General features: G+C 74.4%; 53 protein-coding genes and 1 tRNA gene (2 of these 54 running past the window's edge). 21 read left to right on the top strand and 33 right to left on the bottom strand.

The features are described from left to right. The 5 genes from ABZY31_RS06525 to ABZY31_RS06545 all read right to left on the bottom strand — a co-directional run. Positions 1-811: the 5' portion of an alpha/beta fold hydrolase gene (locus ABZY31_RS06525; protein WP_356405467.1), read on the bottom strand. The gene continues 911 nt to the left of window position 1, outside the view; only the first 811 of its 1,722 coding nucleotides appear in the window; the start codon lies at positions 809-811; its stop codon lies beyond the left edge, outside the window. Positions 812-893: 82 nt separating this feature from the next. Continuing rightward, positions 894-1,676: a TIGR04222 domain-containing membrane protein gene (locus ABZY31_RS06530; protein ID WP_356405469.1), complete on the bottom strand. Its 783-nt coding sequence runs from the start codon at positions 1,674-1,676 to the stop codon at positions 894-896. 9 nt (positions 1,677-1,685) lie between these two features. Next, positions 1,686-2,747 (bottom strand): TIGR04222 domain-containing membrane protein, encoded by a 1,062-nt coding sequence (locus ABZY31_RS06535; RefSeq protein ID WP_356405471.1) that lies wholly within the window; start codon positions 2,745-2,747, stop codon positions 1,686-1,688. Then, on the bottom strand, positions 2,744-4,177 hold the full coding sequence (locus ABZY31_RS06540; RefSeq protein ID WP_356405473.1) for a DUF692 domain-containing protein: 1,434 nt from the start codon (positions 4,175-4,177) through the stop codon (positions 2,744-2,746). Before ABZY31_RS06540 ends, ABZY31_RS06535 begins: the two co-directional genes overlap by 4 nt. A gap of 135 nt (positions 4,178-4,312) precedes the next feature. Further along, positions 4,313-5,017 (bottom strand): peptidyl-tRNA hydrolase, encoded by a 705-nt coding sequence (locus tag ABZY31_RS06545; RefSeq protein WP_356405475.1) that lies wholly within the window; start codon positions 5,015-5,017, stop codon positions 4,313-4,315. Between the two features lie 82 nt (positions 5,018-5,099). Between ABZY31_RS06545 and ABZY31_RS06550 the strand changes: the two genes are divergently transcribed. Beyond that, positions 5,100-5,774 (top strand): AIM24 family protein, encoded by a 675-nt coding sequence (locus ABZY31_RS06550; protein WP_356405477.1) that lies wholly within the window; start codon positions 5,100-5,102, stop codon positions 5,772-5,774. 61 nt (positions 5,775-5,835) lie between these two features. Further along, positions 5,836-6,045: a hypothetical protein gene (locus tag ABZY31_RS06555; protein WP_356405478.1), complete on the top strand. Its 210-nt coding sequence runs from the start codon at positions 5,836-5,838 to the stop codon at positions 6,043-6,045. 16 nt (positions 6,046-6,061) lie between these two features. On the opposite strand, the gene ABZY31_RS06560 is transcribed toward ABZY31_RS06555, so the two are convergent. The 5 genes from ABZY31_RS06560 to zapE form a co-directional block, all read right to left on the bottom strand. After that, positions 6,062-6,934 (bottom strand): polysaccharide deacetylase family protein, encoded by an 873-nt coding sequence (locus ABZY31_RS06560; protein ID WP_356405479.1) that lies wholly within the window; start codon positions 6,932-6,934, stop codon positions 6,062-6,064. Positions 6,935-6,951: 17 nt separating this feature from the next. Further along, positions 6,952-7,866, bottom strand: coding sequence for a PPK2 family polyphosphate kinase (locus tag ABZY31_RS06565; RefSeq protein ID WP_356405481.1), 915 nt, complete (start codon positions 7,864-7,866; stop codon positions 6,952-6,954). Positions 7,867-7,949: 83 nt separating this feature from the next. Then, on the bottom strand, positions 7,950-9,326 hold the full coding sequence (locus tag ABZY31_RS06570) for an alkaline phosphatase PhoX (RefSeq protein WP_356405483.1): 1,377 nt from the start codon (positions 9,324-9,326) through the stop codon (positions 7,950-7,952). Positions 9,327-9,520: 194 nt separating this feature from the next. Continuing rightward, positions 9,521-9,946, bottom strand: coding sequence for an OsmC family peroxiredoxin (locus tag ABZY31_RS06575; protein WP_356405485.1), 426 nt, complete (start codon positions 9,944-9,946; stop codon positions 9,521-9,523). 66 nt (positions 9,947-10,012) lie between these two features. Next, positions 10,013-11,101 carry a cell division protein ZapE gene (zapE, locus tag ABZY31_RS06580; RefSeq protein WP_356405652.1) on the bottom strand — a complete coding sequence of 363 codons (1,089 nt, stop codon included), beginning with the start codon at positions 11,099-11,101 and terminating at the stop codon, positions 10,013-10,015. Between the two features lie 99 nt (positions 11,102-11,200). Between zapE and ABZY31_RS06585 the strand changes: the two genes are divergently transcribed. The 6 genes from ABZY31_RS06585 to ABZY31_RS06610 all read left to right on the top strand — a co-directional run bounded on the left by ABZY31_RS06585 (position 11,201) and on the right by ABZY31_RS06610 (position 17,701). Beyond that, complete coding sequence (locus ABZY31_RS06585) at positions 11,201-11,974, top strand: pyrimidine reductase family protein (RefSeq protein WP_356405487.1); 774 nt, start codon at positions 11,201-11,203, stop codon at positions 11,972-11,974. 127 nt (positions 11,975-12,101) lie between these two features. Next, complete coding sequence (locus tag ABZY31_RS06590) at positions 12,102-12,569, top strand: indole-3-glycerol phosphate synthase (RefSeq protein ID WP_356405489.1); 468 nt, start codon at positions 12,102-12,104, stop codon at positions 12,567-12,569. A gap of 48 nt (positions 12,570-12,617) precedes the next feature. Then, positions 12,618-14,012, top strand: a complete 1,395-nt coding sequence (gene murC / locus ABZY31_RS06595; RefSeq protein WP_356405491.1) for a UDP-N-acetylmuramate--L-alanine ligase — start codon at positions 12,618-12,620, stop codon at positions 14,010-14,012. Between the two features lie 13 nt (positions 14,013-14,025). Then, positions 14,026-14,433, top strand: a complete 408-nt coding sequence (msrB, locus tag ABZY31_RS06600) for a peptide-methionine (R)-S-oxide reductase MsrB (protein WP_356405493.1) — start codon at positions 14,026-14,028, stop codon at positions 14,431-14,433. Between the two features lie 300 nt (positions 14,434-14,733). Continuing rightward, positions 14,734-16,797 (top strand): phosphocholine-specific phospholipase C, encoded by a 2,064-nt coding sequence (locus ABZY31_RS06605; RefSeq protein WP_356405495.1) that lies wholly within the window; start codon positions 14,734-14,736, stop codon positions 16,795-16,797. A gap of 148 nt (positions 16,798-16,945) precedes the next feature. Further along, positions 16,946-17,701 (top strand): alpha/beta hydrolase, encoded by a 756-nt coding sequence (locus ABZY31_RS06610; RefSeq protein WP_356405497.1) that lies wholly within the window; start codon positions 16,946-16,948, stop codon positions 17,699-17,701. 70 nt (positions 17,702-17,771) lie between these two features. Here the strand turns inward: ABZY31_RS06610 and ABZY31_RS06615 are convergent. Continuing rightward, positions 17,772-17,844 (bottom strand) — tRNA-His (locus ABZY31_RS06615). Between the two features lie 164 nt (positions 17,845-18,008). On the opposite strand from ABZY31_RS06615, the gene ABZY31_RS06620 reads away from it, so the two are divergent. Then, positions 18,009-19,160: an aminopeptidase P family protein gene (locus ABZY31_RS06620; protein ID WP_356405499.1), complete on the top strand. Its 1,152-nt coding sequence runs from the start codon at positions 18,009-18,011 to the stop codon at positions 19,158-19,160. A 21-nt stretch (positions 19,161-19,181) separates the two neighbouring features. Here ABZY31_RS06620 and treZ read toward each other — a convergent pair whose 3' ends face one another. Further along, positions 19,182-20,996, bottom strand: a complete 1,815-nt coding sequence (treZ, locus tag ABZY31_RS06625) for a malto-oligosyltrehalose trehalohydrolase (protein ID WP_356405501.1) — start codon at positions 20,994-20,996, stop codon at positions 19,182-19,184. A 127-nt stretch (positions 20,997-21,123) separates the two neighbouring features. On the opposite strand from treZ, the gene ABZY31_RS06630 reads away from it, so the two are divergent. From ABZY31_RS06630 to ABZY31_RS06640, 3 genes are all read left to right on the top strand, one after another. After that, positions 21,124-21,699, top strand: a complete 576-nt coding sequence (locus ABZY31_RS06630; protein WP_356405502.1) for a DUF1707 and FHA domain-containing protein — start codon at positions 21,124-21,126, stop codon at positions 21,697-21,699. Between the two features lie 86 nt (positions 21,700-21,785). Then, on the top strand, positions 21,786-22,304 hold the full coding sequence (locus ABZY31_RS06635) for a DUF1203 domain-containing protein (RefSeq protein ID WP_356405504.1): 519 nt from the start codon (positions 21,786-21,788) through the stop codon (positions 22,302-22,304). 62 nt (positions 22,305-22,366) lie between these two features. Next, entirely contained in the window at positions 22,367-22,867 is a 501-nt protein-coding gene (locus ABZY31_RS06640) for a GNAT family N-acetyltransferase (RefSeq protein WP_356405506.1), read from the top strand. Here the strand turns inward: ABZY31_RS06640 and ABZY31_RS06645 are convergent. Further along, complete coding sequence (locus ABZY31_RS06645; protein ID WP_356405508.1) at positions 22,857-24,170, bottom strand: M14 family zinc carboxypeptidase; 1,314 nt, start codon at positions 24,168-24,170, stop codon at positions 22,857-22,859. The genes ABZY31_RS06640 and ABZY31_RS06645 overlap by 11 nt on opposite strands. A gap of 52 nt (positions 24,171-24,222) precedes the next feature. Then, a complete protein-coding gene (gene treY / locus ABZY31_RS06650) occupies positions 24,223-26,445 on the bottom strand; it encodes a malto-oligosyltrehalose synthase (protein WP_356405510.1) in 2,223 nt (740 codons plus the stop codon). A gap of 82 nt (positions 26,446-26,527) precedes the next feature. On the opposite strand from treY, the gene ABZY31_RS06655 reads away from it, so the two are divergent. Further along, positions 26,528-27,805, top strand: a complete 1,278-nt coding sequence (locus ABZY31_RS06655) for an MFS transporter (protein WP_356405512.1) — start codon at positions 26,528-26,530, stop codon at positions 27,803-27,805. Here ABZY31_RS06655 and glgX read toward each other — a convergent pair. Further along, positions 27,790-29,904: a glycogen debranching protein GlgX gene (gene glgX / locus ABZY31_RS06660; protein ID WP_356405514.1), complete on the bottom strand. Its 2,115-nt coding sequence runs from the start codon at positions 29,902-29,904 to the stop codon at positions 27,790-27,792. The genes ABZY31_RS06655 and glgX overlap by 16 nt on opposite strands. A 266-nt stretch (positions 29,905-30,170) precedes the next feature. Between glgX and ABZY31_RS06665 the strand changes: the two genes are divergently transcribed. Then, positions 30,171-31,439, top strand: coding sequence for an SAV2148 family HEPN domain-containing protein (locus ABZY31_RS06665; protein WP_356405516.1), 1,269 nt, complete (start codon positions 30,171-30,173; stop codon positions 31,437-31,439). 105 nt (positions 31,440-31,544) lie between these two features. After that, positions 31,545-32,270 (top strand): 3'-5' exonuclease, encoded by a 726-nt coding sequence (locus ABZY31_RS06670; protein ID WP_356405518.1) that lies wholly within the window; start codon positions 31,545-31,547, stop codon positions 32,268-32,270. A gap of 91 nt (positions 32,271-32,361) precedes the next feature. On the opposite strand, the gene ABZY31_RS06675 is transcribed toward ABZY31_RS06670, so the two are convergent. Next, the gene (locus tag ABZY31_RS06675; RefSeq protein ID WP_356405520.1) at positions 32,362-33,216 is read right to left on the bottom strand and encodes an aminoglycoside phosphotransferase family protein; all 855 of its coding nucleotides are present in this window, start codon (positions 33,214-33,216) and stop codon (positions 32,362-32,364) included. A 152-nt stretch (positions 33,217-33,368) separates the two neighbouring features. Between ABZY31_RS06675 and ABZY31_RS06680 the strand changes: the two genes are divergently transcribed. Next, positions 33,369-33,932 (top strand): DUF1697 domain-containing protein, encoded by a 564-nt coding sequence (locus ABZY31_RS06680; protein ID WP_356405522.1) that lies wholly within the window; start codon positions 33,369-33,371, stop codon positions 33,930-33,932. Here the strand turns inward: ABZY31_RS06680 and ABZY31_RS06685 are convergent. Further along, a complete protein-coding gene (locus tag ABZY31_RS06685; protein ID WP_356405524.1) occupies positions 33,929-34,777 on the bottom strand; it encodes an aldo/keto reductase in 849 nt (282 codons plus the stop codon). The genes ABZY31_RS06680 and ABZY31_RS06685 overlap by 4 nt on opposite strands. A gap of 44 nt (positions 34,778-34,821) precedes the next feature. Here ABZY31_RS06685 and ABZY31_RS06690 point away from each other — a divergent pair, with 44 nt between their 5' ends. Then, positions 34,822-35,823 carry a 2-dehydropantoate 2-reductase N-terminal domain-containing protein gene (locus ABZY31_RS06690; RefSeq protein ID WP_356405526.1) on the top strand — a complete coding sequence of 334 codons (1,002 nt, stop codon included), beginning with the start codon at positions 34,822-34,824 and terminating at the stop codon, positions 35,821-35,823. A gap of 195 nt (positions 35,824-36,018) precedes the next feature. Beyond that, positions 36,019-36,306, top strand: coding sequence for an HAD family phosphatase (locus tag ABZY31_RS06695; protein ID WP_356405528.1), 288 nt, complete (start codon positions 36,019-36,021; stop codon positions 36,304-36,306). On the opposite strand, the gene ABZY31_RS06700 is transcribed toward ABZY31_RS06695, so the two are convergent. From ABZY31_RS06700 to ABZY31_RS06765, 14 genes are all read right to left on the bottom strand, one after another. Beyond that, positions 36,255-37,010 (bottom strand): sirohydrochlorin chelatase, encoded by a 756-nt coding sequence (locus ABZY31_RS06700; protein WP_356405530.1) that lies wholly within the window; start codon positions 37,008-37,010, stop codon positions 36,255-36,257. The two genes, ABZY31_RS06695 and ABZY31_RS06700, sit on opposite strands and share 52 nt — an antisense overlap. 7 nt (positions 37,011-37,017) lie before the next feature. Continuing rightward, positions 37,018-37,920 (bottom strand): ABC transporter permease, encoded by a 903-nt coding sequence (locus ABZY31_RS06705; RefSeq protein WP_356405532.1) that lies wholly within the window; start codon positions 37,918-37,920, stop codon positions 37,018-37,020. Further along, on the bottom strand, positions 37,907-38,707 hold the full coding sequence (locus tag ABZY31_RS06710; RefSeq protein ID WP_356405534.1) for an ABC transporter ATP-binding protein: 801 nt from the start codon (positions 38,705-38,707) through the stop codon (positions 37,907-37,909). Before ABZY31_RS06710 ends, ABZY31_RS06705 begins: the two co-directional genes overlap by 14 nt. A gap of 36 nt (positions 38,708-38,743) precedes the next feature. Next, positions 38,744-39,892 (bottom strand): aliphatic sulfonate ABC transporter substrate-binding protein, encoded by a 1,149-nt coding sequence (locus tag ABZY31_RS06715; protein ID WP_356405535.1) that lies wholly within the window; start codon positions 39,890-39,892, stop codon positions 38,744-38,746. Between the two features lie 223 nt (positions 39,893-40,115). After that, on the bottom strand, positions 40,116-41,471 hold the full coding sequence (locus ABZY31_RS06720; RefSeq protein WP_356405537.1) for a GTP-binding protein: 1,356 nt from the start codon (positions 41,469-41,471) through the stop codon (positions 40,116-40,118). 2 nt (positions 41,472-41,473) lie between these two features. Further along, positions 41,474-42,412 carry a sulfate adenylyltransferase subunit CysD gene (gene cysD, locus ABZY31_RS06725; RefSeq protein ID WP_356405539.1) on the bottom strand — a complete coding sequence of 313 codons (939 nt, stop codon included), beginning with the start codon at positions 42,410-42,412 and terminating at the stop codon, positions 41,474-41,476. After that, the gene (gene cysC, locus ABZY31_RS06730; RefSeq protein WP_356405654.1) at positions 42,409-42,954 is read right to left on the bottom strand and encodes an adenylyl-sulfate kinase; all 546 of its coding nucleotides are present in this window, start codon (positions 42,952-42,954) and stop codon (positions 42,409-42,411) included. The genes cysD and cysC overlap by 4 nt, the downstream gene beginning before the upstream one ends. Before the next feature lie 44 nt (positions 42,955-42,998). Next, positions 42,999-43,706: a phosphoadenylyl-sulfate reductase gene (locus tag ABZY31_RS06735; RefSeq protein ID WP_356405541.1), complete on the bottom strand. Its 708-nt coding sequence runs from the start codon at positions 43,704-43,706 to the stop codon at positions 42,999-43,001. Continuing rightward, positions 43,703-43,882, bottom strand: a complete 180-nt coding sequence (locus ABZY31_RS06740) for a hypothetical protein (RefSeq protein WP_356405543.1) — start codon at positions 43,880-43,882, stop codon at positions 43,703-43,705. Before ABZY31_RS06740 ends, ABZY31_RS06735 begins: the two co-directional genes overlap by 4 nt. Next, positions 43,879-45,582 (bottom strand): nitrite/sulfite reductase, encoded by a 1,704-nt coding sequence (locus tag ABZY31_RS06745; RefSeq protein ID WP_356405545.1) that lies wholly within the window; start codon positions 45,580-45,582, stop codon positions 43,879-43,881. The genes ABZY31_RS06740 and ABZY31_RS06745 overlap by 4 nt, the downstream gene beginning before the upstream one ends. 217 nt (positions 45,583-45,799) lie before the next feature. Continuing rightward, a complete protein-coding gene (locus ABZY31_RS06750) occupies positions 45,800-45,883 on the bottom strand; it encodes a putative leader peptide (protein ID WP_309550570.1) in 84 nt (27 codons plus the stop codon). Between the two features lie 654 nt (positions 45,884-46,537). After that, positions 46,538-47,101, bottom strand: coding sequence for a GNAT family N-acetyltransferase (locus tag ABZY31_RS06755; protein ID WP_356405547.1), 564 nt, complete (start codon positions 47,099-47,101; stop codon positions 46,538-46,540). Positions 47,102-47,106: 5 nt separating this feature from the next. Beyond that, entirely contained in the window at positions 47,107-48,360 is a 1,254-nt protein-coding gene (locus tag ABZY31_RS06760) for a GAF domain-containing protein (protein WP_356405656.1), read from the bottom strand. Positions 48,361-48,723: 363 nt separating this feature from the next. Beyond that, complete coding sequence (locus ABZY31_RS06765) at positions 48,724-50,358, bottom strand: acyl-CoA dehydrogenase family protein (RefSeq protein ID WP_356405549.1); 1,635 nt, start codon at positions 50,356-50,358, stop codon at positions 48,724-48,726. 17 nt (positions 50,359-50,375) lie between these two features. On the opposite strand from ABZY31_RS06765, the gene ABZY31_RS06770 reads away from it, so the two are divergent. Further along, positions 50,376-51,491, top strand: coding sequence for a YihY/virulence factor BrkB family protein (locus ABZY31_RS06770; protein ID WP_356405550.1), 1,116 nt, complete (start codon positions 50,376-50,378; stop codon positions 51,489-51,491). A 293-nt stretch (positions 51,492-51,784) separates the two neighbouring features. Next, positions 51,785-52,894 (top strand): ribosome small subunit-dependent GTPase A, encoded by a 1,110-nt coding sequence (gene rsgA / locus ABZY31_RS06775; RefSeq protein ID WP_356405552.1) that lies wholly within the window; start codon positions 51,785-51,787, stop codon positions 52,892-52,894. 400 nt (positions 52,895-53,294) lie between these two features. Here rsgA and ABZY31_RS06780 read toward each other — a convergent pair whose 3' ends face one another. Together ABZY31_RS06780 and ABZY31_RS06785 are read right to left on the bottom strand one after the other, a co-directional pair. Then, on the bottom strand, positions 53,295-53,795 hold the full coding sequence (locus ABZY31_RS06780) for a DUF456 domain-containing protein (protein WP_356405554.1): 501 nt from the start codon (positions 53,793-53,795) through the stop codon (positions 53,295-53,297). 24 nt (positions 53,796-53,819) lie between these two features. Continuing rightward, complete coding sequence (locus ABZY31_RS06785) at positions 53,820-54,797, bottom strand: helix-turn-helix domain-containing protein (RefSeq protein ID WP_356405658.1); 978 nt, start codon at positions 54,795-54,797, stop codon at positions 53,820-53,822. Positions 54,798-55,011: 214 nt separating this feature from the next. Between ABZY31_RS06785 and ABZY31_RS06790 the strand changes: the two genes are divergently transcribed. Beyond that, positions 55,012-56,154, top strand: partial view of a S8 family serine peptidase gene (locus ABZY31_RS06790; RefSeq protein WP_356405556.1) — the beginning only. It continues 2,631 nt past the right edge of the window; only the first 1,143 of its 3,774 coding nucleotides appear in the window; its start codon is at positions 55,012-55,014; its stop codon lies off the right edge, out of view.

A 56,154-nucleotide genomic window follows, 5' to 3' on the forward strand; every position in this document is an offset into this window, starting at 1 on the left:
ACAGCGTCGCGTAGACCGCGCCGAGGTAGGTCCCGTACGAGGCCCCGTAGAAGTTCAGCCGTTCGTCGCCGAGGGCGGCGCGCAGCACGTACAGGTCGCGGACGTTGTCGAGGGTCGTGTAGTACGGCAGCGCCGCGCCCGCCCGTCGCGCGCAGCCCCGCCCGTACTCCTCGGCGGCCGCGAGCCGCTCCTTCTTGTACGCCTCGGAGGGCCGCTCCGGGACCTGGGTGGGCCCCTGGGGCCGGGCGGCCGGGTCCTGGCAGGAGAGGGGGGCCGAGCGCCCGACCCCGCGCGGGGCGTAGCCGACCAGGTCGTAGGCGGCGGCGACGCGCCGCCACTCGGGCAGGTCGGCGACGAGCGGGAAGTACATGCCGGAGGCGCCGGGGCCGCCCGGGTTGTGCACGAGGGAGCCCTGCCGGGCGGCCCGGCCGCCGGTCGCGGCGATCCGGCTGACGGTCAGCGCGATCTGCGGGCCGTCGGGGCGGGCGTAGTCGAGCGGCACGCGCAGCAGGGCGCACCGGACGGGATCCGCCAGCCCCTCGCTCGCGGGGCAGGGGCCGAAGGCGGGGCGGTGCGCGGCGACCCGGCGGGCGACGGTCTCGGCCCCCAGGCGCCGGGCGCGCTCGGCCGGGGACTCCGCCGGGGGATCGCCCGCCGGCGTGCCCGGCGTGCCCGGCGCGTCGGCCGTGGAGGCCGAAGTGTCGGCCGCGGCGCCCGGGGTGTCGGCGGCCCGGGCCGGAGCCACGGGGACGCAGAGGGCCAGGGAGAGGACCGCCGCGGCGGCCCCGCGGCGTGCGCGCGTCGTTGCCATGGCGGCCCCTGTCCTTTCATCGGATCAGCTGATGGGACGTCAGGGCGGCCCGGTTGTACAGGATCACGGCCGGGTGTCGCGCTCAGTACCTCCCTTGCCGCGGCAGCGTCGCCCGGTCGCCGCAGGACAGCGCGGCCCGCAGCTCCGGATCCGCGACGGCGCGGATCCCGCGCACGGCGACGGCCACCAGCGGCTCGTCGCGCCCGCGCTCGCGGTCCAGCGCCGTGAGCAGCCGCTGTCCGGCGGGGGACGCCCAGGAGGAGTACGGGTGGGACTCGAAGCGGGCGATGCCCAGGCAGCCCAGGGTGAGGACCAGCGGCAGCGCGAACCCGCACAGGATCAGGGCCGGGGAGGTGGCGCCGGGTACCGCGAGGGAGGCCGCGGCCAGCACGAGGATCAGCGCACCGGCCCCGCGCACCGCCCCCACCCCCGCGGCGACGCCCGCCCGGGCGCCCCCGGGCAGGGCGAGGCCCGCCGTACCGAGCCGCTCCGCGAGCGCCCGTACGGCCCCGCCCCCGGCCACGGCGCTACGGACGGCCTCCACCGGTGCCTGCCCGTCGGGCCCGCACGCGGCGAGCACGCAGCGTTCCAGCGGATCGCGGCCGGCCGGGTCCAGCACGGTCGCCCAGCCGGTACGGCTCAGCAGCAGGCTCCGCCGGGCCTCCAGGGAGAGCATCGCCAGCTCGGCGACCCGCCGGGGACCGCCCGCCAGGTAGGCCGCCTCGTACAGGCCCAGCCCGTCGTAGCGGTGCGCGGGGGCCCCGCCGGGGGCGGGCTCCGCGTCGCCGGACGCGGCTGCGAGGAGACGGGCGCAGGACAGCAGCGCCCCGGCCCAGGCCGTCAGCAGCAGCGGGATCCAGAACACGGCCGGACGTCAGGAGCTGCTGGAACAGCTGCTGCTGGACGAACCGCCACAACTCGAACCGCTGGAACAGCTGCTGGAGGAGCTGGAGCAGCTGCTTCCCGAGGAGCCGCAGCCCGACCCCGACGAGCCGCACGAGGAACCGGACGATCCGCAGCTCGACGACGGGGCGGCGCAGCTCGACCCGGAGCTGCCGCCGCAGCCGCTCGCCCCGCCGCCGTCGCTCCCGGCGCACCACACGACGGGCAGCATGTCGACGGATGACCCGGCGGACCCGCCGGAGTGCGGGGAGCGGCGGCGCGCGGAGGCGGCGCGGGCGGCGCCGAGCCGCGCGGCGGGCAGTAGCTGCGCCCGCAGGTACGGGTCCCGGACCCCCGCCAGCCCGAACAGCGCGGCCTGGACCTGCGCGCTCCGGTCGCGCACGTGCAGCGCGCGGATCTCGTTCAGGGCCCGGCGCCCGGCCGTGGTGACCCGGCCCAGGGCCCGGGAGGCGCCGACCCCGCCCGCCACCGCGCCGCCGAGCAGCACCGGGAACACCATGAAGACGAAGGGCACCTGGAAGCCGTGCGGGGGGCCACCGGTGAACTGCAGGACGGTGAGCGCGATCGCGAGCGGGAAGCCCAGCACGCAGGTGACGGCCTGGATCTTGCCCCAGCGCCGCCACACCCGGCCGGTGCCGGGCAGCGCGATCAGCCCGCGGTCGGCCAGCGCGTCCCCGGTCTCCTGGACGGCCGGGTCCCGCATCGCCGCCGCCCGCAGGACGTGCAGGGCCCCCGAGGGCGCCGCCGCGTGCGCCTGGAGCACCGCCCGTTCGGCGGGGTCGTGGGCGCGCACCCCGGGCAGCGCGTGCACGATGCCGGGACCGCCGATGACGAGCCGGCCGTCGCAGAGCAGCGAGACGAGCGCGGCGTCGACGACCCGGCCCGGGCCGCCGGAGAGGAAGGCGGCCTCGGAGAGGTCGTGCAGCCGGGGCACCGGACCGGCCGGGCGGGTGCGAAAGCGCCGGATCCCCAGGTGCAGTGCGACGGACGAGGCGATGACGGTCACCCAGACGAGGACCGCGAGCGCGTTCATCTCGCGCTCCGGGCGGCTGCCGGACCGGTGTGCCGGGCGGGCGCGGCATGCCCGCTGCGGGCCGGGTGCGCCCCCGCGGCGGCCACGGCCGGGGCGTCGGGGCGCGGCGGCCTGCGCCGCCCGGGCAGCAGGGTCCGCGCCCAGCGGGCCAGCCGTCCCGGGGGACGGACCCCGGCCCGGTCCTGCCACCACTCGGTCAGCCGGCGGCGGGCCGCCGCGTCCTCGGGGAGGTCCCGGATGAGCAGGTGCTCGGCGAAGTCGAGCGCGTCGCGGCGGTAGCCGCCGGTCATGGGGCGGCTGCGGGCGTACCGCAGGAAGGCTTCGCGGTAGGCCGCGGCGCCCAGGATCTCCACCAGTTCCGGGGCCAGCTTGCGGACCACTCCCGCGCGCTTGGCGGCGAGGGCGCGCGACTGCACCCGCAGCCGCCGCCCGTCGAACCCCTCGGGTACGGGCGTCCCCGCGACCAGCGCCGACAGCAGGGCGGCCTGGCCGAGGCCGACCCGGGTGCGCGCGGCCGGCAGGTCCCCGGGCGCGGGGGTCTTCCCGGGCGCGCCGGAGCCGCCGGGAACGGCGGGCGCGGGGGAGCGCGGCGCGGGCGGCTCCGGGCGCCGGCCCGCGCCCCGGACCACCGCGCGGACGGCGCTCAGTTCGCCCGCCAGCTCCGCCTCCGCAGGGAAGTCGTCGTCGCGCTCCAGCAGCACGCCCGGCGGGTCCACCCGGGCGCGCAGCTCCGCCAGCAGGTCGAGGACGACCGGCGCGACGGGGTGCGCGTGGGTGTCGTGCCACACGCCGTCCCGCTCGACCCCGCCCGCCACGTGGACGTACGCCAGCGCCTCCAGCGGGACCGCGTCCAGCGCGGCGAGCGGGTCCTCGCCCCGGTTGACCCGGTTCGTGTGCAGGTTGGCCACGTCGATCAGCAGCCGTACGCCGGTCCGCTCGACCAGCTCGGCCAGGAACTGTCCCTCCGTCAGCTCCTCGCCGGGCCAGCGGATCAGCGCGGCGATGTTCTCCAGGGCCAGCGGGACCGGCAGCGCGTCCTGGGCGATGCGCACGTTCTCGCACAGCACGTCCAGGGCGTCCCGGGTCCGCGGCACGGGCAGCAGGTGCCCGGCCTCCAGCGCCGGCGAGGAGGTCCGTACGAAAGCGATGTGCTCGCTGACCAGCGGCGCCCCCAGCGCCACCGCACGCTCGGCCAGGGCGGCCAGCCGCGCCGGGTCGGGCCGGTCGGCGCCGCCGAGGCCGAGGCCGACGCCGTGCGGGACGACCGTGGTGCCGCGCTCGCGCAGCCGCAACAGCGAGGCGGGGAGGTGGCCCGGGCAGATGTTCTCGGCCACCACCTCGACCCAGTCCAGGTCCGGCAGCCGCTCCACCGCGTCCGCGATCTCCGGCCGCCAGCCGATGCCCACCCCCAGGTGTGCCGTGCGCTTCATGTACCCCTCGCCCCCTTCCAAGCGGTCGTGCCGGTGTCATGGCCCCGGCGAAGACCCGCCAACCGCAGGATAGGGACGTTCAGAGCAATATTTGAGGTTCCGTACGGGACGGAAGAAGGGGAGGGGCCCCTGCCGCTACCGCAGGCGGGCGCGCAGGGCCGGGTGGTCGGAGACCACGGTGCAGGAGCCGGGCGCGATCTCGGTGAACCCTGCGTCCCGGACCACCGGAAGCCCGCTCCCGGTCAGCGCGGCCCACCGCCCGGGCGCGGCCGTCCGCACGGCCAGCCGGAAACCGTCCGCCCGCCAGGCCGCCCGCTCGGGGCCGGTCAGCTCCCACCAGGCCAGCTGCGCCGCGTGCCCGGCCTGCGCCATCTCCTTGCCCGCCGACATCTCCAGCTCGGGGTTGAGCCACAGCACCGGCACGCCGGGCGCCGCCGGAGCGACCGGTTCCGGGTCGTCCAGGTCGGTGCCGGACACCTGGAGCTTGGCGAGCTCCTTCGGCCAGCCGTCCAGCGGGACGGGCGGGAACACGCGGACCTCGGCCCCCGCGCCCCGGACCGTGATGCCCGGCAGGGTCTCCGCCTTGCGCCACTCCGCGCCGCGCGCCCGGCGCACCACCTTGCGGATCCGCGCGTCCTGCCAGTCGTGGACCGCCCGGGCCCACTCGCCCTCGCCGCACGCCCGCTCGTCCGAGAGCAGCACCAGGACCGCGCGGGCCGCGGTCTCCAGCGCGTCCGTCCGGGCCGGGGGAGCGGTCTTCTCCAGCCGGACCACCAGCGGCAGCACGAACTGCGGGGCCTCGTCGCGGGAGGTGTCGGGGGCCGTGTCGGGAGCGCTCATCCGGCCAAGTCTGCCATCCCGCCCCGCCGCCTCCGACTTCAGGAGGATGCCCGTGCGGCCCTGCGCGGGCGAGGATCCCCCCATGAAGAGTGATCTTTTCGCAACCGAGAACCTGGCCCAGGCACCCACCGCCCCCGGCATGGAGCTGCAGAACGCCAAATCCGTCAAGTACACCGTCAATGGTGAAATGCTCGCCCGCCAGGGCGCGATGATCGCCTTCCGGGGCAACCTCCAGTTCGAGCGCAAGGGCCAGGGCATCGGGGGCATGCTCAAGCGCGCGGTCACCGGCGAGGGCCTGGCCCTGATGTCGGTCCGCGGGCAGGGCGAGGCCTGGTTCGCGCACCAGGCCGGGAACTGCTTCATCGTCGAGATCGAGCAGGGCGACGCGCTGAGCCTCAACGGCCGCAACGTCCTGTGCTTCGACCCGACGTTGGCGTACGAGATCAAGATGGTGAAGGGCGCCGGAATGACCGGCGGCGGCCTCTTCAACAGCGTCTTCACCGGCTACGGCAAGCTCGCCCTGGTCTGCGACGGCAATCCGATCATCATCCCCGTCACCGCGCAGGCGCCGGTGTACGTCGACACGGACGCGGTCGTCGGCTGGAGCGCCCAGTTGGAGACCGGCCTGCACCGCTCGCAGTCCGTCGGTTCGATGATCCGTGGCGGCTCCGGCGAGGCCGTCCAGCTGATGCTGCGCGGCGAGGGCTTCGTCATCGTCCGCCCGAGCGAGGTCACCGAGGCGGCCGCCGCGCACTGAAACGGCGCCCGCGAAGCCGCCGCCGCGGCGGCGGCCGGCGGGCCCGGGTACCGTCGGGGGCATGGACCAGTGGGAGGGGCCGCAGCGCCCGCACGAGAACGCGACGTACTGCCCCGCGCCCGCCGCGCCGGCCGGGCGCGTGCCCGGGCCGCCGTACGCGGACTGCGTGCAGTGCGGCAAGCCCACCGAGTACGGGGTCGCCACCCCGGGCGTGGTGCTGTGCCCGGTGTGCGAGTGGCAGGAAGCCCAGCGCACCGCCTGCTCCGGCTAGGGCGCGCGGGCCCGGCTCACTTGCCGATCAGGTCGGACACCTTCACGAAGCGGTAGCCGCGCTTGCGCAGCTCCGGGACGACCTTGGCCACCGCCTCCTCGGTCACGGGGGCGGCGCTGCGGGTGCAGTGCATGACCACGACCGAACCGGGCTTCACGCCGGCCAGCACCTGCTCGGCCACCGCGTCCGGGTCCTTGGCGAAGGCGTCCCCGCTGACCACGTCCCACTGCACGGCCGTGACCTTGGCCGAGGACAGGACCCGCAGCGCCTGGTCGTCGTAGCAGCCGCCGGGGAAGCGGAAGTAGGGGACGGTGTTGACCGCGCCGGCCTTCCGGAAGGCCTCGAAGGCCCGGTCGACGTCGGCCCGGGCCGCGGCGCCGTCCAGCGCGGGGAGTCCGTAGCAGGGGGACTTGAAGGCGTGGTGGCTGTAGGAGTGGTTCGCGATCTCGAAGTCCGGATCGGTGCCGATGGCCTTGGCCTGGTCCGGGTACTCCTCGGCCCAGCGGCCGGTCATGAACACGGTGGCGGGCACCTTCAGCCGCTTCAGCGTGGAGATCAGCTGCGGGTTGTCGAAGTGCTCGCCCGCCGCCGCGCGCGGCCCCTGGTCGGAAGTCATGTCCGCGTCGAAGGTGAGTGCGACGGTCTTGTCGGTGCTCTGCCGCGCGCGCTCGAAGACCGGGGTCAGCCCGCCCGGGCCGGGGGCGATCGTGGGGGCCTTGGCGGCCGGGGCCGGGGCGCTGGGCGACGCGGGGCCCGACGGCGTTGCGGAACGGGGCGCCTCCGGCTTGGCCGGGCCGAGGGCCGCCGGGGCGGCCGGGCCGCCTCCGCAGCCGGCGAGGGAGGCGCCGAGCGCGACGAGAACGGCCACTTTGCGTACAGGAATGGTCACGTACGCAAAATATATGACTATGAGGTAAGCAGCCGGGAGCGGCACTCCTCCACGTCGAAGTCCGCCTCGGGATAGCGCGGCGCGAGCGCCTCCAGGTGCTCCAGGAGCAGCGCGGCGACCGCCCAGTTGCGGTACCACTTGCGGTCGGCGGGCACGACGTACCAGGGCGCGGCGGCGCTGGAGCAGCGTTCCAGGGCCAGTTCGTAGGCCTCCTGGTAGGCGGGCCACAGGGCGCGCTCCTCGATGTCCCCGGGGCTGAACTTCCAGTGCTTCGCCGGATCGTCCAGCCGGGCCAGCAGCCGCTCGCGCTGCTCCTCGTAGGAGAGGTGGAGGAAGACCTTGACGATGCTCACCCCGTCGTCCGCGAGGGCCTGCTCGAACCGGTTGATCTGCGCGTAGCGGCGGCGCAGCCGGTTGCGCGGCGCCAGCTCGTGGACCCGGGCGATCAGCACGTCCTCGTAGTGCGAGCGGTCGAAGACGCCGATCTCGCCCGGCCGCGGGAGGGCCTTCTTGATCCGCCACAGGAAGGGGTGGTCCAGCTCCCGCGCCGTGGGAGCCTTGAAGGCCCTGGTCCGGCAGCCCGCGGGGTTGAACAGGCCGGCCACGTGCTTGACCGTGCCGCCCTTGCCACTGGTGTCCATGCCCTGGAGCACGAGCAGCACCCGGCGCCGGTCCCCGGCGGTCGCGGCGGCGTACAGCCGTTCCTGGAGGGAGGCGAGCCGCTCGCCCATCGCGGCGGTGTCCGCCAGCCCGGCCGCTTTGCGGCCCGCCTTGCCGGCCCCCTTCCCGCCGGGCGCGCCGGGCGTCGAGCGGGCGTCGATCCGCGCCAGGTGGACCGCCTCCCCGACGGGCACCCGCAGCAGCTCCCCGACGGACCGGTCCGGTCCGGCGGACCCGGTGTGCGTGTCCTTGTCCTTCTTCCGCTCGGCCACCACGGCCCCCTCTGCCCTCGCACGGCTTCCGTACGATCTTCACCCGGATCGGGCGGCGGCGCGAGGGCGCGGGCGGCGCGGGGTCAGTGCCAGGGGCCGGTCACCGCGAAGGTGGTGCCCGGGGCGTAGGCGTTGACGTACATCGTCCGGCCGTCGGGGGCGAAGGTGACCCCCGCGAACTCGCCGTACTCCGGGGCGCCCGGCGTACCGATGTCGTCCGCGTTGCGGGCCATCGGGTACACCGTGCCGGTCCGCGTCAGCCCGAAGACGTACTGCGCCCCGCCGCCGTCCTCGCACACCATCAGGCCGCCGTCCGGTGCCGGGCAGATGTTGTCCGGCGAGTCCCCCGGCAGCCGGATGTCCGTGGAGGGGCCGAAGACCACCTCCAGGCGGATCCGGGCGCGCACGGGATCGTAGGACCAGACCTGGCCGAAGTGGTCGGCGGCCGCCCCCTCGCGGCTGCGGGCGAAGCTGGAGACGAAGTGCACGACGTCCCCGCTCCAGTAGCAGCCCTCCAGCTTCTGCGCGTGCGTGATCCCGCCCGGGCCGAAGTCCTGGAGCCGGATCGGCGTGCGGGCCGCCGACGGGTCCGGTACGGGCACCCACTCGACCGGGAACACCGCCCCCGGCTCGGTCACGGACGCCAGGTCCGCCACCCCCCGCACGCGCATCGCCTCCAGCGCACCCCCGGCCCGCAGCGAGCCCGCGCCGCCCAGCGGGCGCCGCGGCAGGAAGCGGTAGAACAGCCCGAACGGCTTGACGAACGCGTCCTCGGTCTCGTAGACGACCCCGCGCACCGGATCCACCGCCACGGCCTCGTGGGCGAAGCGGCCCATCGCCGTCAGCGGGACCGGATCCGAGCGCCGCGGGTCGGCCGGGTCCACCTCGAAGACGTAGCCGTGGTCCTTCGCGTACCCGGCGACGCCCGCCGTGTCCTCGGTCTCCTCGCAGGTCAGCCAGGTGTCCCAGGGGGTGCGCCCGCCCGCGCAGTTGACGGCCGTCCCCGCGATGCCCACCCGCTCGCCGACCACCTCGCCCGCCGGGCAGAGGTCGATGACGGTGCAGCCGCCGAGCGCGGCCGGGTCGTAGGTCAGCCCCTCGACCGGCGGTACGCGCAGGGCCGCGGTGGTGCGGTTCTCGTGGTTGCGCACCAGCCGCACGCCGCCGGCCGGGGCGGCGAAGGCGGCCATGCCGTCGCAGTTGGCCGGGACGGCGCCCTCGCCGGAGCGCAGCCGGTCCCCGGCCCGGGACAGCACCCGGTAGCGGAACCCGGCGGGCAGGTCCAGCAGCCCGGCGGGGTCCGGTACGAGCGGTCCGTAGCCCTCGGCGGGCGGCGCGGGGAGCGCCGCGCGCGGACGGGCTCCCGCGGCGGTCGGGAAGAGGGCGCCCAGGGCGCCCGTGAAGGCGATGGCGGCGGCCGTGCCGCCTGCGGCGAGCAGGCTGCGGCGGGTGGTGGGCATCGGCAACTCCCCATGGCGGGACCGGAGATGTTCCGGGCCGTCCTACCACGGGGCCGGGCCGGGGGGACCGCGACGCGGTCGGGCCCGCCGCGGTGTCACACCTGCGGGTAAACCCCGGTTGCGCCGCCCGCCCGCCCGCCGCCCGCTCCCGGAGCGGGGAGGCAGCGGACGGGCGGGAGCCGGTGGCGCGGGGGTCAGAGCAGCTCGGCGGAGAGCGTGATCGTGGTCCCCGTCAGGGCCTGGCTGACCGGGCAGTTCTTCTTGGCGTCCTCGGCCGCGGCGGCGAAGGCCTCGGCGTCCAGGCCGGGCACCTCGGCGCGCACGCTGAGGTGGATGCCGGTGATGCCCTCACCCGGCTGGAAGGTGACGTCGGCCTTGGTCTCCAGGCGGGTGGGCGGAGTGCCCGCGCCGTCCAGACCGTGCGAGAGCGCCATCGAGTAGCAGCTGGAGTGCGCGGCGGCGATCAGCTCTTCCGGGCTGGTCTTGCCGTTGGCCTGCTCGGCGCGCGACGGCCAGGAGACGTCGTAGGAACCGATCCCCGAGGAGTCGAGGGTGACGACCCCCGAGCCCCCCAGCAGGTTGCCTTCCCAGACGGTGTGCGCGTGACGCGTGGTGGCCATGGGCGATCCCTTCACATAGGCGGAAGCTGCCGGGCGGCTTGGGAACCGGCCCGGCGGACCCCAAACCTACTGGGCGACCAGGCCCTTCGCGTCGCGGGCGAGCGCGGTGAGGCGCGAGATGGCGCGGAAGTACTTCTTTCGGTACCCGCCGTTCAGCATCTCGTCACTGAACAGCCGGTCGAAGGGCACCCCGGAGGCCAGGACCGGTATCTCGCGGTCGTAGAGCCGGTCGGCGAGCACCACCAGGCGCAGCGCCGTCGACTGGTCCGGCACCGCGCCGACGTCGGTGAGGCAGACCGCGGTGACGCCCTCGGTGAGCGCGCCGTAGCGGCTCGGGTGGACCTTGGCCAGGTGTTCGAGCAGCCCGGGGAAGTCGTCGAGGCTGGCGCCGGGCGTGGCGTACGCCGCCTTGGCGACCTGCTCGTCGGAGTACGGCGCGGGCGCCTCGGGCAGGCCACGGTGGCGGTAGTCCTGGCCGTCGATCCGCAGGGGGCGGAACTGCGCCGACAGGCCCTGGATCTCGCGCAGGAAGTCGGCGGCCGCGAACCGGCCCTCGCCGAGCTTGCCGGGCAGCGTGTTGGAGGTCGCCGCGAGCGCGACGCCCTGTTCGACGAGCCTGCTGAGCAGCGAGGACACGAGCACGGTGTCGCCCGGGTCGTCCAGTTCGAATTCGTCGATGCACAGCAGCCGGTGCCCGCCCAGGGTCTGGACGGTCTGCTGGAAGCCGAGCGCGCCGACCAGGTTCGTCAGCTCCACGAAGGTGCCGAAGGCCTTGAGCGCGGGCTCGGCCGGGGTGGCGTGCCACAGGGAGGCCAGCAGGTGGGTCTTGCCGACGCCGTAGCCGCCGTCGAGGTAGACCCCGCGCGGGCCGGTCGCGGCGGCCGCCTTCTTGGGGTTCTTGGCGAACCAGCGCCGCTTGCCCGCGCCGCTCGCGTGCGCCCCGCCCAGACCGGCGGCGAAGCCGCTGAGCACGGTGACCGCCTCGGACTGGCTCGGCTGGTCCGGATCGGGGTTGTAGGTGGCGAAGCGCACCGAGTCGAAACGGGGCGGCGGCACCATCTCGGCGACGAGCCGTTCGGCGGGCACGTGGGGCGCGCGGGCGCACAGCGCGAGCGGGCCCGCGTCGGGTCCGTCACCGGGTCCCGCGTCGGCCATCGGGCTCCGTCCGGTGGCGGCGGGGTGGGCGTCGGCACCGGAGGGGGAGAGAGAGGTTGACACAGCACTCAACTCTACGGGGCGTGGCAGACTGCACCGATGCGACGCCTGTTCCCTGTGACCGATCAGACATCCCCCGCCCCGGACGACCGGCCGTGGTCCCTGGACGAGCTGGCGGAGGCCTACGCGTACCCCGCGCTCGACGGCGGGGCGCACTGGCTGCGCGCCAACATGGTCGCCTCGCTCGACGGCGCCGGTCAGCACGACGGGCGCTCGCACCCCCTCTCCAGCGAGACCGACATGCGGATCTTCGGCACCCTCCGGGCCCTGGCCGACGTGGTGGTCGTGGGCGCGGAAACGGTTCGCCAGGAGGGCTACCGCCCGGCCCGCGCCCGTGCCGACTTCGCCGCCCGCCGGGCCGCCGCGGGCCAGGGTCCCGCCCCGGTCATCGCGGTGGTGACCGCCGGCCTGGACCTGGACTTCACCCTGCCCCTCTTCCGCGAGCCGCTCGTGCCCACCCTGGTGCTCACCGGGGCCGCCGCCCCCGCGGACCGGGTCGCGGCGGCGACCGCGTCCGGGGCCGAAGTGGTGGTCGCCGGTGAGGGCGCGGGCGTGGACCCCGCCCGGGCGGTGCGGGAGCTGGCGGACCGGGGGCTGCGCCGTCAGCTCACCGAGGGCGGGCCGCGGCTGCTGGGCCAGTTCGTGGCCGCGGAGGTGCTGGACGAGCTGTGCCTGAGCGTCTCGCCGACCCTCACGGCGGGTGACGCCCAGCGGATCGCGGGGGGCCCGCGGGTCGACGTACCGCAGCGGCTCGCGCTGGCCCTGCTGCTGGAAGAGGCCGGGTTCCTCTACACGCGTTACCGTCGGATCTGACAAGAGGCGGAATTTGTCGTTCCGCTTTGCTTCCGCTGGGCACATATACCAGCGCGAGCCCCGTGCGCCAGCGGGGCAGGATGGTTTCCGCAGGGGCCGGCCACGGCCGATGAAGGAGAGGACGTCCGTGTTCACGAGCGTTTTGATGATCGAGCAGCCTCTGACACCCGTAGACGTGGACTTCGTCACCAGCCTGCACGGGGACGACCCGGTCTCCTTCTTCGTCCTGATGCAGCCGCGGGGCGACCAGGACCGGCTGCTGCGCGCCATCGACGACGTCGCGCTCGGCGAGCTGCCCGAGGCCCTGCGCGAGGGGGAGGAACCCGAGGGCGACGCCGCCCGCGGCCCCGCCGAGCAGGCCCTGGCCCTCTCACTGGCGGCCCTGCGGGCCAAGGGCGCCAAGGCCGTCGGACAGGTGATCGAGGACCACCCGCTCGACAAACTGAAGGCCGTCGTGGCGGAGACGGGAGCCGACGAGGTGATCGTCCTGACCGCCCCGCACTTCGTGGAGGAGTTCTTCCACCGGGACTGGGCCTCCCGGGCGCGGCACAAGGTCGGGGTTCCGGTGCTCAAACTCTTCGCCCACAACGAATAGGCTGGGCGCCACGCACACCGTCACGTTTGACCATCAGGAGCGACCTGTATGACGCCCGGCCTGCCGACCGCCATGGAACGGCCCCACTTCATCGGCATCGGCGGCGCCGGAATGTCCGGCATCGCGAAGATCCTGGCCCAGCGCGGTGCGCGGGTCGCCGGAAGCGACGCCCGTGACTCCGAGACCGCCGCCGCGCTGCGCGCCCACGGCGCCACCGTCCACCTCGGACACGCCGCCGGGCACCTCGCCGACGACGCGACCTGCGTGGTCGTCTCCAGCGCCATCCGCGCCGACAACCCGGAGCTGGCCCGCGCCGCCGAGCTGGGCGTCCCGGTCGTGCACCGCTCCGACGCGCTCGCCGCGCTGATGGATGGCCTGCGCCCGATCGCGGTCGCCGGTACGCACGGCAAGACCACCACCACCTCGATGCTGGCGGTCTCCCTCTCGGCGCTCGGCCTGGACCCCTCCTACGCCATCGGCGGCGACCTGGACGTCCCCGGCTCCAACGCCCACCACGGCGAGGGCGACATCTTCGTCGCCGAGGCGGACGAGAGCGACCGCAGCTTCCACAAGTACGCGCCCCAGGTCGCCATCGTCCTCAACAGCGAGCTGGACCACCACGCGAACTACGCCTCGATGGAGGAGATCCACGACTCCTTCGAGACCTTCGTCGGCAGGATCGTCCCCGGCGGCACCCTGGTCGTCTCGGCCGACCAGGAGGGCGCCGTCGAGCTGACCCGCCGGGTCCGCGACCTGTCCTCCGTCAACGTCGTCACCTACGGCGAGACCGAGACCGCCGACGTCCGCGTCCTGAAGATCACCCCGCGCGGGCTGGCCGGCGAGGTCACCGTCCTCATCGGCGGCAAGCTGCTCACCTTCACCGTCTCGGTGCCCGGCCGCCACTACGCGCTCAACGCGGTCGCCGCCCTCGCCGCGGGCGTGGCCCTCGGCATCCCGGCGCACAACCTGGCCTCCGCACTCGGCAAGTACACCGGCGTCAACCGCCGCCTCCAGCTCAAGGGTGAGGCTGCGGGCGTGCAGGTCATCGACTCCTACGCGCACCACCCCACCGAGATGACCGCCGACCTGGAGGCCATCCGCGGCGCCGCCGGGGACGCCCGGATCCTGGTCGTCTTCCAGCCGCACCTCTTCTCCCGCACCCAGGAGCTGGGCCGGGAGATGGGGCAGGCCCTCGCGCTCGCCGACGCCTCCGTGGTCCTCGACATCTACCCGGCCCGCGAGGACCCGGTCCCCGGGGTCACCAGCGAGATCATCATCGCCGCGGCGCGCGCCGCGGGCGCCGATGTCAGCGCCGAGCACGACAAGAACGCCGTCGCGGACGTCATCGCGGGAATGGCGAAGCCGGGCGACCTCGTTCTCACCATGGGGGCGGGTGACGTGACCGACCTCGGTCCGGCCATCCTGGCCCGGCTGGCGAACTAAGGGGAGAGGCGCGATGGCGTACGAGATCGAGAAGCCCGACGAGCAGTGGCAGGCGGAGCTGACCCCGTCGGAGTACCAGGTGCTGCGGCTGGCCGGCACCGAGCCCGCCTTCCGCGGTGAGTACACGGACACCACCACGCCCGGCGTCTACTCCTGCCGGGCCTGCGGCTCCGAGCTGTTCCGGTCCACGGAGAAGTTCGCGTCGCACTGCGGCTGGCCGTCCTTCTTCGACCCGAAGGACTCCGAAGCGGTCGAGCTGATCGCGGACACCACGCACGGCATGGTCCGCACCGAGGTCCGCTGCGCGAAGTGCGGCTCGCACCTCGGACACGTCTTCGAGGGCGAGGGCTACCCGACCCCGACCGACCAGCGCTACTGCATCAACTCCATCTCCCTGCGCCTGGCCCCCGAAGAGGGGTAGCCCGAAAGGGAGTGGACGAGGAGAGCCGGGCCGGGAGGCCCGGACGCCGTCCGGACACCGCCGGGGCCCGCTGTCGACCGACAGCGGGCCCCGGCGTTTTCGCGTGCCGCGCGGCATTCCCCGCGCCCGCGCCGTCCCGCGCCATGTCCCGCGCCATGTCCCGCGCCGGGGAACGGCGTTGGCCGACTGTACGGCGGCGCGTCACGAAGGAGTTTCCTGAAGGTGGGACGGGCACGTTGTCCTTGGGTCGCCCCTCAGCGCCCCGCAGCACCCCTCCTCACCCCCAGAGGTCCTCACGCCATGGCAGAACTCGACCGCCGCCGGTTCCTCCGGATCACGGGCGCCGCCGCCGCCGCCTCGCTGCTCTCGGAGAGCATCGCCCGCGCCGCCGCCATCCCCGCGCAGGGCACGACCGGCACCCTCCAGGACGTCGAGCACATCGTCGTACTGATGCAGGAGAATCGTTCCTTCGATCAGTACTTCGGCACGATGAAGGGGGTCCGCGGCTTCGGCGACCCGCGCCCGGTCCTCCAGGACAACGGCAAGTCCGTCTTCCAGCAGTCCAACGGCACCAAGGACATCCTGCCGTTCCACCCCACCGCCGCCGACCTGGGCATGCAGTTCGTCGAGGGGCTCAACCACGACTGGGCCGGCGGCCACCAGGCCCACAACAACGGCAAGTACGACAAGTGGGTCCCGGCGAAGACCGCCACGACCATGGCGTACATGAACCGGAACGACATCCCGTTCCACTACGCCCTCGCCGACGCCTTCACCGTCTGCGACGCCTACCACTGCTCCTTCATCGGAGCCACCGACCCCAACCGCTACTACCTCTTCTCCGGCCACACCGGCAACGACGGCGCCGGCGGCGGCCCGGTCCTCGGCAACCAGGAGGCGGGGTACGGCTGGAAGACCTACCCCGAGCGCCTCGAAGCGGCCGGGGTCTCCTGGAAGGTCTACCAGGACGTCGGCGACGGGCTGAACGCCGCGGGCGGCTGGGGCTGGACCGGCGACGCCTTCCGCGGCAACTACGGCGACAACTCCCTGCTGTACTTCACCTCCTACCGCACCGCCCAGCCCGGCAGCCCGCTGTACGAGAAGGCCCGTACCGGTACGAACGCCAAGGCGGGCGAGGGCTACTTCGACCGGCTGCGCGCCGACGTCAGGAACGGCGTCCTGCCGAAGGTCTCCTGGATAGCCGCACCCGAGGCCTTCAGCGAGCACCCGAACTGGCCCGCCAACTTCGGCGCCTGGTACATCTCCCAGGTCCTGGACGCGCTGACCTCGAACCCGGACGTATGGGCGAAGACGGCCCTCTTCATCACCTACGACGAGAACGACGGCTTCTTCGACCACGTCGTCCCGCCGTACCCGCCGGCCTCCTCGGCCTGGGGCCTGTCCACCGCCGACGTCACCCGGGACCTCTACACCGGCGGGGTCACCGGCTACGCCGCCGGCCCCTACGGGCTCGGCCCGCGCGTGCCGATGATCGTGGTCTCGCCCTGGAGCAAGGGCGGCTACGTCTGCTCCGAGACCTTCGACCACACCTCGGTGATCCGCTTCATCGAGAAGCGCTTCGGCGTCCAGGAGCCCAACATCTCGCCCTGGCGCCGCGCCGTCTGCGGTGACCTGACCGCGGCCTTCGACTTCACCCGGGCCGACGCCGTGCCCGCCGCGCTGCCGTCCACCGCGGGCTACCTGCCGCGGGACCACAACACGCACGCCTCCTACCACCCGGTTCCGCCGGCCACCGGCGCCCTGCCGGTGCAGGAGCCGGGCGCCAAACCCACCCGCGCGCTCGGCTACGCCCCGTACGTGGACGGCCGGGCCACCGTCTCCACCGGCCAGTTCACCCTCACCTTCGCCAGTGGACCGGCGCTGGGCGCCCACTTCCACAGCACCTCGGGCAACCGGACGGACGGCCCCTGGCCCTACACCGTCGAGGCGGGCCGCACGCTCTCCGACACCTGGAGCACCAGCAGCTCCACCAGCAACCGGATCGACCTCACGGTCTGGGGGCCCAACGGTTTCCTGCGCACCTTCAGGGGACCCGCGAAGAAGGCCGGGCCCGAGGTGAGCGCGCGTCACGTCGCGGCCTCCGGCAACCTGGAGCTGTCCATGACCAACGCGGGCACCACCGCCGTCAACCTCACGGTGACCAACGCCTACGGCGGCGCCGCCCAGACCTTCAAGGTGCTCGCCGGGGCCACGGTCGCGCACACCGTGAACCTCCAGGCCACCGGCCGCTGGTACGACGTCAGGGTCGTCTCAGACGCGGACGCCGGCTTCCTGCGCCGCTTCGCAGGCCACGTGGAGACGGGCGCCCCGGGCGTCTCCGACCCGGCGATCAGGACCGCCTGACGCGGTCCCCGCCGCCCCCGGCCGTCCCCGCGCGCGCCGCGCGCGGCCGGCCGGGGGCGTGGTGTGACGGGGGGCCGGCTGGGCAGAACGTACGGCGGCGGAGTCCGTCACCCGCACCGCCCCCGTTCCCGTCACCGAGGGAGAACGCATGGCCATCGCCCACCGCAGGATCGGTTCCGGTCCCGTCCGCGTCATCGTGCTGCACGACTGGTTCGGGACCTGCGCTCACTGGGGGTCGGCCCTCGACGCCCTCGACCCCGGGGCGTTCTCGTACGCCTTCCCCGACTACCGGGGCTACGGCGACCGCAAGGAGGTCCCCGGCCGCTACACCGTCCGCGAGATCGCCGACGACGTGCTGGCCCTCGCCGACGAGCTGGGCTGGGACACCTTCTCCCTGATCGGGCACTCCATGGGCGCCAAGGCCGCCCAGCAGGTGCTGGTCCGGGCCCCGGGGCGGATCGAGAAGCTGGTCGGCGTCGCCCCGGTGCCCGCCGGGCCCTACGCGATGGACGAGGCCACCCACGCGCTCTTCCGCGGCGCCGCCGAGGACCCCGGCAAGCGCCGGATCATCCTGGATCTGGTCACCGGCAACCGCGCGAGTCGCCACTGGCTGGACGGCATGGTGCGCCACTCCCTGGAGGCTTCCCGCCCCGATGCCTTCGCCGCGTACTTCGCCGACTGGCAGGGGCTCGACCTGTCCGCCGCGGTCAAGGGGAACACCGTCCCGGTGCTGGCCCTCGTCGGGGCGTACGACCTCGCGCTCACCGCCGACCTGATGCGGTCCACCTGGCAGGCCTGGTACCCGCACTGCCGCGTCCACGTGCTGCCCGGCTCCGGCCACTACCCGGCGCAGGAGACACCGGTCGCCTTCGTGACGGAGACCGAGGCCTTCCTGAGGTCCTGACGCCCCGTGCGCGGCGCGCGAAAAACCCGTGGGGGGTACGAGGAAAACCTCGTACCCCCCACGGGATCAGGGTGAGTGACGGGACTTGAACCCGCGGCCACCTGGACCACAACCAGGTGCTCTACCAACTGAGCTACACCCACCACGAAGGGCGGCGGAACCACCCGTTCGATGTGCATGCACAGCATAGCCGATCAGGGGGGCCGCCCTGCGACACCATTAAGCGGGCCGTACGGACCGCCCGCGCCCCCGGATCCGACCGGCGCGGCCGTCGCGCTCGCCGCGGGGCGCACGGCAGGATCGCCCCATGGCCTTCGACACCGCACCCGGTACCGCACCCGACACCGCCCCCGAGCCCTTCACCGCCGCCGACTACGCCGCCCGGATGGCCGCCGCCGCGCAGAGCGCCGCCGACGCCGGGCTGGCCGGTCTGCTGATCTCCCCGGGGCCTGACCTCGCCCACCTGACCGGGTACCGGCCCGTGGACACCGAGCGGCTGACCCTGCTCGTGCTGGCCGCAGGACGGGACCCGGTGCTCGTCGTGCCCACCCTGGAGGCCCCCGACGCGGCCGCGGCGCCGGGTGCGGGCGCGCTCACCCTGCGCGACTGGACCGACGGCAAGGACCCCTACGGCGCCACCGCCCCGCTGCTGGACGCGTCCGGCCGCTTCGGGGTCAGCGACAACACCTGGGCGCTCCACCTGCTGGGCCTCCAGCGGGAGTTGCCCACCACGTCCTACGTCTCGCTCACCGACGCGCTGCCCATGCTCCGCGCGGTCAAGGACGCCCGCGAGCTGGCCCGGCTGGAGGCGGCGGGGGCCGCCGCCGACGCCGCGTACGCCCGGATCCTCGGAGTGCGCTTCGCCGGGCGCGCCGAGACCGAGGTCGCCGCCGACCTGGCCGCCCTGCTGCGCGAGTACGGACACTCCCAGGTGGACTTCACGGTGGTCGGCTCCGGACCCAACGGCGCCAACCCGCACCACGAGGCGGGCGAGCGGATCATCACCCACGGTGACATGGTGGTCCTGGACTTCGGCGGCCTCAAGCACGGGTACGGCTCCGACATCTCCCGCACCGTCCACGTCGGCGAACCGACCGCCGAGGAGCAGCGCGTCCACGACGTCGTCCGCGAGGCCCAGCGGACCGCCGTGGCGGCGGTCCGGCCGGGCATCGCCTGCCAGGACGTGGACCGGGCGGCCCGCGCCGTGATCACCGAGTTCGGTTACGGCGAGCGGTTCATCCACCGCACCGGCCACGGCATCGGCGTCACCACGCACGAGCCGCCCTACATGATCGAGGGCGAGGAGCGCCCCCTCGTCCCCGGCATGTGCTTCTCCGTCGAGCCCGGCATCTACCTGCCGGGGCGCTTCGGCGTCCGGATCGAGGACATCGTCACGGTCACCGAGGACGGCGGGCGCAGCTTCAACAACGCCCCGCACGAACTGGCCGTCGTCGAGTAGCCGCGCCCGCCCGGCCGGCCCTCACGGACCCAGGACGGCCGCCGACTCGCCCGCGAGGTGGAGGCGGCCGTCCGGACCGGGGTGCTCCAGCGGCTCCCACGCGGCCAGCACCCGCACGCCGTTGCGGCCCAGCGCGATCGTCACCGGCTCGGCGGCCAGGTTGACCGCGACCCGGACGTCACCGCGCCGGAAGGTCAGCCAGCGCCGCTCCTCGTCGCAGGCCACCCGGACCGCCGCGAGATCCGGGTCCCGCAGGTCGGGCAGGGTCCGGCGGAGCGTGATCAGCCGCCGGTACCACTCCAGCAGCCGGACGTGGGCGGAGCCGCCCTCCGCGCCGGTCTCCGCGGCGGCCCCCGGCGTCCCCGGCACCTCGGCTTCGGCCCAGTCCAGGCAGGACCGCGCGCGGGTCGCCGGGTCCTGCGGATCGGGGATCTCCTCCGCCTTCCAGCCGTGCGCCGCGAACTCCCGGCGGCGCCCGGAGCGCACCGCCTGCGCCAGCTCCGGGTCCGGGTGGTCGGTGAAGTACTGCCAGGGGGTCCGCGCCCCCCACTCCTCGCCCATGAAGAGCATCGGCACGAAGGGACCCGTCAGCGCCAGGGCCGCGGCGCAGGCCAGCAGCCCCGGGGAGAGCGACGCGGAGAGCCGGTCGCCCAGCGCCCGGTTTCCGATCTGGTCGTGGGTCTGGGTGTAGCCGAGGAAGCGGTGTGCGGGGGTGCGGCGCCGGTCCACGGGACGGCCGTGGGTGCGGCCCCGGAAGGAGGACCAGGTGCCGTCGTGGAAGAACGCCCGGGTCATGGTCTTGGCGAGGGCCCCGAGCGGGGCGCGGGCGAAGTCGGCGTAGTAGCCCTGCGATTCGCCGGTCAGCGCGCAGTGCAGGGCGTGGTGGAAGTCGTCGTTCCACTGCGCGGTCAGACCCAGGCCGCCGGCCGCGCGCGGGGTCGTGGTCCGCGGGTCGCACTGGTCCGATTCGGCGATCAGGAACACCGGCCGTCCGCTGTCGGCGGCGAACGCGTCGACGGCCGCGGCCAGTTCCTCCAGGAAGGTCAGCGCCCGGCCGTCGGCCAGCGCGTGCACCGCGTCCAGCCGGAGCCCGTCGATCCGGTAGTCCCGCAGCCAGCCGAGCGCACTGTCCAGCAGGTACGCGCGGACCTCGTCGGAGCCGGGCGCGTCCAGGTTGACCGCCGCACCCCACGGCGTCTGGTGCGTGTCGGTGAAGTACGGGCCGAAGGCGGGGAGGTGGTTGCCCGAGGGGCCGAGGTGGTTGTGCACCACGTCCAGCACCACCCCGAGCCCGGCCGTGTGCGCCGCCTCCACGAACCGGGCGAGCCCGGCCGGGCCGCCGTACGGCTCGTGCACGGACCAGGGCGCGACCCCGTCGTAGCCCCAGCCGTGCCGTCCGGGGAAGGAGCAGACGGGCATCAGCTCGACGTGCGTGATGCCGAGGGCCACGAGGTGGGGCAGCCGGGTGGCGGCCGCGTCGAAGGTGCCTTCGGGGGTGAAGGTGCCGACGTGCAGCTCGTAGAGGACGGCGTCCTGGAGCGGGATGCCGGGCGCGGGGGCCGGCGCGCCGGGGAACAGCGCCTCGAAGTCCACCACCGCCGACAGCCCGTCCGGGCCGTCGGGGAGCCGCCGGCCGCGGGGGTCGGGCCGTACGCGCGGCCGGTCCCCGTCCGGGGCGTCGGTGTCCAGCAGGAACCCGTACCGGTCACCGGCGGCGGCGGGGGCCGCCGCCACCCACCAGCCGTCCCGCTCCGGATCGGGCGCCATGTCCCGCGTGCCGTCGTTCAGCCGCAGACCCACCTGCCCTGCCTGCGGTGCCCACACCTCGAACTGCATGGAGGGTCCCCTCGTCTCGTGCGGCACCCGGTGTGCGTGCCACGACGGCGTCTCGACCCTGCCCATCATCGCGGGCCGGACGCGGGTGTTCTGGACACTTGACGCACGACGGGCCGACAATCACCCTGTGACGTCCAGTTTCGAGTTCTCCGCCTACCCGGCGCCGCGGGTCTCCGACGCCGAACGCGACCGCGCCCTCGGCCGGCTGCGGGACGGCGCGGCCGACGGCCGGCTCTCGCACGACACCTTCGTGCGCCGGATGGAACTCGCGCTGGTCGCGCGCCGGTCCGAAGACCTGGCCGTCCTGACCGCGGACCTCGACGTGCGGCGCCGCGGCGGATCCGAAAGCCCCCTGACGCAGCGGTTGTTCGGCTGGGTCGGCCGGGCCTCCGCGGTCAGCGCCGGGATCCGGCGCGCCTGGGCCGCGGAGAAGCTGCCGAAGCTGATGCTCCCTCCGCACCGCGCGGGCGGGTACGCGCTGACCATCGGCCGGGACCCCGGCAGCGGGCTGCGGCTCGTCCACGAGACGGTCTCCCGCCACCACGCCGAACTGAGCCTGCGCGACGGCCTGTGGGTGCTGCGGGACCTCGGCTCCACCAACGGCACCACCGTCAACGGCCAGCGGGTCACCGGCGCGGCCGTCGTCCGCGCCGGCGACCAGGTCGGCTTCGGCAACATGGTCTACCGGCTCTCTGCGAACTAGCGCCGCCCTCCCGGAACTTGCCGCTCACGAACGAGACGTCGGATTTCCGCCAGCGGGGGCCCGGGACGGCCGCTGACACTGGGCCCATGACCGCCTACCTCCCCCTCCCCATCCCTCCCGCCGCCCTCCGGGAACTGCGGACCGCCGACGACTGCGGCCGGCCGGTGCGGCCGTACACCGCCCGGGAGGACGGGGTGCCCTTCGCGTGCGTCGGCAGCCCGCTGCGCTGCTGCCTGCGGCCGGTCGAGCCGGGCGACCGGGTCGCCCTCGTCTCCTACGCGCCGCTGCGCCGCTGGGCGGCGCAGACCGGGGCCGAACCCGGCGCCTACGACGAAGCGGGGCCGGTGTTCATCCACGCCGACGCCTGCGGAGCGCCGCGCGGGGCGGGCGGCTACCCGTTCGCCCGCCCGGGGGCGCTGCGCACCGTCCGCCGGTACGACGCCCGCGGGCACATCGTCGGCGGCCGCCTGTTCGAGGTGCCGGACGACGCCGAGGCCGGGTTCGACCGGGTCCTCGGCGAGGCGTTCGACGCGCCGGAGGTGGCGCTGGTGCACGTACGGGCCGTGGAGTACGGCTGCTTCCAGTTCGAGGTCCGCCGCCCGTAGGCCGCATCCCGGCGCCGGACCCCGCGGGCGGCGCGCTGTGGCCGGGCGCGCAGGATGGTCTCATGGACCCCATGGATCACCGGCCGGCGGTGCGCCCGGCCCGCCCCGACGACCTTCCGCGCGTGGTCGAACTCATCCACGAGCACGTCGCCTACGAACGCGCCGCGCCCCGGCCGCCCGGCCTGGCCGAGCGGCTCGGCCCGCTCCTCTTCCCCGCCGACGGACTCCCGCCCCGGCTGTGGGTGCTGGTCGCCGAGGACCCGGCGGGGAACACCGTCGGATACGCCGCCTGCTCGCGGGAGTTCGCCTTCTGGGACGCCGCGCACCACCTCCACATGGACTGCCTCTACCTCTCCGCGGACGCGCGCGGCCACGGCCTCGGCGCCGCCCTGATGGCCGCCGTCGCGCGGCTCGCGGCCGAGCAGGGCCTCGCCCAGGTGCAGTGGCAGACGCCCGAGTGGAACGAGGGCGCCATCCGCTTCTACGACCGCCTCGGCGCGGCGGGCGCGCCGAAGCGCCGGTACGAGTGGCCCGCTCCCGGGGCCGGCCGGCTCAGGGGCTGACCGCCAGGAGGCGCTCGTACGTCGCCAGCACGGTCCGGGTCTGGTGCTCGACCTGGGTGGCCACCGGCACCCAGCGGGCCTCGAACCGGGCGGCGAAGGCGTCGCACCAGCCCGTGACCAGCCGGTCCAGCGCGACCGCCGCCGGGTCCCCGGTCGCCAGCAGCACCCGCAGCAGCATGGCGGCGGCCCGCAGCGTGAGGCGGCGCGCGAAGGCGTCGATGCTCCCGATGTACGCGGCCGTCGCCTCCGGGGGCGCGGAGCCGCCGTACCACCGCTCGGCGATCCGCGGGATCAGCGCGAGGGTCCACTCCACCGCCCGCAGCAGCGGCCCGGCCACCGGATCCCCGTAGGGCAGGGCGGTGCGCGCCCCCGCGAGCACCCGGGCCACCTGGTCGGCGTCCTCGGTGAGCCGCCGGGCCAGCAGCCGCAGGGCGCGCCGCGGGTCGGGGTGCGGAGCCGGATCGTCCACCAGGTCACTGGCCCACATGGGGACTTCGACGATCGCGGTCGTCCCGTCGTAGGTGTGGGCGTGGTACCAGGTGCTGAGCCGGGTGTCCTCCGGGTGGAACGCCCCCGCGGCGTCGGTGTCCGGCGCGGGCATCACGAAGATGCCGGGGCCGGGGGAGGGCCAGCCCGCCGCGTCCGAGGCCCCGGTCTCCACCGGGATCCGCAGGGCGGCGGCCGACCGGGCGAACGGCTCGGCCAGCCCCGGTATGTCCCGGGTGAGCTGGACCCAGCTGCCGCCGAGGTCGGTCGCGTGCAGGGACACCTGGAGCACCGGGCGCAGCTCGTCGATCAGCGCGGTCAGGGCCAGCGTCTCGGGCGGCAGCCGGTCCGGAGGCAGTAACGACGGCGCCCACTCCGGCTGCTCGGGTCCGGGCGGCCGGAAGAAGTTGCGGTGGTATTCGAGGATCGAACGCGGGTGCGGGGTGCGGTGCAGGGCCGCCCCGTCCGGGTCGGCGCAGAGCAGGAAGTGCCAGTCGCAGGCGGCGCGCAGGCCCGGCGCGTCCAGGACGCGGCGGGCGAGCGCGAGGGCGGTCGGGCCGCCGACGGGTTCGTTGGCGTGGGCCCCGGCGACGACGAGGACGTTGCGGCGGGGGAGCCGGGGGACGTCCGGCGACGGGCCGCGCTCCGGCCCGGACCCGGCGGGGGACCGGACGGAGAGCAGCCACAGGGGCCGCCCGCCCCGGGAGGTGCCGGTGCGGCGGAGCCGGACCAGGGCGGGGTGCGCGTCGGCCAGCGCGCGGGCGGCCGCGGCGAGTTCCCGCGGCGTGGGGTAGCACATGTCTCGGAGGAGGGTCACGGTGATGCTCTGCCCGCCCGAAGTGCGCCCCTACCACCGCGGCAGCCGCCGGCTAGGACCCCTCCCGGATCAGGACCGCCACCGGGGTCGCCGACAGGAGGGCCTTGAGGGGGACGCGGCCGGTCAGGGGGTCGGTGTCGGAGGTCAGGGCGGAGGTCCAGCGGCCCGGGGGCAGCGGGAGCAGGGTGTCGTGCCAGCCGCCCGCCACGTCGAGCAGGTGCGGCAGCCGGGTGACCGCGACCAGCAGGTCGGGGGAACGGGTGTAGGCGAGGCAGTGCTCCGCCGCGGGTCCCTCGGCCGCCAGCGGGGCGTAGCCGGCGAACAGCTCGGGGCGGGCCCGGCGCAGCCGCAGCAGCGTGGTCGTCAGGGCCCGCTTCGCCTCGCCGGTGCCGGTCTGCGGCGGGCCGGGGAAGGCCACCGGGCGGCGGTTGTCCGGGTCCACCAGGGCGCGGCACTCGTCCTCGCAGCCCTGGTAGACCTCCGGGACGCCCGGCATGGTCAGGTGCAGCGCGGTCATCGCGAGGATGCCGTCCCCGGCGGCCGCGCAGACGTCCGGCAGGGCGTCCGGGCCGGGCACGTACCCGGCGAGGGTGGCCTCGTACGCCGGGTCCGGATCCGTCCAGGCGGTGTGCACGGCGGCCTCCCTGGCCCCCTTGAGCAGCGCCGCGGCGAGCCGCTCCGCCCGGTCCGGCACCTCGCCCAGGCCCAGGGCGCTCTGGAAGGCCACCCATGCCTGCTGCGGGTCCGCGGCGCCGTCGAAGCGGGGCATCAGGTCCGGGCGCTGCGAGAGCACCGCGATGCGCGCCCGGACGTCCGCGCTGCGTTTGGTGTCATGGGTGGACAGGACGGTGCCCGAGCCGGGCCAGTCCCGCTCCAGGTGGGCGCAGTAGGCGTGGAACTCCTCCGGGGAGAGCGCCGGACGGCCCGGATCGCCGCCCACCTCGGTCGCCGACAGCAACGGGGCGTAGCGGTAGAACGCCCGGTCCTCCAGGGACTTGGCGCGCAGCGCGGCCGAGGTCTGGGCGAAGCGGGCCGCGAAGCCCGCGTCGCTCACGAGCAGGGCGCGCACCGCCGCCACCGCCTCGGGGGCGGCCGCCGACTCCGGCGGATCGACCAGCCCGGGCAGGTCCGGCCGGCCCGGGTAGGTCCGGTAGACCGGGCAGGCGACGAGGAGCTCCCGCACGGCGCTCTCCAGGCCGGGCCCCGCCCGCCGCACCAGGGTCGCCAGCTCCGCCGCCAGATCCTCCGTCAGCACCTCGCGGGTGGCGGCGTCGGCCGTCTCGGACCAGCCGGGCAGACCGGTCGCGCGCCGGTAGCGGGCGGCGAGCTCGTCGGCCCCGGCGCCCGAGGTCAGTACCCCGTCCACCCGGCGCAGCGCGTCGTAGCCGGTGGTGCCCGCCACCGGCCAGTCGTCCGGCAGCCGTTCCCCGTCGGCCAGGATCTTCTCCACCACGATCCACACCCCGGGCCCCACCGCCTCCCGCAGCCGCCGCAGGTACCCGGCCGGGTCCGCGAGCCCGTCCACGTGGTCGATCCGCAGCCCCTCGGCCACTCCGTCGGCCACCAGTTCCAGGAGCTTGCCGTGCGTGGCGGCGAACACCCCGGGGTCCTCCACCCGGACCCCGATCAGGTCGGAGATGGTGAAGAAGCGGCGGTAGTTCAGATCGGTGCGGGCCTCGCGCCAGTACGCCGGCCGGTACCACTGGGCCGCGAGCAGCGCGGGCGGCGCCAGGTCGCGCGTCCCCTCCCGCAGCGGGAAGCGGTGGTCCCCGACGCACAGCAGCCCGTCCGCCACCCGGACGGCGTCCGGATCCAGCGGCTCGCCCAGCACCGGCAGCAGCAGCTGGCCGCCGTTCACCTCCCAGTCGATGTCGAACCAGCGCGCGTACGGCGATCCGGGGCCCTCCCGCAGCACCTGCCACAGCGGATGGTTGAGGTGCAAGGGCGCCGGTACCGCCATGTGGTTCGGCACGATGTCCAGCACCAGGCCGAGGCCGTGCTCCCGGGCCGTGCGGGCGAGCGCGCGCAGGCCGTCCTCGCCGCCCAGCTCCCCGCGGACCCGGGTGTGGTCGACCACGTCGTAGCCGTGCGAGGACCCGGGCACCGCCTCCAGGACCGGGGACAGGTGGAGGTGGGAGATCCCGAGCCCCGCGAGGTGGGGCACGGCGGCCGCCGCCGCCGCGAAGGGGAATTCCGGGCGCAGCTGGAGTCGGTAGGTGGCGGTCGGGCGCGCCGCGGCGCGCCGCCGGTTCACGGAAAGGGGCTGCTGGCTCATGAGAACGTACGTACCCAGCCTGCCGGATTCCGTGCCATGACCCAATGCATCCGGGTGACTGCGCGCGGTTAACGTTCCTCGGGTGCGTGGAACCGTCGACACCTATCGAAAAGTCATCGCCCTCACCGGGCCCCTCCTGCCGATCCTCTCCTTCTTCGCCCGGCTCCCCGTCGCGATGTCCCAGTTCGGGAGCGTCCTGCTGGTCGTCCAGACCAGCGGCTCCCTCGCCGCCGCGGGCATCGTCGGCGGCTCGCTCTCCGCGGGGCAGGTGGTGTGCGGCCCGCTGCTCGGCCGCCTCGCCGACCGCCGCGGCCAGCGGCCCGTCGTCCTGGCCGCCGCGGCCGTCAACGCCCTCGCCACCGGCGCCCTGGTCGCCGGCGCCCTCGCCGGCCTCGGTACGGTCCCGCTCGCCGCGATCGGAGCCGTCACCGGGGCCTCCATCCCGCTGATCGGACCGCTGGCCCGGACCCGCTCCGTGGCCCTCGCGCGCCGCGCCGGGGCCGAGGAGGAGGTGATCGGAGCCGTCCACTCCCTCGAAGGAACCCTGGACGAGGTGTCGTTCGTCTTCGGGCCCGCCCTCGTCGGGCTCGCCGTCCTCGGCGCGCACCCGTCCGTGGCCCTGGCGGGTGCCGCCGTCCTCGTCGTCGGCTTCGGCAGCGCCTACGCCCTGCACCCGACCGCCGCCGCCACGGCCGGATCGCCCCGGCCCGCCAGGGCCGCGACGGCCCGCCGTCCCCGCCACCCGGGCATCGTGCACGCGGTCCGCGGCTCGCTCGCCCTCCAGGGGGCCATGTTCGGCGCCTGCCAGGCGGGCATCGCCTCGCTCACCGACCGCCTCGGCGTCCCCGGGCAGGCCGGGATCGTGTACGCGGCGATGGGCGTGGTCAGCGCGGCCGTCGGCCTCGGGATGGGCACCCTGCCCGCCCGCTTCGGGCTGCGGCTGCGCTGGCGGGTGGCCACCGCCGCCGCCCTCGTGCTGTCCGCCCCGCTCCTGGTGACCGACACGCTGGGAGGCCTGTACGCCGTCGTCACCGTCCTCGGCGCGGCCTACGCGCCCCACCTGATCACCGCCTTCGCGCTCACCGAGCGCGCGGTGGCGCCCGGCCGGCTCGCCGAGTCGATGGCCTTCGCCGCCAGCTCCCTGGTCGCCGGACAGGCCCTCGCCCTGGCCGTCTGCGGGCGCCTCGCCGAGGCGCACGGGCCCGCCGGGGCCTTCGCGGTCGCCGTGGGGGCGGCCGCGCTGTGCCTGGCCCTCGCCCTCTTCGCGCGGGTGCCGTCCGCCCGCAGCCACCCGGCCGCGGCGGCCGCCCCGGCGGCCGCCGTGCCCGCGGGCCCCCGCGGGTCCTACGCCGGGCGCTGAAGCACCACCAGGCTCCGTCCCGTCAGGGCCACCCGGTCCCCGGCCGCGTACTGCGGCCCGGTGCCGGGTGGCAGTACGTCCGCCCGCGCCGTGTCCACCACCAGCCGCCAGCGCGCGCCGTGCCCGGCCGGGAGCGTGAAGTCCTGCGGCTCCGCGCCCGCGTTGAACATCAGCAGGAACGAGTCGTCGGTGATCCGCTCGCCCCGGGGGCCCGGCTCGGAGATCGCCTCGCCGTTGAGGAACACGGTCAGCGCCTTGGCGTGCTGCGCCTGCCAGTCGCGCGCCCGCATCGGCTCGCCGTGCGGGGTGAACCACGCGATGTCCGACAGCTCGTCGTCGGTGCCCTCGACCGGCCGCCCGTGGAAGAACCGGCGCCGCCGGAACACCGGGTGGTCGCGCCGCAGCCACACCATCTGCCGGGTGAACTCCAGCATTCCGGGCGCCGGCTTGCCCGGTTCCGGCCAGCTCACCCACGCCAGCTCGTTGTCCTGGCAGTAGGCGTTGTTGTTGCCGCCCTGGCTGCGGGCGAACTCGTCGCCGTGGCTCAGCATCGGCACGCCCTGCGAGAGCATCAGCGTGGCCACGAAGTTGCGCATCTGGCGGGCGCGCAGTTCCAGCACCTCGGGATCCTCGGTGGGCCCCTCGACCCCGCAGTTCCAGGACCGGTTGTGGCTCTCGCCGTCCCGGTTGCCCTCGCGGTTCGCCTCGTTGTGCTTCTCGTTGTAGGAGACCAGGTCGTGCAGGGTGAAGCCGTCGTGGCAGGTGGCGAAGTTGATCGAGGCGAGCGGGCGCCGCCCGTCGTCCTGGTAGAGGTCGGAGGAGCCGGTGAGCCGCCCCGCGAACTCGGCCAGGGTGCGCGGCTGGCCGCGCCACAGGTCCCGTACGGTGTCGCGGTACTTGCCGTTCCACTCGGTCCACAGCGGCGGGAAGTTGCCCACCTGGTAGCCGCCCTCGCCCAGGTCCCACGGCTCGGCGATCAGCTTCACCTGGCTGACCACCGGATCCTGCTGGACCAGGTCGAAGAAGGACGAGAGCCGGTCCACCTCGTGGAACTGGCGGGCCAGGGTCGCCGCCAGGTCGAAGCGGAAGCCGTCCACGTGCATCTCGGTGACCCAGTAGCGCAGCGAGTCCATGATCAGCTGGAGGACGTGCGGGGACCGCATGAGCAGCGAGTTCCCGGTGCCGGTGGTGTCCGTGTAGTAGCGGGGGTCGTCCGAGAGGCGGTAGTAGGACGCGTTGTCCAGGCCCCGGAAGGAGAGGGTCGGTCCCAGGTGGTTGCCCTCGGCGGTGTGGTTGTAGACCACGTCGAGGATCACCTCGATGCCCGCCTCGTGCAGGGCCCGGACCGCCGACTTGAACTCCAGCACCTGCTGGCCCCGGTCCCCGGAGGCGTAGCCGTTGTGCGGGGCGAAGAACCCGATGGTGTTGTAGCCCCAGTAGTTGCTGAGGCCGTCGTTGAAGAGCCGGTGGTCGTTGACCGACTGGTGCACCGGCATCAGCTCCAGCGCCGTCACCCCGAGCTTGGTGAGGTGTCCGATGACCGCCGGGTGCGCGAGGGCGGCGTAGGTGCCGCGCAGCTCCTCCGGCAGATCGGGATGACGCATGGTCAGCCCCTTGACGTGGGCCTCGTACAGCACCGTGTGGTGGTACTCGGTGCGCGGCGGCCGGTCGTTCGCCCAGTCGAAGTACGGGTTCACCACGACCGAGGTCATCGTGCGCGGCGCGGAATCCAGGTCGTTGCGCGAATCGGGCCGCCCGAAGTGGTAGCCGTACACCTGTTCGCCCCAGTCGATCGAGCCGCTGATGGCCCGCGCGTACGGGTCCAGCAGCAGCTTGGCCGGATTGCAGCGGTGCCCGCGCTCCGGCTCGTAGGGGCCGTGCACCCGGAAGCCGTAGCGCTGCCCGGGCATCACCCCGGGCAGGTAGGCGTGCCGGACGAAGGCGTCCGTCTCGCGCAGTTCGACGGCCGTCTCCGAGCCGTCGTCGTGCAGAAGGCACAGCTCGATGCGCCGTGCGGCCTCGGAGTAGACCGCGAAGTTGGTGCCCGCCCCGTCATAGGTGGCACCCAGGGGATACGCCTGTCCTGGCCAGACCTGCATAGATGCGACTCTTCCAATCTGATCCGGCGTCGGACTACGTCTCCCAGATCTTCCCCGAAAGAGCGGAGCTACGCGGGGACTTGCCATGCTCCTACCGGGTGACGCCGTAGAGCCGATAGGCGGGTCAGCGGACCATGTGGGCATCGGATAATGGGTCAACGGGGGTCCGGTGTACGGGCCATCCGGCTGCACCGGGCCGTGCGCGCGGGATACCCTTCCTTGATCGTTGGAGGCGGGCGATCCCAGAAGCGGGAGGCGGTGCGCGGGTGAGCTCGGGAGGTCTGGAGCTGCCCCCTGGTGACGGCGGTCACGAGGGCGGTCCGGCGGACGCCCCGGGAGGTGTACCCGGCGCCATGGCCGGGGCGGTCTCCCTGGCGGGTCCGGCGGAGACCGGAAGTGCGGGGAGTGCCCGGACCGGGGCCGAGCTGGACTGGGGCGCGGACGCGTGGAGCGAGGTCCGCACCCGGGCCCAGCGGGCGGGTCGTGCGTACATCTGGCTCAATCTGATCGAACAACGGCTGCGGGCCGTGGTCGGCGCGGTGCTCCGCCCCATCTACGAGCCCGTGCACGGCCAGGACGACTGGGTGGTCGCGGCCGCCGGGCCCGCCGGGCAGGAGTGGGTGCAGCGGGCGGTCGCCGTCCGCGAGGTCAGCCGCCGCAAGGGCTACCTGCTCGACTCGGCCGACGACAACGTGCTGAGCTTCCTCACCCTCCCGCAGCTGCGCGAGCTGATGGTCCAGCACTGGCCCTGCTTCGAGCCGTACTTCGACGACCGGCGCGAGATCGAGCAGGCCCTGGACGAGCTGGAGGTCACGCGCAACGTGGTCTCCCGCAACCGGGCGCTGTCCCGGCCGGTGCTCGAACAGGCCGAACGGGCCTCGGCGCGGCTGCTCGACGTCCTCGGCGGCGGATCGGGCAGCCCCTCGGCCGACCGGCTGCCGATCGACGCCGTCGAGGACCTGGTGGGCGACCGGTACGCGGACGTCATCTCCGTCCACCCCGACCGGGTGCGGCTCCAGCGCCAGCTGCCCGCCGAGGACCTCTTCGGCGGCGCCCGCCGCCTCGACGCCATCGGGATAGGCCTGAACCTGCTGGTCCAGAACTACTCGGGGCGAAGACTGGTCCGGCTCACCGAGGCCGGGTGCCGGGTGCGGCTGCTGTTCCTCAATCCGGCGAGCAGCGCGGTCAAACGGCGCGAGCGCGAGCTGGGGCTGCGCAAGGGGGAGCTGAGCCGCTCGGTGGAGATGAACATCCTCCACGTGCGGCGCGTCCGGGCGGGCCTGCGGGACCCCTCCCGCTTCGAGATCCACGTCTTCGACGAGACCCCGCGCTTCACCGCCTACCTGGTGGAGGGCGAGGGCTCGGGCATCGCCGTCGTCCAGTCCTACCTGCGCCGGGCGCGGGGCATGGAGGCCCCGGTCCTGGTGCTGCGGGGCGGCGGCCGCGGCGCGGCGCGCGAGGTGGACCACGGCCTTTTCGCCACGTACCGGGAGGAATTCGAATCGGTGTGGGAGGACTCCCGGCCGGTGTCGTGACCCCGTTCACCCCCGGAGGCCCGGCTGTCAGTGGCCCGTGGCAGGCTGAAAGCCGTTGACCGGATGTGTACGGGGGAGGGGCACGGGGTGGAGGGGGAGCACGGCATGGGGGACTGGCACGGCGGTGTGCTGATCGGGTTCGACCTGGAGACGACCGGCACGCAGCCGGGGGCTTCGCGGATCGTGACGGCCGCGCTGATCGAAGTGCGGGGCGGGGCGGTGCGCGAGCGGCGCGGCTGGCTCGCGGACCCGGGGATACCGATCCCCGAGGAGGCCTCGGCGATCCACGGGATCAGCACCGAGCGGGCGGTCCGCGAGGGCCGGCCCGCGCGGGAGGTCGCGGACGAGGTCGCGGCGGCGCTGGTGGAGCACTGGGAGCGGGGGGCGGTGGTCGTCGCCTACAACGCGGCCTTCGACCTGACCATGCTCTCGGCCGAACTCGCCCGCTACGGACTGCCCTCGCTGGCCGAGCGCCTGGGCGGACCGGAGACCGGGCCGGTGGTGGACCCGCTGACCATCGACCGGGCGGTGGACCGCTACCGGCGCGGGAAGCGGACCCTGGAGGCGGTGTGCGGGGTGTACGGGGTCACCCTGGAGGACGCGCACGACGCGGGCGCCGACGCGCTGGCGGCGGTTCAGGTGGCCCGGGCGATAGCGGTCCGCCACCCCGAGGTGGCCGCTCTCGCCCCGGCCGAGCTGCACACCCGCCAGGGCACCTGGCACGCGCGCTGGGCCCGGGACTTCGAGGCCTACCTGCGCCGCGAGGGCACCCCGGACGCGGTGATCGACGCGGCGTGGCCGCTGCGGGGGCTGGTCCCGGCCGCGGGGTGACGGCCCGTGGGATGGGCGGGTGCGGGTGCGGGTGCGGGTGCCGTGAGGCGTGCGGCCCCGGTCCCGGTCCCGGTCTCGGTCCCGGTCCCGGTCAGAACGGGTGCCAGCGGACCTCGGGGGCTCCGTCGCGCAGCGAGGCGACCCGGCGGCGGAATTCCGCCAGCGCCTTCGGGTTGGCCGGGGCGTGCTGGGAGACCCAGGCGCAGCTCGCCGTCTCCCGGGCCCCGCGCAGCACTGCGCAGCCGTCCCACGCGCGCACGTCCCACCCGTACGCCGTCACGAAGGCGTCGTAGGACTCCTCGGGCAGGCCGTAGCGGTCGCGGGAGAGGGCCATCACCACCAGGTCGTGCTCCCGCAGGTCCAGGGCGAAGGTCTCCAGGTCGACCAGGACCGGTCCGTCCGGTCCCACGTGCACGTTGCGGGGCAGCGCGTCGCCGTGGACCGGGCCCGGCGGCAGGTGCGGTGTGAGGGCGGCGACCTGGGCCGCGTAGCCGTCGCGCCGTTCCCGCAGGAACGCCGCGTCCTCGGGGTCGATCGCGTCCCCGGCCAGCCGCAGCCAGCGCTCGACGCCGCCCAGCAGGTCCCGGGGCGCCAGGTCGAAGGGCGGCGCGGGCAGGGCGTGCACCCGGCGCAGCAGCGCGGCCAGATCGGCCGGGCCCGCCGGCCGGACCGCGTCCGGCAGCCGGTGCCACAGGGTCACCGGATGGCCGTCGACCAGCCGGGGCGCCGGTTCGGCCGCCCGTACCGCCGCGATGCCGACCCCGGCGAGCCAGGCCGCCACCTGGAGCTCCCGCTCCGCGCGGGCCACGAGCGCCGGATCGGGGCGGCCGACCTTCACCACCAGGGGGCCGTCCGCGAACACCGCGTTCTCCCCCAGGGCGAGCAGCCCGGCCCCGCGGCCGAGGCCCGCCGCCGTCAGTACGTCCCTGGCCCGTGCCTCGTCCATGCCGCCCCGCCGCCCTCTTCCGTTCCGGTCCCGCTGCGATCCGGTCCCGCGCCGTCGTGAACGGCCAAGTCTCGCATCCCGCCGCGCGCCGCCCCGACGGGCGGGAGGGCCGCCTAGGGGGCGCTGTCGGTGCGCGCCCCTATCGTTCGGGGATGACCACACGGACGTACGCCGCCTTGCTGCGCGGCATCAATGTCGGCGGGCACAAGAAGGTCCCGATGGCCGAGCTGCGCCAGGTCCTGGCCGGGCTCGGCCACACCGGGGTCCGGACCCACCTCCAGAGCGGCAACGCCGTCTTCACCACCGCGCGCGCCGACGCCGACCCGGCCGCTCTCGCCCGGGTGCTGGAGGCGGCGATCGAGGAGCACTTCGGCTTCCGCGTCCCCTGCCTCGTGGTCGACGGCGCCCACCTGCGGGCCGTGGTCGCCGCCTGCCCCTTCCCGGCCGACACGCTGGAGGGCAGGCAGCTGCACGTCACCTTCCTGTCCGGACAGCCCGACGAGGAACGCTTCGCCGCCCTCGACGCGCAGGCCTTCCTCCCCGAGGAGTTCCGCCTCGGCGACCGGGTCGTCTACCTCTACGCCCCCGAGGGCCTCGGCCGCTCCAAGCTGGGCGAGGTCCTGGCCCGCCCGGCCCTGCTCAAGGGCCTCGACGCCACCAGCCGCAACTGGAACACCGTCACCAAGCTCGTCGAACTCACCCAGGAGGAAAGCTAGGGCACGAGGGCGTCCAGCAGCGCCCGTTCCGCCGGGGACAGCGCGATCGAGGCCGCGGCCAGGTTCTCCGCCAGGTGGACGGGCGAACCGGTCCCCGGCGTCGGGCACAGCACCGGGGAGTGGTGCAGCAGCCAGGCCAGGGCGATCTGGCCCGGCCCGGCGCCGTGCGCGGCGGCCACCGCCGCCAGCGCGGCCGACCCGTCGCGGGTCAGCGCCCCGCTGCCGAGCGGGTAGTAGGGGAGGAAGGCGATCCCCTCGGCCTCGCACAGGGCGAGGACGGGCGCGGCCGAACGGTCCAGCAGGTGGAAGGCATTCTGGACGGCGGCCACCGGCTCGCTCTCCAGCGCCAGTGCCAGCTGGTCGGCGCTCACGCTGTCCAGACCGATGTGCCGGATCTTGCCCTCGGCCCGCAACTGCGCCAGCACGCCCAGCTGTTCGGACTCCGGCAGGGCCGGATCGAAGCGGTGCAGCTGGTACAGGTCGATCCGGTCCACCCGCAGCCGCCGCAGACTCGCCTCGCAGGCCGCCCGCAGCTGCTCCGGCCGGCCCGCCACGTGCCACGCGTCCGGACCGGTGCGCACCACCCCGCCCTTGGTGGCGATCACCAGGTCGCCGTCGTACGGGTACAGCGCCTCCGCGATCAGCTCCTCGGCCAGCTCGGGGCCGTAGTTGTCGGCGGTGTCGACGAGGCGGACGCCGCCCGCCACCGCCGCGCGGAGCAGCTCCCGCGCCGCCCCGCGGTCCCCGCGCGTCCCCCAGTACCCGGGGCCGACCAGGCCGCCCGTACCGAAGCCGAGGCGCCGCACCGGCAGGTCCCCGCCCAGACTGAACACCGCGTCCACCATGCCCCGACCGTAACGCAGGGCCCGCGATGTGCCAGGCTCGTCCCATGCGTTACATCATGATCGGCGCGGGCGCGATCGGCGCCACCATCGGCGGGCGGCTCGCGGAGGCGGGCGGCGAGGTCGTCCTCGTCGCGCGCGGCCCGCACGCGGACGCCCTGCGCGCGGACGGGCTGCGGCTCACCACCGCCGACGGCGCCCGCGTGCACCGGCTGCCCGTGGTCACCGGACCGCAGGAACTCGGCGAGCTGCGCCCCGACGACGTCCTCCTGCTGGCCGTCAAGACCCAGGACGCGATCGCCGCGCTCGACGCGTGGGGCGACGCGGAGGTGACCGGCGGCGGCACCGCCGCCCAGCGCCTCGCCCTGGTCTGCGCGCAGAACGGGGTGGAGAGCGAGCGCCTCGCGCTGCGCCGCTTCGACCGGGTCTACGGCCTGTGCGTCTGGCTGCCCGCCACCTTCCTGGAACCCGGCGCGGTCTCGGCCCTCGGCAGCCCGCACACGGGGATCCTGCACCTGGGCCGGGCCGCGGGCGGGGTGGACGCGCGCGCCCGGCGGATCGGCGCCGACCTGGCGGGGGCCGGGTTCGAAACGGTGGTCACCGAGGACGTGATGCGCTGGAAGTACGCGAAGCTGCTGGGCAACCTCGGCAACGCCGTCCAGGCCACCACCGGCCCGGAACCGGACCCCGCCAAGGGGGCCCTGCTGGTGCGGGCGGTCCGCGAGGCGAAGGCCGTCTTCGCCGCCGCCGGGATCGCGTACGCCTCGCCCGCCGAGGAAGCGGCGGCGCGCGACGGCAAGGCGGCCCAGCCGCCCGGAGTGCGCGGCGGCTCGTCCTGGCAGAGCCTGCGCCGCGGCACGGGCAGCATCGAGGCGGACTACCTCAACGGGGAGATCTCCCTGCTGGGCCGGCTGCACGGGATCGCGACCCCCGTCAACGACGTCCTGCGGCGCGCGGCCAACATCTTCGCCCGCGAGGGCCTGCCCCCGGGCTCCATGACCATCGGGGACCTCACCGCCCTCGCCGACGAAGCGCAGGCCCGCGCGTGAGCCGGTACGTCCTGTTCGACGTAGACGGCACCCTGACGACTGCCTCGACAACCAGCGCCGGGTGTCGGCCACTTGGGCGCGCCGGTACGGGCCGGACCCGGCCGGGGCGTACCGAGTCGCGCTGCGCACCCGCCCGAAGCGGCCCCGCACCCGGTGCGCGCAGTTCGAGGTGACGAGCGTCCAGGCGCCGCGGCGGTGACCGAGGGCAAGCCCTCGCCGGCGCCCTGCCCGCGGGCCGCCGAACTGCTCGGCGCGGACCCGCGGGACTGCCTGGTGATCGAGGACGCGCCGCCGGGGGTGCGCGCGGGCCTGGCCGCCGGGACGACCGTGTGGGGGGTCAACACCGCGGACGCGGCGGACGGCGCGCACCGGCACTTCAGCACGCTCGCCGGGGCGGCCCCGGAGATCCTCGCCTTCGCGCGCGGCGCGGCTCAGGCGGTCAGCGCGGGCACGCGGGCGGGGCTCAGCGCCGCCGCGTCGTAGCGGCGCAGCAGCAGCCGGGCCACCTCGGGGGCGGCGCCGAGCACCTCGGCCACCAGGTCGGCCCCGGCCGCCGCGGCGCCCGCCGCGATCCGGTCCGGCAGCCGCCCGGGGGCCAGGACGTACGGCGCCACCACCACCCGGTGGACGCCCTCGGCGCGCAGCGCCCGTACGGCGTCCTCCGTACGGGGCAGTGCCGCGGAGGCGAACGCGGGCCGCACGGCGCACCAGCCGGTGTGCCGCCACTCCCGCGCGATGTCAGCGATCACCGCGATCGCCTCCGGGTCGGAGGAACCGGCGGACGCGAGCACCACGCCGGTGGTCGAACGGTCGGCCGGACGCAGTCCGGCCTCCGCGAGCCGGCGCTCCAGGGCGCCGGTCAGCAGGGGCGAGGGGCCGAGCACGTCGGCCACCCGCACGGACAGCCCGGGCAGCGCGGCCCGGGAGCGCTCCAGCGCCGCCGGGACGTCCGCCTTCGCGTGGAAGGCGCGGGTCAGCAGGAGGGGCAGGGCGACGACGTCCCGCACCCCGTCCGCGTACAGGGCCGCCAGGACCTGCGGCACGGCCGGGGCGTTGAAGTCGAGGAACGCCGTCTCCACCCGCAGCCCGGGCCGCAGCGCCCGCACCCGCCCGGTGAGGGCGTGCACGGTCGCCGCGTGCCGCGGGTCGCGGCTGCCGTGGGCGATGACCAGCAGAACGGGACTCATGGCGGTGTCAGCTCTTGACCAGCAGACCGCGGGTGCGCAGCACCCGGCGCTCCAGCGGACTGAAGATGAGCAGGTCGATGGCGATGCCCACGAGCAGGATCAGGATGATCGCGAGGAACACCCCGGGCATGTCGATGTTGTTGCGGCCGTTCTCCAGCAACTGCCCCAGGCCCAGGCCCAGATCGGGCGACGAGGCGATGATCTCGGCGGCCATCAGCGAGCGCCAGGAGAAGGCCCAGCCCTGCTTGAGGCCGGCGAGGTAGCCGGGCAGCGCCGCCGGCATGACCACGTGCCAGGTGCCCCTGACGCCGGTGGCGCCCAGCGTGCGCCCGGCCCGCAGGAACAGCGGCGGGATCTGGTCGTGGCCCGCGACGAGGCCGTTGGCGATCGAGGGGACCGCGCCGAGCAGGATGACCGCGTACATCATGGAGTCGTTCAGGCCGAGCCAGATGACGGCCGGCGGCACCCACGCCACCGACGGCAGGGACTGCAGGCCCTGGAGGATCGGGCCGATCGCGGCGCGGACGAACTTCACCCGGGCGACCAGCAGGCCGAGCGGGGTGCCGATGGCCAGAGCCAGCAGGAAGCCGAGCAGACCGCGCGACACGCTGGTCCAGACGACCTCCAGCAGGGTGCCCTTGAGCCACATCGCGGACAGGCCGTCCCACACCGCGGACGGCGCGGGCAGCTTGGTCTGGTCGGCGACGTGTGCGGAGACCAGCACCTGCCACACGGCGAGGACCAGGCCGACGGCGATGACCGGCGGCAGGACCTTCTTGACGAGGACCTCGCGCAGCGGCGTGCGGTGGGTCTGGACCGCGTCGAGCGCGTCCAGTCCGGCCTCCAGGCCGGCCAGGTCGTCGCTCGGGGCCTTCGCCGCGGCCGCCTCGGTGATCTCAGTGCTGGCCATGGCGGCGGATCTCCCCACGCAGGTGTTCAGTGATCTCGACGGACAGCTCCGCGACGTCCGGGTCCTCGATGCGGCGCGGCTGCGGGATGCCGACGGTCCACTCCTTGGCGACCCGGCCGGGCCGCGAGGAGAGCAGGACCACGCGCTGCGCGAGCCGGACGGCCTCGCGGACGTTGTGCGTCACGAAGAGGACGGAGAGGTTCGTCTCGGCCCAGATGCGGGTCAGTTCGCCGTGCAGCACGTCGCGGGTGATGGCGTCCAGTGCCGCGAACGGCTCGTCCATCAGCAGCAGCCTGCTGTCCTGGGCCAGCGCCCGGGCGAGCGCCACGCGCTGGCGCATGCCGCCCGACAGCTCGTGGACGCGCTTGCCGTAGGCGCCGCCGAGGCGGACCAGCTCCAGCAGCCGCTCGGCCTCCGGACGGCGCTCGGCCTTGGCCACCCCGCGCAGCCGCAGGGCGAGTTCGATGTTCTTGCCCGCGGTCAGCCACGGGAAGAGGGCGTGCTCCTGGAACATCAGGGCGGGCCGGCCGCCGGGGGTCTCGATGGACCCCGCGGACGGCGCGTCCAGCCCCGCGACCAGGTTGAGCAGGGTGGACTTGCCGCACCCCGAGGCCCCCAGGATGGTGACGAATTCGCCGGGCGCGACATCGAGGCTGATGTCGTCCAGGACGAGCTGCGAACCGGCCGGGCCGGAGAAGGACTTGGAGACGTGCTCGATCCGCGCGGCGTGCGTCGCGGACGCCGTCGCCGCCGTGTCCTCGGCAGCCTTGGCGAGTGTGGTGGCCATGGTCGTCACCTCCTGGGGATCAACTGCGCTGACGGATTACTTGGCGCCGAGACCGGCGTCGGAGACCGCGGGCTTGCCGGCCGCCTTGAGCACCTTGTTCAGGAGCGACAGGTCGTAGATGCCGTTCAGGTCGGGCTGCTCGATGAGCTTGGCCTTGACCGCCCAGTCGGACTCCGTCTTCAGCGTGGCCGCCAGCGGGTCGTCGGTGACCAGGATGCTCGGCCACGCCGGGTCGATGACCTTGGCGTCGAGCTCCTTGCCGCTGAGGGTCTTCAGCGCCGCGTTCGCGGACGCCTTCGCCTTGTCCGGGTTGGCGTTGATCCACTCGTTCGTCTTGACGGTGCCGCGCAGCACGGCCTCGACGACGTCCGCGTGCTCCTTGAGGAACTTCTGCGACACGATGACGTTCGTGATCACGAACTTCTTGTCGGGCCACAGGGAGGTCTCGTCGAGGAGCACGGAGCCACCGTCGGAGACGAGCTTGGAGGCCGTCGGCTCCGGCACCCAGGCGCCGTCGATCGAACCCTGCTTGAAGGCGTCGGGGGTGACCTTGTTGTCCGTACGGACGACGGAGACGTCGCCCTTGCCGGACTCCGGGTCGACCTTCCAGCCCTTCTCCGAGATCCAGTTGAGGAACGCGACGTCCTGCGTGTTCCCCTTCTGCGGGGTGGCGATCTTCTTGCCCTTGAGGTCGTCCAGGGTCTTGATCTTGTCCGGGTTCACGACCAGCTTCACGCCGCCGGAGGCCGAGCCGGAGATGATCCGCAGGTTGGAACCCTTGGACTTCACGTAGCCGTTGATGGACGGCGAGGGGCCGATGAACCCGATGTCGAGGGAGCCGCCGTTGAGGGCTTCGATCTCGGAGGGGCCCGCGTTGAAGGTCTGCGGCTTGATCGCGGTGCCGCCGAGCTCCTTGGCGATCAGGCCCTCCTGGATGCCGACGAGCGCGGTGGCGTGCGTCAGGTTGGGGAAGTAGCCGATGCGGACCTCGGAGGCCGACAGCTTCTCGGCTCCGGCGGGGGCGGCCTTCGCCTGGTCGGCGGCGGGCTCGTCCTTCGCGGCCTCGGAGCCGTAGCCGCAGGAGGCGAGCGCCCCGATCAGCAGGGGCAGTGCGGCGGCGGCGACGGCGCCGCGGCGCAGGCCGTCACGGGAGGGCGCGGTGCGGGTGGTGCGGATGGCAGGCACGGGAGGTGTTCCTCTCGTAGCGTCGTGATCTCACGACGCACGTCTTCGTCTACGGAGCGGGGGCGGGTACGGCTCGTGGAGCGCGTGGGGGGTGTGGGCGCGCAAGCGGTGCGCGTACGTCATCGCGCACATCGCGCCACCCCTCCCTGCCCGCTGCCGAGGACGCCGCTGCCCACGCGGCCGCCCTCTTTCGCGAAGGTCGAGTACATGTCGGTGGTCATGCTCAGAAGTCCCACCCTTCGTCATCCTGGGGGGCCTGGTCGGCGGGCTCGGCCCGGGCGGCAAAGGCCGCCCCCGCCATGCCCGCCGCCAGGGTGGTCCCGTCGGCCGGGTCGATCAGCAGGAAGGACCCGGTACGGCGCGAGGCGGCGTAGGCGTCGAGCGCGAGCGGCTCGGCGGTCCGCACGACCACGCGGCCGATGTCGTTGGCCACCAGCTGCCCGGGCTCCGGGTGCTGGGAGAGGTCGTCCAGGGTCAGCCGCGAGGGGATCTCCTTGACGATCGCCTTGACCGTGCGCGTGGTGTGCTTGAGCAGCACCCGGGCGCCCACGGCCAGCGGCTGGTCGGCCACGTGGCAGACCGTCGCCTCGACGTCCTGCGTGGTGGCCGGGGCGCTCGCGGACGGCGCGATCAGGTCGCCGCGCGAGATGTCGATGTCGTCGCTCAGCCGCAGCGTCACCGACTGCGGGGCCCAGGCGATGTCGACGCTCTCGCCGAGCGCGTCGATCCCCTCGATGGTGCTCGTGCGCCCCGACGGCAGGACGGTGACGGCCTCGCCGACGCGCAGCACGCCGGAGGCGATCTGGCCCGCGTAGCCGCGGTAGTCGGGGTGCTCGGCGCTCTGCGGGCGGATCACGTACTGCACCGGGAAGCGGGCCGGGCAGGCGGTGAGGTCGTGGCTGACCGGGACGGTCTCCAGGTGCTCCAGCACCGTCGGGCCGCCGTACCAGTCCATGTTCGCGGAGGGCTCCACGACGTTGTCCCCGGCCAGCGCGGAGATCGGGATCGCGGTGATCTCCGGGACGCCGAGGCCGGAGGCGTAGGCGGTGAACTCCTCGGCGATCGCCGCGAAGACCTTCTCCGCGTAGCCCACCAGGTCCATCTTGTTGACGGCCAGGACCACGTGCGGCACCCGCAGCAGCGCGGCGACCGCCGCGTGCCGGCGGGTCTGCTCGATCACGCCGTTGCGGGCGTCGACCAGCACCACGGCCAGGTCGGCCGTGGAGGCGCCGGTGACCATGTTCCGGGTGTACTGCACGTGCCCCGGGGTGTCGGCGAGGATGAACCGGCGGCGCGCGGTGGCGAAGTACCGGTAGGCGACGTCGATGGTGATGCCCTGCTCGCGCTCGGCCCGCAGGCCGTCGGTGAGCAGCGCCAGGTCGGGGGTGTCCTGGCCGCGCCGCGCGGACGCCGCCTCGACGGCTTCCAGCTGGTCGGTCAGGATCGACTTGGAGTCGTGCAGGAGGCGCCCGACCAGGGTGGACTTGCCGTCGTCGACGGATCCGGCGGTCGCGAAGCGCAGCAGGGTCGTCGCGGACGGATCGCCCAGGTCGGCGAACTGCTCGGTGGTGGCGGTCATGTCTAGAAGTACCCTTCGCGCTTGCGGTCTTCCATCGCGGCCTCGGACATCTTGTCGTCGGCGCGGGTGGCGCCCCGCTCGGTGAGCCGGGAGGCGGCGATCTCGGCGATCACGGCGTCCAGCGTGGTGGCGTCGGAGTCGACGGCGCCGGTGCAGGACATGTCACCGACGGTGCGGTAGCGGACCAGGCGCGTCTCCGTCGCCTCGCCCTCCTTCGCGCCGCCCCAGTCGCCGGCGGTCAGCCACATGCCGTGCCGCTGGAAGACCTCCCGCTCGTGGGCGAAGTAGATCTGCGGCAGCTCGATGCCCTCGCGGGCGATGTACTGCCACACGTCCAGCTCGGTCCAGTTGGAGAGCGGGAAGACGCGCACGTGCTCGCCCGCCGCGTGCCGGCCGTTGTACAGGTTCCACAGCTCGGGGCGCTGACGGCGCGGGTCCCACTGGGAGAACTCGTCCCGCAGCGAGAACACCCGCTCCTTGGCACGCGCCTTCTCCTCGTCGCGCCGGCCGCCGCCGAACACCGCGTCGAAGCGCAGCCGCTGGATCGCCTCGGTGAGCGGGAGGGTCTGGAGCGGGTTGCGGGTGCCGTCGGGGCGCTCGCGCAGCTTCCCGGCGTCGATGTACTCCTGTACGGACGCCACGTGCAGGCGCAGCCCGTGCTCGGCCACCGTGCGGTCGCGGTACTCCAGCACCTCGGGGAAGTTGTGGCCCGTGTCGACGTGCAGCAGCGTGAAGGGGACCGGCGCGGGCGCGAACGCCTTGAGCGCCAGGTGCAGCATGACGATGGAGTCCTTGCCGCCGGAGAACAGGATCACCGGCTTCTCGAACTCGCCCGCCACCTCGCGGAAGATGTGCACGGCCTCGGACTCGAGGGCGTCCAGGTGGGACAGCGCGTAGGGCGCGTCCGCCTCGGCGTGGACGTGGGCGACCGTGGTGGTCATGCCAGACCCCTCTCGTTGAGCAGCGCGAACAGTGCCGCCGCGGACTCCTGCACCGACTGGGTGTGCGACTCGATCCGCAGGTCCGGTGAGTCCGGGGCCTCGTACGGGTCGTCCACCCCGGTCAGACCGGAGATCTCGCCCGCCGCCTGCTTGGCGTACAGGCCCTTCACGTCGCGCTCCGAGCAGACCTCGACCGGGGTGGCCACGTGGACCTCCAGGTACGTCGTCCCCTCGGCGGCGTGCCGCTTCCGCACCGCCTCCCGGCTGTCCGCGAACGGCGCGATGACCGGGACCAGCGCCTTCACGCCGTTGCGCGCGAGCAGTTCGGCGACGAAGCCGATCCGCTGCACGTTGGTGTGCCGGTCCTCGCGGGTGAAGCCCAGCCCGGCGGAGAGGAACTCGCGGATCTCGTCCCCGTCGAGCACCTCCACCCGGTGGCCCTCGCCGCGCAGCCGCTCGGCCAGCGCGCGGGCGATGGTGGTCTTGCCCGCGCTCGGCAGCCCGGTCAGCCACACGGTGGCGCCCTGGTCGCTCACGCTCATCTGCTCGTTCTCCGTCGGTTCCGTACGGTTCGCGGACTCGGTCATCAGCCGTGCAGTCCGCATTCGGTCTTGCCGCGCCCGGCCCAGCGGCCGGCCCGCGCGTCCTCGCCCGCCGCCACGCGGCGGGTGCAGGGGGCGCAGCCGACGGAGGCGTAGCCGTCCGTCAGCAGCGGGTTGGTCAGTACGCCGTGCTCGGCGACGTAGGCGTCCACGTCGTCCTGGGTCCAGCGGGCGATGGGGGAGACCTTGACCTTGCGCCGCTTCTCGTCCCAGCCGACGACGGGCGTGTGCGCCCGGGTCGGGGACTCGTCGCGGCGCAGCCCGGTCGCCCACGCGTCGTACGCCGTCAGGCCCTCTTCCAGCGGCTTGACCTTGCGCAGCGCGCAGCACAGGTCCGGGTCCCGGTCGTGCAGCCTCGGACCGTACTCGGCGTCCTGCTCGGCGACGCTCTGGCGCGGCGTCAGCGTGATGACCCTGACGTCCATCACGGCCTCGACCGCGTCCCGGGTGCCGATGGTCTCCTCGAAGTGGTAGCCCGTGTCGAGGAAGACCACGTCCACGCCGGGGCGGGCCCGGGAGGCGAGGTGGGCGACCACCGCGTCCTCCATCGAGGAGGTCACGGCGAACCGCGGACCGAAGGTGTCGGCCGCCCAGCGCAGGATGTCCAGCGCAGAGGCGTCCTCCAGGTCACGGCCGGCCCGCTCGGCCAGCTCGCGCAGTTCGGCGGTGCGTGCGTCCTGAACCGTCGTCATATCTCTTCCCCTCCACCACTACCGGTGCGAAGTCCGCGGGACAGCAGCCCGAGGTACTTCAACTGGAAGGCCCGGTTGCAGGACCGGCATTCCCAGGCGCCGTGGCCCTGCTCGTTCGGGAACAGGTCCTCGTCGCCGCAGTACGGGCAGTGGAACGGGGCGGCGCGCTCGCTCATGCCAGGCTCTTCTCGTCTGCGCGCGCGACCCAGGCCGCGAAGCGCTCGCCGCCCTCGCGCTGCTCCTCGAAGCGCGTGACGACCCGCTCGACGTAGTCGGGCAGACCGGTCGCGGTGACCTTGAGGCCGCGGACCTTGCGGCCGAAACCGGCCTCCAGGCCCAGCGCGCCGCCGAGGTGCACCTGGTAGCCCTCGACCTGGTTGCCGTCGTCGTCCAGGACCAGCTGGCCCTTGAGACCGATGTCCGCCACCTGGATACGGGCGCAGGCGTTGGGGCAGCCGTTGATGTTGATGGTGAGCGGCTCGGCGAAGTCCGGCAGACGGCGCTCCAGTTCGTCGATCAGCGAGGCGCCGCGCGCCTTCGTCTCGACGATGGCCAGCTTGCAGAACTCGATGCCGGTGCAGGCCATCGTGCCGCGGCGGAACGGGGACGGCTTGACCCGGAGGTCCAGCGCCTCCAGCGCGGCGACGAGGGAGTCCACCTGGTCCGCCTCGATGTCCAGCACGACCATCTTCTGCTCGGCGGTGGTGCGCAGCCGGCCCGAGCCGTGGCGCTCGGCCACGTCCGCGATCTTCGTCAGGGTGGCGCCGTCCACGCGGCCGACCCGGGGGGCGAAGCCGACGTAGAACCGGCCGTCCTGCTGCTGGTGCACGCCGACGTGGTCGCGCCACTGGCCGGTGGGCTGCTCGGGGGCGGGGCCGTCGGTCAGCTTGCGCTGCAGGTACTCGTCCTCCAGCACCTGGCGGAACTTGGCCGGGCCCCAGTCGGCGACGAGGAACTTCAGCCGGGCGCGGGTGCGCAGGCGGCGGTAGCCGTAGTCGCGGAAGATCGAGATGACGCCCTCGTAGACGTCCGGGACCTCGTCCAGCGAGACCCAGGTGCCCAGGCGCACACCGAGCTTGGGGTTGGTGGAGAGGCCGCCGCCGACCCAGACGTCGAAGCCGGGGCCGTGCTCGGGGTGGTTCACGCCGACGAAGGCGACGTCGTTGATCTCGTGCGCCACGTCGAGCAGCGGCGAGCCGGAGACGGCCGACTTGAACTTGCGGGGCAGGTTGGAGAAGTCCTTGTTGCCCACGATCCGGCGGTAGATCTCCTCGATGGCGGGGGTGCCGTCGATGATCTCGTCCTTGGCGATGCCGGCGACCGGCGAGCCGAGGATGACGCGGGGGCAGTCACCGCAGGCCTCGGTGGTCGACAGGCCGACCGCCTCCAGGCGGCGCCAGATCTCGGGGACGTCCTCGATGCGGATCCAGTGGTACTGCACGTTCTGCCGGTCGGTGAGGTCGGCGGTGCCGCGGGCGAACTCCTGCGAGACCTCGCCGATCACGCGCAGCTGCTCGGTCGTCAGGCGGCCGCCGTCGATGCGGACGCGGAGCATGAAGTACTCGTCGTCCAGCTCCTCCGGCTCCAGGATCGCGGTCTTGCCGCCGTCGATCCCGGGCTTGCGCTGGGTGTAGAGGCCCCACCAGCGCATCCGGCCGCGCAGGTCGTTGGGGTCGATCGAGTCGAAGCCGCGCTTGGAGTAGATCGTCTCGATGCGTGTCCGCACGTTGAGACCGTCGTCGTCCTTCTTGAACTGCTCGTTGCCGTTGAGGGGCGTGTGGTGGCCGACGGCCCACTGGCCCTCGCCGCGGTGGCGGCCGGGCTTGCGGCGCGCGGCTGCGGGGGCGGCTGCGGGCGTTTCGGGGGTGGCGGCCATGGCGGTACGTCCTTCTGTGGCGGCTCGAAGCAGGGGCGGGCGGAGCGGCGTTGCCCCACGGCTTCGACCTGCGGTGATGCGCGTCGGTGCGCGGACAGGTGCGGCGGATCGCGCCCCCCTTCGCCGGTGGGCGGGGGCGGTTCTCGGCCTGCGGGGGCTTGCGGAATCGGCGCGTCCGCGGAGGCGGCGGCGACGAGGTGCGGCGGGGCTGGTTCCGTCAGCTCGCCGGACAGATGGCGCTGGACATGCGGCCGAGGTCGACGTGCCGCCGACTCACCAAGGCAATTCCAGCTCCATTCATGGCGGAAGCGTGGCATGGGCCTGTTGGAGGAGTCCACTACTGTCCAGCATCCGGACGAATGCGTCCCGCATCCCGAGACGTGTGTCCCGGGTCACGTCCCGGGGCCGAGCCGGGCCGCGCCCGTCGGACACCGCCCCGGGCCCCGGCGGCGCGAAGGGCCTGGGAGCGGAGCGGCTCCGCAGTCCGAGCGTCCGCGCCGCCGGGTCCGCGGTCGTGCCTCCGGCGGCGCCTCAAACGCCGGCGAGGCTGGATTGCCGCCCATGGCGGTCCGGTCACGGCACGGGGGTGGCTGGCCGGGCCGAGCCCCGTGGAGCCTCCGGCGGCGCCTCAAACGCCGACGAGGCTGGGGAGGGTGCGCTGCAACCGGGGGCTGCTCAGGCCGATCACCGGGGCCGGCCACCCCCAGCCCCGCCGGCGTTTGAGGCGCCCCCGGAGGGCAGTTCGGGCGGGCGTCCGCGGAGGTCCCCGGCTCCCCAGCCTCGTCGGTGGGGAGCCCCCGGCCACGCCAGCCTCGCCGGCGTTTGAGGCGCCCCCGGAGGGGAGGCCGGGCCGCGGCCGGGGTGTCGACCGGCGCTCCCCCGTCAGGGGATGCGGGGCCCCGGGGCCAGGGGGAACGGGCGCACCCCGCCAGGGGTCAGGCACCCCCGCCAGGGGTCAGGCGCCCGGCCAGGGGCCCGGGGTCGGAGTGGCGGGCTTGGGTTCGGTTTCCGTGCGGAAGAGGCGGAACCCCCGCCGCAGGTAGTTGTCCATGGCCGTCGGCCCGTCCTGGCTGCACGTGTGCAGCCACACCCGCTTCGTCGGCTCACGCTCCGGCCAGCGGACCGCCAGGTCCCACGCCCGGGCCACCCCCACCGACAGCAGGTGCCCGCCGATCCGCCGCCCCCGGAAGTCCGGCAGCAGGCCGAAGTACACGATCTCCACCACACCGTCGTCCTGCGGGTCGAACTCCACGTACCCCGCCGGCGTCCCCCGGTCGTAGGCCACCCAGGTCTCCACCCCCGGACGCCCCAGCTGCTCCACCCACTGCGCCCGGGTCAGCGACAGCCGGTCCGTCCAGTGGATGTCACCGCCCACCGACGCGTACAGGAAGCGGCTGAACTCGGGCGAGGGGACCTCCGCACGCGAGATCGTGATCTCGAAACCTGGAACGGCCGCCGGAACGAGGTCGTCCGGCGAGGTCATCTCCAGGGACCAGGTGGTGAGGGTGAGGGTGCTCATGCAGGTCAGGGAATCACATCCCCGGCCCGCCGCGCCCTGGCCACCGCCGGGGCGCTGGAATGCGGCAGGAGGTCGGCGGGCCGCTCCGGCCGGACCACCTCCACCTCCACGTCCTCCGCGAACCGGTACGGCCGGTGCGTCAGCACCCCGGCCAGGTGGCGCCGTACCCGCGACATCTCGGCCCGCACCGTCACCGTCCGCGTCGCGTCCCCGAACAGCTCCAGCGCCAGCTCCGCCGCCGACCGCCCCCGCGGGCTGTCCGCCAGCAGGAACAGCAGCTCCGCGTGGCGCGGGCTCAGCTCCTGGGTCCAGCTGCCCGCCGCCCCGTAGACCGTCGCCGACCAGGCCCGCGGCCGGCTCAGGTCCAGTACGACCCGGCCCGCCGCCGCGCCCGTACGGGCCTCCGCGACCCGCAGCAGCCAGCCGCCCGGCAGCGGCTCCACCACGCAGTCGCCCAGCTGCGGAACCCACTGCCGGCCCGGTCCGAAGGACTTCGCCAGCGACACCCGCTCCACCGGCGCCAGCCCGGTGACCGCGGCCATCCAGCCGTGCGGATCCACCGCCAGCGCCCGCCCCGGCAGCCGCGCCAGCAGCGGAGCCGCCACCGCCCGCAGCCCCTCCAGGGACTCCAGGTGGCGGATCCGCAGCTCCCGCTCCGCCAGCCGCGCCACCGAGGCCACCCAGGTCAAGGTGGCCGGGTGCATGGTGGCCAGCGGCCCGCTGACGTCGATCACGCCCAGCAGCTGCCCGTCGCGCGGATCGTGAACGGGCGCGCCCGCGCACGTCCAGTCGTGGTGACTGGAGACGAAGTGCTCCGCCGAGAACACCTGGACGGGCCGCCGCGTGACCAGGGCGGTGCCGACCCCGTTGGTGCCGACCACCGCCTCGTCCCAGTGCGCGCCCACCCCGAAGCCCAGCCGGTCCGCCCGGCGCAGTATCGAGGCGGCGCCCTCCCGCCACAGCAGCCGCCCGTCCGCGTCGGCGATCACCATGATGTGCAGCGCTTCGTCCAGGGCGGGCAGCAGCCCCTCGCGCAGCACCGGAAGCAGCGTCCGCAGCGGCGACACCTGCCGCCGCTCCTCCGTCTCGGCGGCCGACAGCATCCGCGAGCGGGCGTCCCGGTCGGGGTGCACCCCGACCTCCATCATCCGCCGCCACGAGGCGGCGATCTCGGGGCGCGGCGCGGCGGGCGGCCGGTCCCCGGCGAGCGCCGCCGCCCGGACGCCCCTGAGCAGCCGGGCCGCGGCGCGCGCGTCCATGGCCGCGAGCCGCGCCACGTCGACCGCGCCCCCCGCGGTACCCGAGCCGCCTGCAGTGGTTGCCACAGGATCCTCCTGAATGAAGCCGGGCCGTGCGTTGTGGACTGCCGCGCGGGCCGGCGCGACGCCGTACGGATCACACCGCCGCCCGCGCCACTGGCCCCACAGCGGACCCACAGGTTGCAACGGTACGCAACCCTCGCCAAGTGCCGGTCGCCCGACCGAAACTGTGCGTCACGCCGACAGGCGGCGTGAAGGCTCCTCCTCGGGGCTGCCCGGAGCAGGCGTGGTGCCGAGTCGGCGCGGCGCCGCCCTGCTGCGGAGACGGGCCGGATCCGGCTCGGAGTGGTTTGGGGACCGCTCCTAGCCCGTGATCCGCGCCCGTTCGACCACCGCGCCCAGGTCGAGGCTGTGCGGCAGCGTCCCGAAAGCGGCCCCCCAGTCCCCGCCCAGGCGCGAGGCGCAGAAGGCGTCGGCGACCGCGGGCGGCGCCCAGCGCACCAGCAGGGAGCCCTGCAGGACCAGCGCCATCCGCTCCACCACGCGCCGGGCCCGCGCCTCGATCCCCTCCAGGTCGGCCAGCTCGGTCAGCAGGTCCTTGACCGCCGCGTCGAGGCGGTGGTCCGCGCCCCGGGCGAGGCCGACCTCCTGGAGGAACGCGTTCAGCGCCTGCGGTTCGCGCTGGAGCGCCCGCAGCACGTCCAGCGCCTGCACGTTGCCCGAGCCCTCCCAGATCGAGTTCAGCGGGGACTCGCGCAGCAGCCGCGGCAGCCCGGACTCCTCGACGTACCCGTTGCCGCCCAGGCACTCCAGCGCCTCCGCGACGGCCGGGGTGCAGCGCTTGGTCACCCAGTACTTCGCGGTGGGGACGGCGATCCGCAGGAAGGCGCGCTCCTGCTCGGTGCCCGCGTCGTACGCCGCCGCCAGCCGCAGCGTCAGCACGGTCGCCGCCTCCGACTCCACGGCCAGGTCCGCCAGCACGTTGCGCATCAGCGGCTGGTCGAAGAGCTTCGCTCCGAAAGCGGAGCGGTGCTCCGCGTGGTGCACGGCCTGCGTCAGCGCCTGCCGGATCAGCGAGGCCGACCCGATCACGCAGTCCAGCCGGGTAGCGGCGACCATCTCGATGATGGTGCGCACCCCCCGGCCCTCCTCGCCCACCCGTCGGGCCCAGGTCCCGTCGAACTCGACCTCGCTCGACGCGTTCGACCGGTTGCCGAGCTTGTCCTTCAGCCGCTGGATCGCGAACACGTTCCGCGTCCCGTCCGCCAGCACCCGCGGCACCAGGAAGCAGGTCAGCCCGCCCGGCGCCTGCGCCAGGACGAGGAAGCCGTCGCACATCGGGGCCGAGCAGAACCACTTGTGCCCGGTCAGCAGGTACTCGCCGGACGCGTCCAGCGCCACCGCCCGCGTCGTGTTGGCGCGCACGTCGCTGCCGCCCTGCTTCTCGGTCATCCCCATGCCGAAGAGGACGCCCGGCTTCTGCGCGGCCGGCCGCAGGCCCGGGTCGTAGACGTGCGAGGTGAGCCGCGGCTCCCACTCGGCGGCCAGCTCCGGATCCGCGCGCAGCGCGGGCACCGCCGCGTGCGTCATGGAAACCGGGCAGCCGTGCCCGGACTCGGCCTGCGACCAGACGAAGAACCCGGCGGCGCGTCGCAGGTGCCCCGCCTCCCGCCCCCAGGCGTCGGTCAGCCCGGCGCTCACCGCGCGGTCGAGCAGCCGGTGCCAGGAAGGGTGAAAGTCCACTTCGTCGATCCGGTTCCCATACCGGTCGTGTGTGCGGAGCTTCGGTGGGTTCTCGTTCGCCTGGGCACCCCATTCCTGGGCCTGCGCGGAGCCCGCGGCGAGCCCGAGCGCGGTGAGTTCTTCCCTTGCCTCCCTGCGGAGTTCGGGGGCGAGGTGCCGCTCCACGCCCTCCGTGAGGGCGCGGTCGCCCCCGTAGACGTCGTGCCCGACCAGGGGTGGTGCCTGGTTGCTGACTGTGTGGGTGGTGGCTGCCATGCCGATACGGTAAGGAGGTGCAGCCAGCAAATGAAACACCCGAGCGGCCTCCGGGGCGGCTCCACCGGGCCAGGGCCCTCTACCGCAACGTCTCCAAGCGCAAGATGGCCTGGCTGCTGCTCAAGGACACGGTCAATTCGTGCATCGAGTACCGGATCCTGGGACTCGCGGCCGAAGCGGCGTTCTTCACGCTGCTCTCGCTGCCGCCGCTGTTCCTGGGCCTGCTCGGGCTGGTCGGCTACGTGGACGGCTGGAGCGGCACCACCTCGGTCCAGAGCATCGAGGAGAACATCCTGCGGGCGGTCGGCACCGTGCTCTCCGACCGGGGCGTCAACGACATCGCGCGGCCCATGCTGGACGACGTGACCCGCCAGGCCCGCCCCGACCTGATCTCGCTCGGCTTCGCCTTCGCCTTGTGGTCGGGCTCGCGCGCCGTCAACGTCTTCGTCGACACCATCACCGTCATGTACGGGCTCGACGGCCAGCGCGGCATCGTCAAGACCCGGCTGCTGGCCTTCGTGCTGTATGTCGTCGCACTCCTGGTCGGCTCGATCGTGCTGCCGCTGCTCGTGGCGGGCCCGGACGCCGTGGTGCGGTGGGTGCCCTGGGGGACGGAGGTGGTGGCGGTGCTGTACTGGCCGACCGTCACCCTGCTGTCGATCGTCTTCCTGACCACGCTCTACCACGTGTCCGTACCGGTGCGCTCGCCGTGGATCGAGGACGTGCCGGGGGCGCTGGTCGCCCTGGCCATGTGGGTGCTCGGGTCCTTCCTCCTGCGGATCTACCTCACGAACACGGTCGAGGGACCGACGATCTACGGCTCCCTGGCCGCGCCCGTCGCCATCCTGCTCTGGATCGGCATCTCGGCCTTCGCCGTCCTCGTGGGGGCCGCCGTCAACGCGGCGATCGACCGCGTCTGGCCGTCCGTGGCGACGGCGGCGGCCCGCGAGGCCAACGAGCGGGTGCGGGAGGCCGAGGCCGCCCAGCTGATCGCCCGCGCGGCCGCCTGGCGGGCCCTGGCCGAGGGCGAGTCGGAGGACGACGAGGACGCGGGCATGCCGTCCGAGTTCCCCGAACGCTGGTCCAAGTTCCTGCCGCCGGAGGACTACTCCTCCCGGCTGCGCAAGCACTAGCCGCGCGGGCACTTGCAAGTCTCCCCCCGCGCCCGGGGCATTGAAATAAAAAGGGTTGGCGCGGGGGCGCGGGCGCGCGCTACCGTGAAGCCGTTCACGCCGAGTGGACCGGAGCCGCTGCGTGCGGATCCGCACGTCACAGGAGGTGAGTCCATTGATGACTGTCGTCGAGCAGGGCACTGCCCGCACTCAGGAGTTCATCAATCTCATTCCTGTGGTCTCCGGCTGACCTTCACCGCACTTCCGCGCGCAGCGCGCGCGTCCTGCCGGGGCCACCCTGTGAAGGGTTTCCCTTGTCTTCCTCTGCCTTCCCGCAGATCGCTTCCCTCTCCCACGCCCTCGGCGCCTACGGCTGGGACGACGCCTGGGCCGCCGAGTTCGCACCGTACGCCGAGCAGGGCCTCGTGCCCGGCCGCGTCGTCCGGGTCGACCGCGGCCAGTGCGACGTCATGACCGCGGACGGGATCGTCCGCGCCGACACCGCCTTCGTCACCCCGCACGACCCGTTGCGGGTCATCTGTACCGGTGACTGGGCCGCCGTCGAGGCGGCCGGCAACCCCCGGTACGTCAAGGCGTACCTGCCGCGCCGGACCGCGTTCGTACGGTCCACCTCCTCGCAGCGCTCCGAGGGGCAGATCCTCGCGGCCAACGTCGACCACGCGATCATCGCGGTGTCGCTCGCCGTCGAGCTGGACCTCGGCCGCATCGAGCGCTTCCTCGCCCTCGCGTGGGAGTCCGGCGCGCAGCCGCTGGTCGTCCTGACCAAGGCGGACCTGGTCCCGGACCCCGTCACCGTCGCGCACCTCGTGGAGGACGTGGAGACCGCGGCGCCGGGCGTCGGCGTCCTCACCGTCTCCTCCGTCACCGGCGAGGGTACGGACGTCCTCACCGCCATCGTCGCCTCCGGGACCAGCGTGCTGCTCGGCATCTCGGGCGCGGGCAAGTCCACCCTGGCGAACGCGCTGCTCGGCGAGGAGGTCATGGCGGTGCGGGCCGCCCGTGACGTCGACGGCAAGGGCCGCCACACCACGACGACCCGCAACCTGCTCGCCCTGCCGGAGGGCGGGGTCCTGATCGACACCCCGGGCCTGCGCGGCGTCGGCCTCTTCGACGCGGAGGCGGGCGTGGGGCAGGTGTTCTCCGAGATCGAGGAGTACGCCGCCCGGTGCCGCTTCCACGACTGCGCGCACGAGGCGGAGCCGGGGTGCGCGGTGCTGCGGGCGGTGGAGGAGGGGGCGCTGCCGGAGCGGCGGCTGGAGAGCTACCGGAAGCTGCTGCGGGAGAACCAGCGGATCGTGGCGAAGACGGATGCGCGGCTCCGCTCCGAGATCCGCCGCGACTGGCGCATCAAGTCGGCCGAGGGCCGCGCCAACTACGCCGCCAAACGAGGCGGCCGCCCCTGACTCCCCGCCCCGGGGGCCCCCATCCGGGGGGCTGGGGTGCCGGGGCCGCACATCCAGCCTCGCCGGGGCTGGGGGTGCCGGGCCGCTTGGCCCCTTTCGCCGACGGGGGTGCATATCCAGCCCCGCCGGCGTTTGAGGCGCCCCCGGAGGGCCCCCGACCCGCACGGCGGGGCCGGATCAGCCACGAGGCAACCCCGCCGGGGGACCGGGTGGTCGGCCGAGCCCTCACCCCGACCTCGGCCGGTCGTGCCCTCCGGGGGTGCCTCAAACGCCGGCGAGGCTGGGATGGCGGGGCTGGCCCCGGGCCTCTCAAGCGCTGGTGGGGCTGGGATGGCGGGGCTGGCCCCGGGCCTCTCAAGCGCCGGCGAGGCTGGGATGGCGGCGCTGGCCGCGGGCCGCCTCAAGTGCCGGCGGGGCTGGGGGTGGTCGCCACCACCGCCAGCCACGCCCCGGTCACCAGGAGGCACGCGAAAAGCTCCACCAGCACGCTCGTCCCCACCGCCCGCATGACCGCCCGCAGCGAGGTCACCGCCTCGCCATGGGTGCCCAGGCGGCGCCGCTCGCAGAGGTAGATGCCGCCCATGAAACCCGGCACCGCGCCCAGCACCGGCACCAGGACGAAGCCGAGGAAGGCGCCCGTGCCCGCGTACACCGCCATCCGCCGGGTGACGCCCACCCCCCGCAGCCGCCGCGGCGGGAGCTGCCACTTCACCACCTGGACCACCAGCAGCAGCGCCGTGGCCGACACCAGCAGCGACCACGCGGGCGCGGTCCGCTCGTGCATCGCCCACCACAGCACGCCCGCCCAGACCAGCAGGGTCCCCGGGACGCCGGGCACCAGCACCCCGAGCACCCCGAGCAGCAGCACCAGGCCCACCAGGAGCAGCTGAGGCAGATCCATCTGATCAGCGTGACCGACCGGGGGCTATCGGGCCACCCAGCCCCGTTCGTACGCGTGCCAGCCCAGCTGCATCCGGGTCGTGACCCCGGCACTCTCCATCAGGCCCTTGACCCGCCGCTGCACCGTCCGCAGCCCCAGCTCCAGGTGTTTCGCCACGCTCGCGTCGGTCATCCCCACCAGCAGCAGCGAGAGGATCTCCAGGTCCGTGGCGTCCGGGCCGCCGCCCGACTCGTCGATCCCGCCGCCCGCCCCCAGCCGCAGCGGGAGCGCCTCCCGCCACACCGCCTCGAAGAGCCCCATCAGGGATTCCAGCAGGCCCGACGCGTGCACCACCAGCGCCGCCGGTTCCGCGGTGCGGGCCGTCAGCGGCACCATCGCCAGGCTCCGGTCCGCGATCACCAACTTCGTCGGGACCTCTCCCGTCACCCGGACCCGCTCGCCCCGGCCCAGCGCCGTCGAGGCCTCCCGCAGCCCCCTCGGCAGGGTCAGCACCTCGCGCTCGATCACCACCCGGTAGTCGACCCCGCGCACGGCGGCCCGTTCCTCCGCCTCGTTCTCCGTGCCCGTCATCACCTGCGGCCGGCCGGTGACCAGCGCGCACACCTCCTCCACCGCGCCCAGCTGGAGCTGCACGAAGCGGTGCGCCACCGCGCTCGCGCCCGTCACCACCTCCACCAGGTCGTGCACCGCCGGCTCCGCCGCCTCCGCGCGGTACTCCTCGGCCAGCAGGACCGCGGCCAGCTCCGCCTGCTCCAGCTCGTGCCGCTGCTGGGTGAGCAGCGCCCCCAGCGCCACCCCGGGCGGTGCGGCCACCCAGCGGCCGGGGCGGGCCGAGGACTGCGCGGCCAGGCCGTGGCGCTCCAGGTGCCGCAGGGCCCGTTCGGTCTGCGGCACCGGCAGGGCCAGCCGGTGGGCGAGGTCCGGTACCTCCGCCGCCCCCAGCGCGACCAGCGCGCGGTACGCCGACTCCTGGCCCTCGTCCAGGCCTATGGCACCCAGCAACCCGTCCACCCCACTCTCCACCCGGTCCCAGGCCGCCCCCGCTCTGGCGGGAAACGGCCACGGCGCAAACCCGCCGTGGACATCATCACCGCACCCACCGCCTCTCTGCCAAGGTGACGCCACCGCAGCACCACCAACCGCCGGCCCGAAGCCCTCCGCGCGGCAACTTTGCCGTGCAATGGGCCCGTTGGCCGGAATTCACCTGGGGAGAGCGATGCGCCCGATATCGCGTACGGCAGTGGGGGTGGCCACGGCGGCCGTCCTCGCCGTCACAGCCGTCGGCACCTCGGCGGCGCAGCCGAGCGAGGGCGGGCCGGCGAAGAGACCGCTGACCGGCAGCGGGGCAACCGCCGGGCAGCCGGCCGGACCGGTGACCGTCACCCTGGTCACCGGCGACAGGATCCTGGTGTCCACGGACGCCACCGGCCGCTCCGCAGCCGCCGCCCTGCCCCGGGAGGACGGCACCCAGCCGCTCGTGCAGACCCGGCAGTCCGGCAAGGACGTCTACGTCTACCCCGAGAGCGCGGCCGAGGCGCTCGCGGCGGGCACCGTCGACGAGCAGCTCTTCAACGTCACCGGCCTGATCCGGCAGGGCTACGACGACGCGCACGCCAAGAAGCTGCCGCTGATCGCGGTCTACGACGGCCTCGACACGGCGCGCAGCGCCCCGGCCGCCCCGCGCGGCGCCGAGCGCTCCCTGGTCCTCGGTTCGATCGGCGCGGTCGCGCTCTCGGCCGACAAGGCCCAGGCCGCCACCTTCTGGTCCGACGTCACCGCGAAGGCCGCCGCCCGCACGCGCGGCGCGGGCGGCCTGAAGAAGCTGTGGCTCGACGGCAAGGTCCGGGCGAACCTGGAACGTTCCACCCGGCAGGTGAACGCACCCGCCGCCTGGGCCGCCGGATACGACGGCTCCGGCGCCACGGTCGCCGTCCTGGACACCGGCGTCGACCTCGACCACCCCGACCTCAAGGGCCGCGTCGCCGAGTCGAAGAACTTCACCGACTCCGACACCGACGCCGACCGCCAGGGCCACGGCACCCACACCACCTCCACCGTCGGCGGCTCGGGTGCGGCGAGCGGCGGCGCCAAGAAGGGCGTCGCCCCCGGCGCGCGGCTGCTCAGCGGGAAGGTCCTCAACGACTCCGGCTCCGGCCTGGACTCCTGGATCATCGCGGGCATGGAATGGGCCGTCGCGAGCAAGGCCGACGTCGTCTCCATGAGCCTGGGAGACCCCTCCCGGACCGCCTGTGACGACCCGATGAGCGCCGCCGCCGAGCGGCTCGCCGAGAGCGGCGGCACCCTGTTCGTCATCGCCGCCGGCAACTCCGGGCCCGGCGACAACACGGTCTCCTCGCCC

This window comes from Streptomyces sp. NPDC006529 (assembly GCF_040611795.1).
In the GTDB taxonomy this organism is placed as follows: Bacteria; Actinomycetota; Actinomycetes; order Streptomycetales; family Streptomycetaceae; genus Streptomyces.

Coding starts and splice junctions, on each gene's coding strand:
- treY (WP_356405510.1), bottom strand. CDS start 26,445: ATGAGCCAGCAGCCCCTTTCCGTGAACCGGCGGCGCGCCGCGGCGCGC.
- ABZY31_RS06575 (WP_356405485.1), bottom strand. CDS start 9,946: ATGGCCACCACGCGTCACGCGCACACCGTCTGGGAAGGCAACCTGCTG.
- murC (WP_356405491.1), top strand. CDS start 12,618: ATGACGCCCGGCCTGCCGACCGCCATGGAACGGCCCCACTTCATCGGC.
- ABZY31_RS06740 (WP_356405543.1), bottom strand. CDS start 43,882: ATGAGCGAGCGCGCCGCCCCGTTCCACTGCCCGTACTGCGGCGACGAG.
- ABZY31_RS06675 (WP_356405520.1), bottom strand. CDS start 33,216: ATGGACGAGGCACGGGCCAGGGACGTACTGACGGCGGCGGGCCTCGGC.
- glgX (WP_356405514.1), bottom strand. CDS start 29,904: ATGCAGGTCTGGCCAGGACAGGCGTATCCCCTGGGTGCCACCTATGAC.
- ABZY31_RS06700 (WP_356405530.1), bottom strand. CDS start 37,010: ATGAGTCCCGTTCTGCTGGTCATCGCCCACGGCAGCCGCGACCCGCGG.
- zapE (WP_356405652.1), bottom strand. CDS start 11,101: ATGGCCGACGCGGGACCCGGTGACGGACCCGACGCGGGCCCGCTCGCG.
- ABZY31_RS06755 (WP_356405547.1), bottom strand. CDS start 47,101: ATGAGCACCCTCACCCTCACCACCTGGTCCCTGGAGATGACCTCGCCG.
- ABZY31_RS06750 (WP_309550570.1), bottom strand. CDS start 45,883: ATGAATGGAGCTGGAATTGCCTTGGTGAGTCGGCGGCACGTCGACCTC.
- ABZY31_RS06535 (WP_356405471.1), bottom strand. CDS start 2,747: ATGAACGCGCTCGCGGTCCTCGTCTGGGTGACCGTCATCGCCTCGTCC.
- ABZY31_RS06690 (WP_356405526.1), top strand. CDS start 34,822: ATGCGTTACATCATGATCGGCGCGGGCGCGATCGGCGCCACCATCGGC.
- ABZY31_RS06620 (WP_356405499.1), top strand. CDS start 18,009: ATGGCCTTCGACACCGCACCCGGTACCGCACCCGACACCGCCCCCGAG.
- ABZY31_RS06670 (WP_356405518.1), top strand. CDS start 31,545: ATGGGGGACTGGCACGGCGGTGTGCTGATCGGGTTCGACCTGGAGACG.
- ABZY31_RS06555 (WP_356405478.1), top strand. CDS start 5,836: ATGGACCAGTGGGAGGGGCCGCAGCGCCCGCACGAGAACGCGACGTAC.
- ABZY31_RS06720 (WP_356405537.1), bottom strand. CDS start 41,471: ATGACCGCCACCACCGAGCAGTTCGCCGACCTGGGCGATCCGTCCGCG.
- ABZY31_RS06780 (WP_356405554.1), bottom strand. CDS start 53,795: ATGGATCTGCCTCAGCTGCTCCTGGTGGGCCTGGTGCTGCTGCTCGGG.
- ABZY31_RS06550 (WP_356405477.1), top strand. CDS start 5,100: ATGAAGAGTGATCTTTTCGCAACCGAGAACCTGGCCCAGGCACCCACC.
- msrB (WP_356405493.1), top strand. CDS start 14,026: ATGGCGTACGAGATCGAGAAGCCCGACGAGCAGTGGCAGGCGGAGCTG.
- ABZY31_RS06540 (WP_356405473.1), bottom strand. CDS start 4,177: ATGAAGCGCACGGCACACCTGGGGGTGGGCATCGGCTGGCGGCCGGAG.
- ABZY31_RS06570 (WP_356405483.1), bottom strand. CDS start 9,326: ATGCCCACCACCCGCCGCAGCCTGCTCGCCGCAGGCGGCACGGCCGCC.
- treZ (WP_356405501.1), bottom strand. CDS start 20,996: ATGCAGTTCGAGGTGTGGGCACCGCAGGCAGGGCAGGTGGGTCTGCGG.
- ABZY31_RS06635 (WP_356405504.1), top strand. CDS start 21,786: ATGACCGCCTACCTCCCCCTCCCCATCCCTCCCGCCGCCCTCCGGGAA.
- cysD (WP_356405539.1), bottom strand. CDS start 42,412: ATGACCACCACGGTCGCCCACGTCCACGCCGAGGCGGACGCGCCCTAC.
- ABZY31_RS06610 (WP_356405497.1), top strand. CDS start 16,946: ATGGCCATCGCCCACCGCAGGATCGGTTCCGGTCCCGTCCGCGTCATC.
- ABZY31_RS06640 (WP_356405506.1), top strand. CDS start 22,367: ATGGACCCCATGGATCACCGGCCGGCGGTGCGCCCGGCCCGCCCCGAC.
- ABZY31_RS06605 (WP_356405495.1), top strand. CDS start 14,734: ATGGCAGAACTCGACCGCCGCCGGTTCCTCCGGATCACGGGCGCCGCC.
- ABZY31_RS06765 (WP_356405549.1), bottom strand. CDS start 50,358: ATGGCAGCCACCACCCACACAGTCAGCAACCAGGCACCACCCCTGGTC.
- ABZY31_RS06760 (WP_356405656.1), bottom strand. CDS start 48,360: ATGGACGCGCGCGCCGCGGCCCGGCTGCTCAGGGGCGTCCGGGCGGCG.
- ABZY31_RS06705 (WP_356405532.1), bottom strand. CDS start 37,920: ATGGCCAGCACTGAGATCACCGAGGCGGCCGCGGCGAAGGCCCCGAGC.
- ABZY31_RS06745 (WP_356405545.1), bottom strand. CDS start 45,582: ATGGCCGCCACCCCCGAAACGCCCGCAGCCGCCCCCGCAGCCGCGCGC.
- ABZY31_RS06545 (WP_356405475.1), bottom strand. CDS start 5,017: ATGAGCGCTCCCGACACGGCCCCCGACACCTCCCGCGACGAGGCCCCG.
- cysC (WP_356405654.1), bottom strand. CDS start 42,954: ATGAGCGTGAGCGACCAGGGCGCCACCGTGTGGCTGACCGGGCTGCCG.
- ABZY31_RS06685 (WP_356405524.1), bottom strand. CDS start 34,777: ATGGTGGACGCGGTGTTCAGTCTGGGCGGGGACCTGCCGGTGCGGCGC.
- ABZY31_RS06735 (WP_356405541.1), bottom strand. CDS start 43,706: ATGACGACGGTTCAGGACGCACGCACCGCCGAACTGCGCGAGCTGGCC.
- ABZY31_RS06680 (WP_356405522.1), top strand. CDS start 33,369: ATGACCACACGGACGTACGCCGCCTTGCTGCGCGGCATCAATGTCGGC.
- ABZY31_RS06710 (WP_356405534.1), bottom strand. CDS start 38,707: ATGGCCACCACACTCGCCAAGGCTGCCGAGGACACGGCGGCGACGGCG.
- ABZY31_RS06585 (WP_356405487.1), top strand. CDS start 11,201: ATGCGACGCCTGTTCCCTGTGACCGATCAGACATCCCCCGCCCCGGAC.